Source organism: Kribbella turkmenica (assembly GCF_004348725.1).
Lineage (GTDB): Bacteria > Actinomycetota > Actinomycetes > Propionibacteriales > Kribbellaceae > Kribbella > Kribbella turkmenica.
This window is the reverse complement of the sequence record NZ_SMKR01000023.1, coordinates 1-56332: the sequence shown is the minus strand read 5'-3', so window position 1 is coordinate 56332 and position 56332 is coordinate 1. Positions and strand designations below refer to the sequence as shown.

44 protein-coding genes and 1 pseudogene are annotated in these 56332 nt (G+C 69.8%); 29 read left to right on the top strand and 16 right to left on the bottom strand.

Going from position 1 to position 56332, the window contains the following annotated elements; genetic code table 11:
* Positions 1–753 (bottom strand): annotated as a pseudogene (locus E1218_RS07835) (aminoglycoside phosphotransferase family protein); the annotation flags it as partial.
* 117 nt (positions 754–870) lie between these two features.
* On the opposite strand from E1218_RS07835, the gene lepA reads away from it, so the two are divergent.
* From lepA to E1218_RS07810, 5 genes are all read left to right on the top strand, one after another.
* Positions 871–2757, top strand: a complete 1887-nt coding sequence (gene lepA, locus E1218_RS07830) for a translation elongation factor 4 (RefSeq protein WP_202865829.1) — start codon at positions 871–873, stop codon at positions 2755–2757.
* Positions 2757–3662 (top strand): aminoglycoside phosphotransferase family protein, encoded by a 906-nt coding sequence (locus E1218_RS07825; protein WP_132317778.1) that lies wholly within the window; start codon positions 2757–2759, stop codon positions 3660–3662. Before lepA ends, E1218_RS07825 begins: the two co-directional genes overlap by 1 nt.
* Positions 3663–3704: 42 nt before the next feature.
* Positions 3705–4331, top strand: coding sequence for an MOSC domain-containing protein (locus E1218_RS07820; RefSeq protein ID WP_132317776.1), 627 nt, complete (start codon positions 3705–3707; stop codon positions 4329–4331).
* A 113-nt stretch (positions 4332–4444) separates the two neighbouring features.
* Positions 4445–5335 carry an MFS transporter gene (locus E1218_RS07815; RefSeq protein ID WP_132317774.1) on the top strand — a complete coding sequence of 297 codons (891 nt, stop codon included), beginning with the start codon at positions 4445–4447 and terminating at the stop codon, positions 5333–5335.
* 43 nt (positions 5336–5378) lie between these two features.
* Positions 5379–6341 carry a UDP-glucuronic acid decarboxylase family protein gene (locus E1218_RS07810; RefSeq protein ID WP_132317772.1) on the top strand — a complete coding sequence of 321 codons (963 nt, stop codon included), beginning with the start codon at positions 5379–5381 and terminating at the stop codon, positions 6339–6341.
* On the opposite strand, the gene E1218_RS07805 is transcribed toward E1218_RS07810, so the two are convergent.
* The 3 genes from E1218_RS07805 to kduI are packed head-to-tail and all read right to left on the bottom strand — an operon-like array spanning position 6323 to position 8689.
* Positions 6323–7084, bottom strand: a complete 762-nt coding sequence (locus E1218_RS07805; protein ID WP_233712083.1) for an IclR family transcriptional regulator — start codon at positions 7082–7084, stop codon at positions 6323–6325. The genes E1218_RS07810 and E1218_RS07805 overlap by 19 nt on opposite strands.
* Before the next feature lie 10 nt (positions 7085–7094).
* Complete coding sequence (locus E1218_RS07800) at positions 7095–7853, bottom strand: SDR family oxidoreductase (protein ID WP_132317768.1); 759 nt, start codon at positions 7851–7853, stop codon at positions 7095–7097.
* Positions 7850–8689 carry a 5-dehydro-4-deoxy-D-glucuronate isomerase gene (kduI, locus tag E1218_RS07795; protein WP_132317766.1) on the bottom strand — a complete coding sequence of 280 codons (840 nt, stop codon included), beginning with the start codon at positions 8687–8689 and terminating at the stop codon, positions 7850–7852. Before kduI ends, E1218_RS07800 begins: the two co-directional genes overlap by 4 nt.
* 267 nt (positions 8690–8956) lie before the next feature.
* Here kduI and E1218_RS07790 point away from each other — a divergent pair, with 267 nt between their 5' ends.
* The 8 genes from E1218_RS07790 to E1218_RS07755 all read left to right on the top strand — a co-directional run bounded on the left by E1218_RS07790 (position 8957) and on the right by E1218_RS07755 (position 19551).
* Entirely contained in the window at positions 8957–10318 is a 1362-nt protein-coding gene (locus E1218_RS07790; RefSeq protein ID WP_132317764.1) for an ABC transporter substrate-binding protein, read from the top strand.
* Positions 10318–11277 (top strand): carbohydrate ABC transporter permease, encoded by a 960-nt coding sequence (locus tag E1218_RS07785; protein ID WP_132317762.1) that lies wholly within the window; start codon positions 10318–10320, stop codon positions 11275–11277. The genes E1218_RS07790 and E1218_RS07785 overlap by 1 nt, the downstream gene beginning before the upstream one ends.
* Before the next feature lies 1 nt (position 11278).
* Positions 11279–12139: a carbohydrate ABC transporter permease gene (locus E1218_RS07780; protein ID WP_202865828.1), complete on the top strand. Its 861-nt coding sequence runs from the start codon at positions 11279–11281 to the stop codon at positions 12137–12139.
* Positions 12140–12199: 60 nt separating this feature from the next.
* Positions 12200–13282, top strand: coding sequence for a mandelate racemase/muconate lactonizing enzyme family protein (locus E1218_RS07775; protein ID WP_132317760.1), 1083 nt, complete (start codon positions 12200–12202; stop codon positions 13280–13282).
* A gap of 76 nt (positions 13283–13358) precedes the next feature.
* Entirely contained in the window at positions 13359–13544 is a 186-nt protein-coding gene (locus tag E1218_RS07770; RefSeq protein WP_132317758.1) for a tautomerase family protein, read from the top strand.
* A 101-nt stretch (positions 13545–13645) separates the two neighbouring features.
* Positions 13646–14671: an aspartate-semialdehyde dehydrogenase gene (locus E1218_RS07765; RefSeq protein ID WP_132317756.1), complete on the top strand. Its 1026-nt coding sequence runs from the start codon at positions 13646–13648 to the stop codon at positions 14669–14671.
* 119 nt (positions 14672–14790) lie between these two features.
* Positions 14791–17544, top strand: a complete 2754-nt coding sequence (locus E1218_RS07760) for an AfsR/SARP family transcriptional regulator (protein WP_165949168.1) — start codon at positions 14791–14793, stop codon at positions 17542–17544.
* Positions 17545–17715: 171 nt separating this feature from the next.
* Positions 17716–19551, top strand: a complete 1836-nt coding sequence (locus tag E1218_RS07755; RefSeq protein WP_132317752.1) for an AMP-dependent synthetase/ligase — start codon at positions 17716–17718, stop codon at positions 19549–19551.
* A 111-nt stretch (positions 19552–19662) separates the two neighbouring features.
* On the opposite strand, the gene E1218_RS07750 is transcribed toward E1218_RS07755, so the two are convergent.
* The 5 genes from E1218_RS07750 to recC all read right to left on the bottom strand — a co-directional run bounded on the left by E1218_RS07750 (position 19663) and on the right by recC (position 30656).
* The gene (locus E1218_RS07750; protein ID WP_132317750.1) at positions 19663–21264 is read right to left on the bottom strand and encodes a DHA2 family efflux MFS transporter permease subunit; all 1602 of its coding nucleotides are present in this window, start codon (positions 21262–21264) and stop codon (positions 19663–19665) included.
* A gap of 172 nt (positions 21265–21436) precedes the next feature.
* Positions 21437–22192, bottom strand: a complete 756-nt coding sequence (locus tag E1218_RS07745) for a DUF4118 domain-containing protein (RefSeq protein WP_132317748.1) — start codon at positions 22190–22192, stop codon at positions 21437–21439.
* Positions 22193–22285: 93 nt separating this feature from the next.
* The gene (gene recD, locus E1218_RS07740) at positions 22286–24049 is read right to left on the bottom strand and encodes an exodeoxyribonuclease V subunit alpha (RefSeq protein WP_132317746.1); all 1764 of its coding nucleotides are present in this window, start codon (positions 24047–24049) and stop codon (positions 22286–22288) included.
* Positions 24046–27345 carry a UvrD-helicase domain-containing protein gene (locus tag E1218_RS07735; RefSeq protein WP_233712082.1) on the bottom strand — a complete coding sequence of 1100 codons (3300 nt, stop codon included), beginning with the start codon at positions 27343–27345 and terminating at the stop codon, positions 24046–24048. The genes recD and E1218_RS07735 overlap by 4 nt, the downstream gene beginning before the upstream one ends.
* Positions 27342–30656 (bottom strand): exodeoxyribonuclease V subunit gamma, encoded by a 3315-nt coding sequence (gene recC, locus E1218_RS07730; protein WP_132317744.1) that lies wholly within the window; start codon positions 30654–30656, stop codon positions 27342–27344. Before recC ends, E1218_RS07735 begins: the two co-directional genes overlap by 4 nt.
* Positions 30657–30955: 299 nt before the next feature.
* On the opposite strand from recC, the gene E1218_RS07725 reads away from it, so the two are divergent.
* The 5 genes from E1218_RS07725 (at position 30956) to E1218_RS07705 (ending at position 38536) form a co-directional block, all read left to right on the top strand.
* The gene (locus E1218_RS07725; RefSeq protein ID WP_132317742.1) at positions 30956–31654 is read left to right on the top strand and encodes a response regulator transcription factor; all 699 of its coding nucleotides are present in this window, start codon (positions 30956–30958) and stop codon (positions 31652–31654) included.
* Entirely contained in the window at positions 31651–34203 is a 2553-nt protein-coding gene (locus E1218_RS07720) for a DUF4153 domain-containing protein (RefSeq protein ID WP_132317740.1), read from the top strand. Before E1218_RS07725 ends, E1218_RS07720 begins: the two co-directional genes overlap by 4 nt.
* A 422-nt stretch (positions 34204–34625) precedes the next feature.
* Positions 34626–36338: an NUDIX hydrolase gene (locus E1218_RS07715; protein ID WP_132317738.1), complete on the top strand. Its 1713-nt coding sequence runs from the start codon at positions 34626–34628 to the stop codon at positions 36336–36338.
* Positions 36339–36555: 217 nt separating this feature from the next.
* Positions 36556–37533: a Gfo/Idh/MocA family protein gene (locus E1218_RS07710; protein WP_132317736.1), complete on the top strand. Its 978-nt coding sequence runs from the start codon at positions 36556–36558 to the stop codon at positions 37531–37533.
* Between the two features lies 1 nt (position 37534).
* Positions 37535–38536, top strand: a complete 1002-nt coding sequence (locus E1218_RS07705; RefSeq protein WP_132317734.1) for a Gfo/Idh/MocA family protein — start codon at positions 37535–37537, stop codon at positions 38534–38536.
* 16 nt (positions 38537–38552) lie between these two features.
* Here the strand turns inward: E1218_RS07705 and E1218_RS37095 are convergent, their stop codons facing one another.
* Complete coding sequence (locus E1218_RS37095) at positions 38553–38780, bottom strand: SelT/SelW/SelH family protein (protein WP_233712081.1); 228 nt, start codon at positions 38778–38780, stop codon at positions 38553–38555.
* Positions 38722–39543, bottom strand: coding sequence for a class I SAM-dependent methyltransferase (locus E1218_RS37090; RefSeq protein WP_132317730.1), 822 nt, complete (start codon positions 39541–39543; stop codon positions 38722–38724). Before E1218_RS37090 ends, E1218_RS37095 begins: the two co-directional genes overlap by 59 nt.
* 106 nt (positions 39544–39649) lie before the next feature.
* Between E1218_RS37090 and E1218_RS36570 the strand changes: the two genes are divergently transcribed.
* From E1218_RS36570 to E1218_RS07685, 3 genes are read left to right on the top strand one after another with little or no spacing between them, the layout of a single operon-like run.
* The gene (locus E1218_RS36570) at positions 39650–39859 is read left to right on the top strand and encodes a nuclear transport factor 2 family protein (protein ID WP_202865827.1); all 210 of its coding nucleotides are present in this window, start codon (positions 39650–39652) and stop codon (positions 39857–39859) included.
* Positions 39856–40044 (top strand): nuclear transport factor 2-like protein, encoded by a 189-nt coding sequence (locus tag E1218_RS36565; RefSeq protein WP_202865826.1) that lies wholly within the window; start codon positions 39856–39858, stop codon positions 40042–40044. The genes E1218_RS36570 and E1218_RS36565 overlap by 4 nt, the downstream gene beginning before the upstream one ends.
* A 32-nt stretch (positions 40045–40076) precedes the next feature.
* Positions 40077–40385 (top strand): winged helix-turn-helix transcriptional regulator, encoded by a 309-nt coding sequence (locus E1218_RS07685; RefSeq protein ID WP_132317728.1) that lies wholly within the window; start codon positions 40077–40079, stop codon positions 40383–40385.
* 88 nt (positions 40386–40473) lie between these two features.
* Here the strand turns inward: E1218_RS07685 and E1218_RS07680 are convergent, their stop codons facing one another.
* A complete protein-coding gene (locus E1218_RS07680) occupies positions 40474–41406 on the bottom strand; it encodes a helix-turn-helix transcriptional regulator (protein ID WP_165949167.1) in 933 nt (310 codons plus the stop codon).
* A 62-nt stretch (positions 41407–41468) separates the two neighbouring features.
* Here E1218_RS07680 and E1218_RS07675 point away from each other — a divergent pair, with 62 nt between their 5' ends.
* The 3 genes from E1218_RS07675 to E1218_RS07665 are packed head-to-tail and all read left to right on the top strand — an operon-like array spanning position 41469 to position 43977.
* Positions 41469–42440: an ABC transporter ATP-binding protein gene (locus tag E1218_RS07675; protein ID WP_233712080.1), complete on the top strand. Its 972-nt coding sequence runs from the start codon at positions 41469–41471 to the stop codon at positions 42438–42440.
* Complete coding sequence (locus tag E1218_RS07670; protein ID WP_132317724.1) at positions 42437–43195, top strand: ABC-2 family transporter protein; 759 nt, start codon at positions 42437–42439, stop codon at positions 43193–43195. Before E1218_RS07675 ends, E1218_RS07670 begins: the two co-directional genes overlap by 4 nt.
* On the top strand, positions 43192–43977 hold the full coding sequence (locus tag E1218_RS07665; protein WP_132317722.1) for an ABC transporter permease: 786 nt from the start codon (positions 43192–43194) through the stop codon (positions 43975–43977). Before E1218_RS07670 ends, E1218_RS07665 begins: the two co-directional genes overlap by 4 nt.
* Positions 43978–44107: 130 nt before the next feature.
* Here the strand turns inward: E1218_RS07665 and E1218_RS07655 are convergent, their stop codons facing one another.
* The gene (locus E1218_RS07655; RefSeq protein ID WP_267900278.1) at positions 44108–44563 is read right to left on the bottom strand and encodes an NUDIX hydrolase; all 456 of its coding nucleotides are present in this window, start codon (positions 44561–44563) and stop codon (positions 44108–44110) included.
* A 114-nt stretch (positions 44564–44677) separates the two neighbouring features.
* On the opposite strand from E1218_RS07655, the gene hemW reads away from it, so the two are divergent.
* From hemW to E1218_RS07635, 4 genes are all read left to right on the top strand, one after another.
* Positions 44678–45889 (top strand): radical SAM family heme chaperone HemW, encoded by a 1212-nt coding sequence (hemW, locus tag E1218_RS07650; protein ID WP_132317718.1) that lies wholly within the window; start codon positions 44678–44680, stop codon positions 45887–45889.
* A 211-nt stretch (positions 45890–46100) separates the two neighbouring features.
* Positions 46101–48476 carry a polysaccharide lyase 8 family protein gene (locus E1218_RS07645; RefSeq protein ID WP_132317716.1) on the top strand — a complete coding sequence of 792 codons (2376 nt, stop codon included), beginning with the start codon at positions 46101–46103 and terminating at the stop codon, positions 48474–48476.
* 407 nt (positions 48477–48883) lie between these two features.
* Complete coding sequence (locus tag E1218_RS07640; RefSeq protein WP_132317714.1) at positions 48884–50206, top strand: ABC transporter substrate-binding protein; 1323 nt, start codon at positions 48884–48886, stop codon at positions 50204–50206.
* A 60-nt stretch (positions 50207–50266) separates the two neighbouring features.
* The gene (locus tag E1218_RS07635; protein ID WP_132317712.1) at positions 50267–51274 is read left to right on the top strand and encodes a LacI family DNA-binding transcriptional regulator; all 1008 of its coding nucleotides are present in this window, start codon (positions 50267–50269) and stop codon (positions 51272–51274) included.
* On the opposite strand, the gene E1218_RS07630 is transcribed toward E1218_RS07635, so the two are convergent.
* Together E1218_RS07630 and E1218_RS07625 are read right to left on the bottom strand one after the other, a co-directional pair.
* Positions 51271–52107 carry a hypothetical protein gene (locus E1218_RS07630; RefSeq protein WP_132317710.1) on the bottom strand — a complete coding sequence of 279 codons (837 nt, stop codon included), beginning with the start codon at positions 52105–52107 and terminating at the stop codon, positions 51271–51273. The two genes, E1218_RS07635 and E1218_RS07630, sit on opposite strands and share 4 nt — an antisense overlap.
* Positions 52100–52714, bottom strand: coding sequence for a hypothetical protein (locus tag E1218_RS07625; protein WP_132317708.1), 615 nt, complete (start codon positions 52712–52714; stop codon positions 52100–52102). Before E1218_RS07625 ends, E1218_RS07630 begins: the two co-directional genes overlap by 8 nt.
* Positions 52715–52805: 91 nt before the next feature.
* On the opposite strand from E1218_RS07625, the gene E1218_RS07620 reads away from it, so the two are divergent.
* Complete coding sequence (locus E1218_RS07620; protein ID WP_132317706.1) at positions 52806–55388, top strand: DUF3376 domain-containing protein; 2583 nt, start codon at positions 52806–52808, stop codon at positions 55386–55388.
* On the opposite strand, the gene E1218_RS07615 is transcribed toward E1218_RS07620, so the two are convergent.
* Complete coding sequence (locus E1218_RS07615; protein ID WP_132317704.1) at positions 55363–56187, bottom strand: DUF3097 domain-containing protein; 825 nt, start codon at positions 56185–56187, stop codon at positions 55363–55365. The two genes, E1218_RS07620 and E1218_RS07615, sit on opposite strands and share 26 nt — an antisense overlap.
* Positions 56188–56332 lie beyond the last annotated feature (145 nt).

Sequence of the window (56332 nt, the reverse complement as noted above, 5' to 3'; positions counted from 1 at the left end):
CACGTCGTCCGGCAGCTTCGGCAGCGTGACCGCCTCGCGCATGTCCGCGTGCAGGATGACGGTGTCGGCCCAGCGGGGCGCGAGCGCCGGGTGCGCCCAGTCGATGAAGACCACGCGGTCGTTGGTCAGGATGATGTTGTCGGACCGCAGGTCCCAGTGCGCGAGTGCCTTGCCCTGCGCCAGCTCCCGCAGCCCGGTCCGGGCCAGCTCAGCCAGCTCCGCCTCCCGTCCAGCCGCCCAGGCGGGTACGTCGAGACCGTCAGCGATCACGTTGTCCCACCGGCTCAGGAACTCGGCGCTCCGTACGGCGGCGACCGGTGCGTCCGGCCATGGTGACGGGTCGAGGGCGTCGGTCAGCTCGGCCACCGCGTCCAGGACACGATCGGCGTCGTACTGCTCCCACGGGTGGGCCGGCAGTCTGCCCTCGATGTCCTCGAACAGCAGCCCGACCCAGTCGCCGTCGTCGTACACGTCGTACAGCGCCGGTGCGGTCGGCAGCGGGCCGATGGCCAGGACGGCGGTGATCTCCTGGCGGAACAGCTCCGGGGTCTTCGGGTTGAGCGACGGACCGACGGCCTTGACGAAGGCGCGGCGGCCGGAGGCGGTGACCAGGCGGGCGGCGACGCCGGGGGAGAAGCCGCCCTGCTGGGTCGCGGCCGAGATCACCGCCGATCCGAGCGCGCGGTCCACCCAGGCCCGCGCCGGCGCGGGCAGCTTCTCGAAGGGCAACCGGACCCCAGCAGCGTGTGCCATGCGACCCCACGGTAGGCGCTCCGAGCCGTGACCGCCGGTGATTTTCTGATCCGTTGGGGTCGCATGGGATGATTGACCGGTTATCGAGTGCCACCCGAGACGAACTGGATCCCCTCCGTGCCCGTAGGCCCCACGACCGTGCCGCAGCCGGGTCGCACCGACCCGTCGCTGATCCGGAACTTCTGCATCATCGCCCACATCGACCACGGCAAGTCGACGCTGGCCGACCGGATGCTGCAGATCACCGGGGTGGTCGACGACCGTTCGATGCGGGCGCAGTACCTGGACCGGATGGACATCGAGCGGGAACGCGGCATCACGATCAAGTCGCAGGCGGTCCGGCTGCCGTTCGCGCCGAAGCCCGACACCCCGGGCGGCCTGCTCGCCGCGGACGGGACGACGTACATCCTGAACATGATCGACACGCCGGGTCACGTCGACTTCACCTACGAGGTGTCGCGGTCGCTCGAGGCGTGCGAGGGCGCGGTGCTGCTGGTCGACGCGGCCCAGGGGATCGAGGCGCAGACGCTGGCGAACCTGTACCTCGCGCTGAACGCCGACCTGCACATCATCCCGGTGCTGAACAAGATCGACCTGCCCAGCGCCCAGCCGGAGAAGTACGCCGCCGAACTCGCCCACATCATCGGCTGCGACCCGTCCGACGTGCTGAGGGTGTCGGCGAAGACCGGCGAGGGCGTCGAGGACCTGCTGAGCGAGATCGTCGCCCAGGTCGAGCCGCCGAAGGGCGTGAAGGACGCTCCGCCGCGGGCGCTGATCTTCGACTCGGTCTACGACACCTACCGCGGCGTGGTCACCTACGTCCGGGTGGTCGACGGCGAGCTGACCCATCGGGACCGGATCAAGATGATGTCGACCGGCGCGGTGCACGAGATGCTCGAGGTCGGCGTGATCTCCCCGGAGCCGATGAAGTCGCCCAGCATCGGTGTCGGCGAGGTCGGCTACCTGATCACCGGGGTGAAGGACGTCCGCCAGTCCCGGGTCGGTGACACCGTGACCGCGGCTGTCCGCGGCGCGACGGAGCCGCTCGGCGGCTACAAGCATCCCCAGCCGATGGTGTACTCCGGCCTGTTCCCCATCGATGGTGACGACTACCCGACGCTGCGTGACGCCTTGGAGAGACTGCAGCTGAACGACGCCGCGCTGCAGTACGAGCCGGAGACTTCGGGCGCGCTCGGGTTCGGGTTCCGCTGCGGGTTCCTGGGCCTGCTGCACATGGAGATCGTCCGGGAGCGGCTCGAGCGCGAGTTCGACCTGGACCTGATCTCGACCGCCCCGAACGTGGTCTACCGGGTCGAGATGGAAGACGGCAAGGAGCACGTCGTCACCAACCCGAGCGAGTTCCCCGAGGGCAAGATCGCCGACATCTACGAGCCGGTGGTGAAGGCGACGATCCTGAGCCCGAAGGACTTCATCGGCGTGATCATGGAGCTGTGCCAGGCCAAGCGCGGCAATCTGCAGGGGATGGAGTACCTGTCCGAGGACCGGGTCGAGCTCCGGTACACCCTGCCGCTCGCCGAGATCGTCTTCGACTTCTTCGACCAGCTGAAGTCCAAGACCAAGGGCTACGCCTCGCTCGACTACGAACCGACCGGTGAGCAGGCCGCGCAGCTGGTCAAGGTGGACATCCTGCTGCAGGGCGAGACCGTGGACGCGTTCTCGGCGATCGTGCACCGCGACAACGCGTACTCGTACGGCGTCGCGCTGGCCGGCAAGCTGAAGGAACTGATTCCCAGGCAGCAGTTCGAGGTGCCGATCCAGGCGGCGATCGGATCCCGGATCATCGCCCGCGAGTCGATCCGGGCGATCCGCAAGGACGTACTGGCCAAGTGCTACGGCGGTGACATCACCCGGAAGCGCAAGCTGCTGGAAAAGCAGAAGGAAGGCAAGAAGCGGATGAAGATGGTCGGCCGGGTCGAGGTCCCGCAGGAGGCCTTCATCGCCGCGCTGCGGACGTCCGACGCCCCGGAGAAGGCCAAGAAGTAGTGGAGATCCCCGCCGACTTCCTGGTGGTCGCGTCGCGGGGTCAGGACTGGGCGGACTGGATCGACCGGCTGCCCCGGCTGACCCGCGACCTGCTCGACGAGTGGGAGCTGCGAGTCGACGGGACGACGTCGTACGGGAACTGCGCGATCGTCGTCCCGGTGACCACGGCGGACGGGCAGGCCGCCGTGCTGAAGGTGCAGTTCCCGCACTGGGAGGCGGAGACCGAGCACCTCGCGCTTCGAGACTGGGGCGGGAACGGCGCGGTCCAGTTGCTGCGGGCGGATCCGCGTCGGTTCGCCTTGCTGCTGGAGCGGTTGCAATCGCGGGACCTGACCACGATCGACGCTCTCGACGCGTGTGAGCTCGTCGGCGCGTCCTACCAGCGACTGCATGTCCCGGCAGGGCCGCAGTACCGGACGCTCTCGGGTGAGCTGAAGCGGTGGATCGAGCGGTTGCGGCAGTTGCCCGCCTCGGCGCCGGTCCCGCACCGGTACGTCGAGCAGGCGATCTCGCTGGCCGAGGACTTCAGCACGGACCCGGCCTGTGACGGCAAGCTGATCCACACCGATCTGCACTACTTCAACGTGCTGGCCGGTGTGCGCGAGCCGTGGCTGGTGATCGACCCGAAGCCGTTGTCCGGCGACCCGCACTACGAGGTCGCACCGCTGATCTGGAACCGCTGGGACGAGGTCGTTGCCTCCGGCGACCTTCGGTTCGCGGTCCGGCAGCGCTTCTACGCCGCGATCGACGCCGCCGGGCTGGACGAGGACCGGGCGCGCGACTGGGTGATCGTCCGGCAGCTGCTCAACGTCTTGTGGACCCTGGAGGAGTCCGGCACCGACGAATCCCTTCCCCAGGACTGGCTCACCCGCAACATCGCCATCGTGAAAGCCATCCAGGACTGAAACTCGGTGGAACCGCAGGCGGTCGGCGCCGATGATGGGGGTATGCGGCTGCTGACGGTCAATGTGGTGGAGAAGCTGATCCCGGGTCCCAAGGAGACCGGGCTGACCGCGATCGACAAGCGTCCGCAGGTAGGCCGCGTACGTGTCGGCGAGCTGGGGTTGGCCGGTGACCGGGTGTGCGACACCAAGAACCACGGCGGTCCAGACCTCGCGGTCTACGCCTACGCCCAGGAGGACGCGGACTGGTGGGCGGCCCAGCTGGGCCGGGAGATTCCCACCGGGTTGTTCGGCGAGAACCTGCGCACCGAGGGAGTCGACATCACCGGAGCGTTGCTCGGTGAGGTCTGGCGGATCGGCGACGAGGTCGAGGTGATGGTGCGCGCCCCGCGGATCCCGTGCATCACGTTCGCGCACCGGATGCAGGAGCCGCGCTGGGTGAAGCGGTTCCATCAGGCGGGTCGGCCGGGCGCCTACCTGAAAGTACTGCGGACCGGCACGATCGGCGCCTGTGACCGGGTCGAGGTGCTGAGCCGCCCGGGCCACGAGGTGACCATCGGGCACATGTTCGGTGCGCAGGACCCGGCGAAGATGCAACGAATGCTGGACTCCGGTATCGACCTCATGGTCGAGCTCCGCGAGACCGCGCAGCGCGTCGTCGCCCGCGGGTGAACCTTCTCGCTGGTTGACCCACCAGATGGTGGGTTGTCCTGCCGTACTCCGGGTGGACAACCCACGGTCTCGTGGGTCCACCCGTCCGATCGTTGAAGGGGTGTGGGACGGTGATGGTGCGCGGGGTGCTGCCGGCAGCCGGGCCGTTGCGGCCGTTGGCGCTGGCGACGCTGCTGAGCCGGGTCGGCAGTGGACTGCTGATGACGGTCAGCGTGCTCTACTTCGACCGGATCATCGGATTGTCGATCGCCCAGGTCGGCCTGGGACTGACCATCGCCGGTCTGTCCGGGCTGTTGTCGGCCGTTCCGATGGGACACCTGGCCGATCGCCGCGGTCCGCGCACGCTGGTCGTCGTTCTGAGTCTGATGCTCTGCGGTCTGTCGCTGCTCTACCTTCTCGTGCAGAACTTCTGGCAGTTCCTCGTCGTCTCGGTCGTGCTGACGATCCAGTACGCCGTACTGGAGGTGGCGATCCCGCTCTGGGTGGTCGACCACACCGACGCACCCCGGTGGACGGTCGCGCTGCTGATCATCAACACCGCGGTCGTCGCGCTCTTCCAGGTGCTGTCGTCCCGCGGCATCGCCGATCCGGCGACCGCGGCCCGGGCGACCAGGACCGCCGGACTGTTGCTGCTGGCATCGATGGTGCTGTTCGCCGGCGCGTCCTGGGGCAACGCCGCGATCGCGGTCGCGCTGCTGGCGGTCGGGGCGCTGGTGCAGGTGCTGGGGGAGTTGCTGCAGTCGTCCGGTTCGTTCCTGCTCGGTTTCGACCTCGCCGCCGAGCCCGCGCAGGGTCAGTACCAGGGCGTCTGGAACACCAGCATGTCCATCAGCACGATGGTCGCGCCCACCGTGCTCGCCCTGCTCCCACTCGGCCTCGGCGTGCCGGGCTGGATCATCCTCGGCGTGTGGTTCGCGCTGATCGGGGTGCTGTTCGTTCCGGTCGTCCGGTGGGCTGCCGCTCGTCGGAAGCGGTCTGGCCAGATTCACACAGCCGGTGCATAATCGGGGACTCATTGCTTGGGGGGCATTGAGCAAGGGGGACCACATGCGTCGCGCTGTCGTGACCGGGGGAGCTGGATTCATCGGGAGTCATCTGTGCGAACGGCTCCTGGACGAGGACTACGAAGTACTGTGCCTGGACAACTTCCTGACCGGGCGGCCGGAGAACGTCGCCCACCTGACCGGTGATCCCGGGTTCCGCCTGATCCGTTGTGACGTGACCGATTTCGTCCACGTCTCCGGCCCGGTCGACGTGGTCCTGCACTTCGCCTCGCCGGCCTCGCCGATCGACTACCTGCAGCGGCCGATCGAGACGCTCGAGGTCGGCTCGATCGGCACCCAGCACGCGCTCGGTCTCGCCCGGGAGAAGGGCGCCAGGTTCGTCCTGGCCTCCACGTCCGAGGTGTACGGCGACCCGCTCGTGCACCCGCAGCCGGAGGACTACCGGGGCAACGTGAACCCGGTCGGTCCCCGCGCGGTCTACGACGAGGCGAAGCGGTTCGGCGAGGCGATCACGACGGCGTACCGGTCGTACCACGGCGTCGACACCGGGATCGTCCGGATCTTCAACACGTTCGGCCCGCGACTGCGCCCGGACGACGGGCGGGCGGTGCCGACGTTCATCCGGCAGGCCCTGGAGGAACAGCCGATCGTGGTCGCGGGCGACGGCAGCCAGACCCGGTCCCTGTGCTACGTGGACGACACCGTCGAGGGCATCGTGCGGATGGCGCACGCCGACCATCCGGGTCCGGTCAACCTCGGCAATCCGCACGAGCTGGCGATCGTCGACCTGGCCCGGTGGATCAAGGACCTGGCCGGTTCACCGTCCGAGATCGCCTTCGGTCCCCTCCCGCAGGACGATCCCCAGGTACGCCGGCCGGACATCAGCCGGGCGCGGGACGTGCTCGCGTGGGAGCCGAAGACTCCGGTCGAGGACGGTCTCCGCCGGACGATCGACTGGTTCCGGCGCGCCCTCGCACAGCAGGTGGTTCAGGTCGGCTCGCGGTAGCCGAGCGCGGCCGAGATCTTGCGGGCGGCCTCGATCGCCGCGGGCGCCATCAGCGCAACCTGGGCGATCGACTGCTCCAGCGACAGCGTCGAGATGCTGACCGCGGCGATCGCGGCACCGGTGTGGTCGTGGATGACGGCGGCCACGCACCGGATGCCCGGTTCGTTCTCCTCGTCGTCGAGGGCGTAGCCGCGGGACCGCACCTGGGCGAGGTCGGCCTTCAGCGCGGCCGCGGTCGTGTGCGTCAGCGGCGTACGGGCGGGAAGGCCGGTCCGGGTGATGTGCGCGTCGAGGGCCTCGTCGTCCTTCTCCGCCAGGAGTGCCTTGCCGATGCCGGTGCAGTGCAGCCAGAAGGCCTTGCCCACACGGGAAGGCATCCGGTACGGCTTCGGGCCGTCGAGACGGGCGACGTAGATCGCCTCGTCCCCGTTCAGCAGCCCGACATGGACGGTGCACCGGGTCTGCGCGACCAGATCGGCGAGCACCGGGCGGGCGACCGTGGCCAGGTCGACGTTGGTGAGGGCATGCCCGGCGAGCCGCAGCGCCTTCGGTCCGGGGTGGTAGGTACCGTCCTCGGCCTGCGCGACGAACTCGTGCTCGACCAGCGACGCCATGATCCGGTGCACGGTCGACTTGGCCAGACCGGTCGCGTTCACGACGTCGGTGAACCGCGAGTGCTCCAGGACGGCGTCCAGCACCATCAGCGTCTTGTCGATGGCCGAGGGCGAGTTCATGTCGGACATCCTGTCACTCCTATCTGGCCAGCCAGCCGCCGTCGACCGCGAGGACGTGACCGTTGACGTAGCCGGCCGCGTCCGAGGCCAGGAAGACCGCGGCGCCGACCACGTCCGCCGGCTCGCCCCAGCGGCCGGCCGGGATGCGTTCCCGGATGGCCGCCTCGCGGCTCGGGTCCGCGCGCAGGTCGGTGGTGTTGTCCGTGCTGATGTATCCGGGCGCGATCGCGTTCACCCGGACCCCGGCCGGACCCCACTCGTTGGCCAGCGCCCGGGTCAGTCCCGCGACCGCGTGCTTGCTCGCAGTGTAAGCCGGAACGGTGATCCCGCCCTGGAAGCTGAGCAGGGACGCGATCGTGATCACCGCGCCGGCGCCGCGCTCGACCATCGCCGCGCCGACCGGGCGGGTGACCGCCCAGGTGGAGTTCAGGTTCACGTCGACCACGTGCTGCCAGTCCGCCGTGGTGGTCTCGGCGGCCGGAGCGCGCCGGATGGTGCCCGCGTTGTTCACCAGGATGTCGATCCGCCGGGTCCGGGCGAGCTCGACGGCCGTCGCTTCGACCGCGGCCGGGTCGGCGAAGTCGGCGATCACCACGGTCGCCTCGCCGCCGTTCTCCTTGATCGCCTCGAGGGTGTCCTCGAGGGCGGCGTCCCGGGCCATCAGGATCAGCTCGGCGCCGGCCGCGGCGTACCCGGCGGCGATGGCCGCGCCGATCCCTCGCCGGGCACCGGTGACGAGCGCCGTACGGCCCCGGAGGCTGAACGGGTCAGCCGTCACCGCAGGTCCCGTACGTCGACGCCGTCCATGTCCGCGAACGCCTGGTTCTCGCCGGCCATCGCCCAGACGAAGCTGTACGACGAGGTGCCTGCTCCGGAGTGAATCGACCAGCTCGGCGAGATCACGGCCTGGCGGTCCGCGACCAGCAGGTGCCGGGTCTCCTCGGGTTCGCCGAGGAGGTGCACGATCCGCTCCGACTCCGGCAGGCCGAAGTACAGGTAACACTCGGTACGCCGGTCGTGGGTGTGGGCGGGCATCGTGTTCCAGGTGCTGCCCGCGTGCAACGTGGTCACGCCGAGCACGATCTGGCAGCTGCGGACGCCGTCCGCGTGGATGTACTGGTCGATCGTGCGGCGGTTCGCGGTCCGCTGGTCGCCGAGCTCGAGCCGGTTGCCCTCACCTGGGTTGACCAGCGTGGTGGGAAACTGCGTGTGCGCTGCCGCGGAGAACACGTAGAACGCCGAGTCCGGGCCGTCGAAGACCACGTCGCGGACGCCGCGCCCGGCGTACAGGCAGGCTCCGGTGGGCAGTTCGTACTTCGTGCCGTCGGCGGTCACGGTGCCCGGTTCGCCGACGTTGACGATGCCGGCCTCGCGGCGTTCGAGAAAGTACTCGCTGCGCAGCTCGGGCCACGTGGGGAGGGTGAGTGGACCGCTGGCGGGACGCGCGCCGGCGAGAACGATCCGGTCGTGGTGGGTGAGCACCGCGGTGATTGTGTCGGCAGTGAACAGGGCGTCGACGAGGTACTGCTCGCGCAGATCGGCGGTGCTGAAACCAGGCACCTGCGCGGGGTGGGTGGCATGGCGGACGTGGAGTGGCGGCTGCGTCGTGGTCACAGATCTAGGTTCTACTGGACGGAACAACCTGTCAATCCGTCGAGTGTTCTGCGCCAAATCGTCGTAAGTAAAGGCAAAACAGATAGCTGATGAAGTTCTGTCTAGCGGAACAATGTGTCGTGCGATAGAACTCGAAGGCTCCGAGGTCTTGACCGGCCGATTTGGCCTGCTCTAGCGTCCTGGCCATCGAGAATCGCGATCCCGACGACTGAATCCGGCATCGCGAACAGCAGATTCCCCACAGCCAGGTGAACCGGAGGCGCTGACGTGTCGTCATCAACAGGCAAGGTGCTGTCGCGACGATCACTGTTGCGCGGTCTCGGCGCGGCGAGTCTCGGCGCCGGCCTCGGTGGGCTGGCTGCCGGGTGTGGCCGCTCTGTCGCCGCATTGGGGGCGCCGGAGCTGCCGCCGGCGACCGGGACCTACCAGGGGCCGCCGGTGACGCTGCGGTTCTGGAACGGCCTGACCGGCGGCGACGGGCCGTACATGCGCAAGCTGCTGACCCGCTTCCAGGCCCTGAACCCGAACGTGACGATCCAGATGTACGCGATCCCGTGGTCGAACTTCTACCAGAAGTTCCCGGCGTCGGTGGCCAGCGGACTGGCACCGGACTTCGGGTTGATGCACAACTTCCAGGTCGCCACCAACGCCGCCCGCGGCGTGATCGTGCCGGTCGACAGTGTGGCCGACGCCGTCGGCCTGAGTCAGCAGGAGTATCCCGCGACGGTGTGGGAGTCCGGTCTGTACCAGGGCCGCCGCTACTCGATCCCGCTGGACATCTGGCCCGACAGCCTCTTCTACAACCGCAGGGTGCTGGCGAAGGCCGGTCTCGATCCCGACCGCCCACCGCAGGATGCCGCGTCCTACCAGGCGGCCCTCGAAGCGCTGCGCAGCAAGAACATCGCGGGACACTGGCTTGCCTCCGTCGACCCGCAGGGAGTCGGCCGGCCGTTCGATTCCTTGCTCTGGCAGCACGGTGGGACGCACTACGACGCCGAGGGCACGACGGCCAACTTCACCTCGGCCGAGGCGAAGGCCGCGCTCGAGTGGCAGGTTTCGCTGCTGGACCAGGGGTTCAGCCCGCGCGACGCCAGCGGCAGCGACGCGAACGTCGCCTTCAAGAACGACAAGAACGCCTTCTTGTGGGGCGGACCGGGGGCCCTGATCAACGACCTGTCCAAGGTGAAGAGCCTCGACTGGGGCGTCGCGCCACTGCCCCGGATCGGTCCGCACCGGGCGGCTTTCGCCGGATCACACCAGTTCGTGATCGCCCGGCAGAAACGCTTCGACCCGGACCGCGTGGCCGCGTCGGTGGCCTTCATCAGCTGGCTGACCCGCAACGCGGTCGGCTGGGCCGAGGCCGGGCCGATCCCGGCTCGCCGTTCGGTGCGGCAGTCGGAGGCCTTCCAGCAGTTGGCGCCACAGACCCGGGTCGCGCGCGGTGTCGACTTCATCAGGTTCTACCCGCTGATCCCCGGCATCGCCGACGTCCAGCTCACGATCCTGTACCCCGCGGTCTCCGACGTGTTGTTGCAGAACAGTACTCCTGAGCGGGCGATGGAGGCTGCCGTTGCGCAGGCAGGCGAACTGCTGCAGGAGAATCGGCAGAAGTACGAAGGGAGCCGGTGATGGCCACGGACACATTGGTCGACCGGCGCTCGCGCCGTGCGCCCGGGGCGGCAAGCGTGGCCCGACGGACCGGCGTACGGCCGGGACGGCTGACGCCGTATCTCTTCCTGGCGCCGTTCCTGCTCGTCTTCGGTGTCTTCGTCCTCGCGCCGGCGGTCTACGGACTGTGGATCAGCCTGCACAACTGGGACTTCTTCCTGCCCACCCGGCCCTGGGTCGGAGCGGCCAACTACCTCAACCTGTTCGACCCTGACAACCTGCTGGCCGAGCAGTTCTGGGAGAGCATGCTTGCCACCGGCAAGTTCGTGCTCTTCTCGGTGCCGCTGCTGGTGATCCTGCCGCTGGGGCTGGCCCTGCTGCTGAACCGGAACTTCCGCGGCCGGACAGCATTCCGGGCGATCTACTTCGCTCCCTACGTGCTGGGCGTCAGCGTGATCGGGTTGCTCTGGCAGTTCCTGCTGAGCTCCAACGTCGGACTGGTCAACTACTACCTGTCGAAGCTGGGGCTCGACCAGGCGATTCCCTGGCTGACCGCACTGCCGTGGGTCTGGATCTCGCTGGTCGGCGTGACCGTGTGGTGGACGATGGGGTTCAACTCGGTCGTCTACCTGGCCGGTCTGCAAGGCATCGACACCGCTCTGTACGACGCGGCGAAAGTCGACGGCGCGAGCCGCTGGCGCGAGTTCGTCCACGTCACCCTGCCGGGACTTCGGCCGGTACTGCTCTTCGTCGTCACGATGACGATCCTCGCCTCGGCGAACATGTTCGGCCAGTCGTACCTGCTGACCGCCGGCAACCCGTCCAACGAGACCAGGACCGCGATCATGTTCATCGCCCAGGTCGGGCTCGAGCAGTTCAGGATCGGGAGCGCCGCGGCGATGAGCTACCTCCTCGCCCTGCTGCTGATCGTGATCAGCGCGGCCAACTTCGTGTTCTTCCGTACCAAAGAAGGAGATTGACGTGGTCGCGATCGCTACCGCCAGCCGGCGGCCAGGCCAGGGGGTGGCCGCGAATCTGTTGCTCTACGCCCTGTTGCTGATCTTGTCGGTGATCTTCATCGCCCCGCTGCTGTGGATGCTCTCGACGTCCTTCAAGACCGCCGAGGGCGCGACCGCCCTGCCGCCGCGGTGGATCCCGGCTGATTTCTCGGTTGAGGGATACACCTCGTTGTTCGCCGATGCCCAGGCGCCGGTCCTGCGCTGGCTGGTGAACAGCGTCGTCGTCGCCGTGGCGCACACCGTCCTGGTCCTGGTCACCGCGGCGGCCGCGGCCTATCCGCTGGCCAGGATGCGGTTCAGAGGCAAGTACGTGATCTTCGCGCTGATCGTGGCAACCCTGTTCGTGCCCGGCTTCGTGTTCCTGATGCCCAACTACCTGATCGTCGAGAGCCTGGGCTGGCTGGACAGCAAGTGGGCCTTGATCGTGCCCGGTGCGGCCAGTGCCTTCGGTGTCTTCTTCCTGCGGCAGTTCTTCGTCTCGATTCCGGCCGAGCTGGAGGAGGCGGGGCTGATCGACGGCGCCAATCGTTTCCAGATCTTCGTCCGCATCGTGCTGCCGCTGGCGAAGGCGCCGCTGGCCACCTTGGCGATCCTGAGCCTGCTGGGCAGCTGGAACGACTTCCTCTGGCCGCTCTACGTCCTCTTCAACCCCGAGAACCTCACGCTGCCGGCCGGCCTCGCGACGCTGAAGGGCGCGTACGCCACCGACTACCCGGCGATCATGGCCGGGGCTGCCCTGGCCAGTGTCCCGGTGCTGATCGCGTTCGCGCTGGTCCAGCGCTACGTCATCGCCGGCGTCGCCCGATCCGGGCTGAAGGGCTGACCCGGCCAGGATCGGCGCTGCCCGAAGCCCCACACCTCGACCACCGAACGGGAGTACTAGATGTCCTTGGATCGTCACTACATCAGCGCCGTGGAGGTGTCGACGATCAGCAGCCGGTACCCGCGAACCATCGGCCGCAACGCCCGGCTCGGCAGTCACGGGAGTGGCAGCGACTCGGCGATCGTCATTCTCCGGACCGACACCGGCAGGTCCGGTTGGGGTCTGCTCGCCGGCGCCCTGCCGCCGGAGAACCAGGTCGTCGGGCGGTCGGTGATCGACCTGATCGACCCGGACACCGGGGTACGGGACCCCGCGATGTCCGCACTCGACTTCGCCCTGCACGATCTCGTCGGTCAGATCGAGGACCTGCCCGTCTACGCGGTCCTGGGTGCTCACGGACAGCGGACCATCAGTTGCTACGACGGCGCCATCTACTTCGCCGACCTCGACCCGGACGACGACCCGCGCGGCGTCCAGGCGGTGCTGGCCGACTGCGCCGCCGACGACGCGGCCGGCTACCGCGCCTTCAAACTGAAGATCGGCCGCGGCAACCGCTGGATGGACCGCGCCGCGGGCGACCGCAGGGACATCGAGGTCACCCGCGCCGTGCGCGAGGCCTATCCCCGGCACCGCATCCTGGTCGATGCCAACGACGGCTACGACTGCGACGGCTTCATCGCCTACCTGCAGGCCGTGGCCGACGTCGGGTTGTACTGGGTGGAGGAGCCGTTCCTCGACGACGCGGCCGACCTCGCCCGGCTCCGTCGCCATCTGAGCGACACCGGATCGGCGACGCTGATCGCCGAGGGCGAGAGCAATCCGGACCTCGACAGCCTGCTGAAGATCGCCGGGAACGGCGACATCGACGTGCTTCTGATGGACGTCGTGTCCTTCGGGCTGACGGGCTGGCGATCGGTGATGCCGACGGTCGCCGAGCTGGGAGCGCACGCCTCGCCGCACGCCTGGGGCCTGCCGATCAAGACCCTGTACGCCGCACAACTGGCGGCCGGTCTGGGCCGGGTGAACACCGTCGAGGGCGTTCCCGGCCAGACGCTCGGTGCCGACACCAGTGCCTATCTCTGGCGCGACGGGGAGCTCACCGTGCCGGACCGGCCCGGTTTCGGCATCCCGCTCGGCGAGTAAAGCGGTCGGCAGCTGCGACCGACCGGATCCGCACCTCGGACAGCGTTTCCCACACCGATCGAAGGAGCCACCCACAATGCCCAACATCACCGTCGAACTCCTGTCCGGGCGCACCCTCGACCAGCGCCGCGAGTTCGTCGCCGCCGTCACCGAGTCGGCCATCGCCATCCTGAACGCCAAACGCGAGTCCGTCCGCATCGTCTTCACCGAGATCGAAACCACCGACGTCGCCAACGGGGGAGTCCTCGTCGCCGACGCCTGACGGGCTTCTCGCGCGGCCCGGTCTCCCGTCCGCCCGGGGCCGGGCCGCCGCATGCTGAAACTCGCGGGTCCGGACGACCCGCAGGAACTATGGTGCTGGGCATGCGAGTCGGAGTGTTCGGAGCCACAGGTCAGGTCGGCAGTGTCATGCGGGAGTTGCTGGTCGAGCGGCAGTTCCCGGTGGACGAGGTGCGGTACTTCGCGTCGGCCCGGTCGGCCGGGACGAAGCTGCCGTTCGGGGATGCCGAGATCACGGTCGAGGACTCCGCGACCGCCGACTTCACCGGGCTCGACCTGGCGCTGTTCTCCAACGGGAAGACGGCATCCAAGGAGTTCGCGCCGAAGGTCGCGGCCACCGGGGCCGTCGTGGTGGACAACTCGTCCGCCTGGCGGATGGATCCCGACGTGCCGCTCGTCGTCTCCGAGGTGAATCCGGGCGACCTGGACGACCTGCCGAAGGGCATCGTCGCCAACCCGAACTGCACCACCATGGCCGCGATGCCGATACTGGCACCGCTGCACCGGACCGCGACCCTGACGCGGCTCGTGGTCTCGACGTACCAGGCCGTGTCCGGCTCGGGCGGAGCGGGTGTCAGCGAGCTCGAGGACCAGGCTCGCGCACTGGTCGCCACCGGCGGACAGCTCGCCCGCGGCACCGACGGCGTCACGCTGCCGGAGCCCAAGGTGTACGCCGGGCCGATCGCGTTCAACGTGCTTCCGCTGGCCGGGTCGATCGTTGCCGACGGCACCGGTGAGACCGACGAGGAGCAGAAGCTCCGGAACGAGAGCCGCAAGATCCTGCACATCCCGGACCTGCCGGTCGCCGGCACCTGCGTCCGGGTCCCGGTCTTCACCGGCCACTCGCTGAGCATCCACGCCGAGTTCGCCGAGCCGGTCACGCCCGAGCAGGCGACCGAGCTGCTCCGCGGCGCTCCCGGGGTCGCGCTCACCGACCTGCCGACGCCGCTGCTCGCGGCCGGCCAGGACCCGTCGTACGTCGGCCGCATCCGTCAGGACCAGTCGGTCCCGGGCACCCGCGGCCTGGTGCTGTTCGTCTCCAACGACAACCTCCGCAAGGGCGCCGCGCTGAACGCGGTCCAGATCGCGGAGCTGTTGGCCGAGCGCTGACTTTCCTGAATGTCAACAAAATGTCACAGAGGGAGAACTCCTGCGTAGGGTGACCCGGCGATAAGGTGTGCCTTTCCTGCTGGATGTTCCTGGGCGATCCATCGGCCGGAGCAGGGGAGGTGACCGAGCTGGCTCGACGTGGGGCGGACAGGCTGCGGTTCCGCCTGCTCGGCACGATGGAGGTGCGATCGGACGCCGGTGCGGTGATCCGGCTGCCCTCGCACCGGCCCGCTGTACTGCTGGCCGCGCTGCTGCTGCGGCTCAACCGCACCGTCCGGACGGCGGACCTGGTCGACGTCCTCTGGGAGGACGACGAGTTGCCGAGCAAGCCGCGCGCCGCGTTGCAGATCTACGTCTCCCGCCTCCGCGCCGCTCTCGGGGACGCGGACCGGTCGATGATCCGCACGGGCGACGGTGGCTACGCGCTGCACGCGGACCCGTCGCAGCTCGACCTCGAGACCTTCCGGTCGCTGGTCCGGAGTGCCCGCGAGGCAAGTGATCCCGCCGCCCGGGTCCCGCTGCTGAGCGAGGCGCTGGCGCTCTGGCGAGGCGAGCCGCTCGCCGGGCTGGACGCGGGCGCGCTGACGCGCGAAATGATCCCGCGGCTGGTCGAGGAGCACCTGCAGGCACAGGAGTTGTCGTTCGAGGCCCGGCTGGCGATCGGTGACGCCGCCGGGGTGATCCCGGAGCTGAGGGAGCTCGTCGGGCGCCACCCGACCCGGGAACGGTTCTGGGCCCAGCTCATGCGCGCGCAGCACGCGTCCGGACGGCAGGCGGTCGCGTTGTCGACGTACGCCGAAGTCTCGCGCCGGCTGCGGGAGAGTCTCGGCGTCGGGCCCGGCCCCGAGCTCCGGCGTGTGCACGCCGAGCTGCTCGCGGCGACGGACACCGAGAGCATGGTGATCCCGCGCCAGCTGCCGACCGCCGTACCCGCGTTCGCCGGCCGGACCGAGCATCTCGAGCGGCTGGACGGACTGCTGCCCGGCGCCCGCCTCGGACTGATCATCGGACCGGCCGGCGTCGGCAAGACCTCGCTCGCAATCCACTGGGCCCGGCAGGTCGCGGACACCTTCCCCGACGGCATCCTGTACGCCGACCTGCTCGGATACTCGCCGTCGCTCGAGCCCGCCGACCCGCTCACGGTCCTCCCGCGGTTCCTCGCCGGGCTCGGGATTCCGGCCGATCGCCTGCCGATGGCCGCGGCCGAGCAGGTCGCGCTGTACCGCAGCATGCTCGCGGACCGGGCAGTCCTCGTCGTCCTCGACAACGCCCGGACCGCCGAGCAGGTCCGTCCGCTGGCCGCGACCGGGACGAACTGTCTCACCCTGGTCACCAGCCGCAACGAGCTCGCCGGGCTGGTCGCGACCGAGCAGGCCGAGCCGATCCAGCTGGACACCCTGGACCCGGCCCAGTCCAGACAGTTGCTCGCGGCAAGAGTCGGCGAACGGCGGTTGCAGGCGGACGCCCGCAGCACCGACGAGCTGATCGCCCGGTGTGCGGGGCTTCCGCTGGCACTGTCGTTGCTCGGGGCCCAGATCGCGCTGCGGCCGCGGCGGCAGCTGGCGTCGTTCGTGGACACGCTGAGCCTGGCGCCGCTCGACGCGCTCGCGACCACCGACGGAATCGACGTACGGACGATCTTCTCCTGGTCCTACCGGCAGCTCCGGCCGGAACTCGCGCGGATGTTCCGGTTGCTGGCTCAGCATCCCGGTGCCGAGATCACGCTCGGGGCCGCGGCGGCGTTGGCCGGCGTACCCGTGCGGGCGGCTCGCGGGCTGCTCGCCGTACTGGTGGCGAACCATCAGCTGGTGGAGCTCGGGCCGGATCGCTACGCGCTGCACGACCTGCTGCGCAGTTATGCGCGGGAGCTGTGTGAGGAGCAGGAGGCGGACGAGGCGTTCGAGCGGCTGCTCGGGTACCTCGTGCACACCGGCTGTGCGGCCGCGCTGATCCTCGCGCCCAGGCGGGACCCGGTCGAGCTGCCCGGGCTGGATCCCGGCGTCGACATCGTGGTCCCGACGACCCGCGACGAGGCGTTCGCCTGGTTCGACTCCGAGCAGCCGAACAATCTCGCCGTACTGCGTGCTGCCACCGGGCGGGCGGACGGGTTGCTGTGGTTGTTCGTGTGGGCGATCGCGGACTATCTCGACTTTCGCGGACGACCCGGCTACATGGAGTCCGAACTGCTCGCCCTCGCGGCGGCGGTCCGGCTCGGCGATCCGCGCAAACAGGCCCAGACCCGGCGGGACCTCGCCCGCGGCCACATGGCGCTGCGGCAGTGGGACGACGCGATCCGGCAGCACGAACTCGCGCTCGGCATCGCGGAGGAGCTGGCCGACGACGCCGGGATCGCGCACGGCTCACTCAGCCAGGCGCGCGTACTCAGCCGGATGGGCGAACATCGCCAGGCGATCGAGAAGACCACCCGCGCACTCCGGATCTACGAGCGGACCGGCCACGCCGACGCCCGGGCGAACGCGCTGAACAACCTCGGCTGGTACCACGGGCAGCTCGGCGAGTACGAGGCGGCGGTCGACTACGCCCAGCAGGCGCTCAAGCTCTACGAGGAGCTGGACTCGGAGTACGGGCGTGCCGTCGTGAGCGACACCAAGGCGTACGCCCTCGCCGGATCCGGCCGCCTCGGGGAAGCCATCGCCAGCTATGCGACCGCGGTCGCCATCCTGCGCACGCACGGCCGGCTGGGTGAGACGGCGGAGTGCCTGATGTCGATGGCCGAGGTCCAGGAGCGAGCGGGACAACCCGCGGCGGCCGAGGTGAGCTGGACCGAGGCACTGGAGATTCTGGACGTGCTGAACCACCCCGACGCGGAGACGGTTCGCGGTGCGCTGCGGCGGCTGCGGCGCGGCGGTTGACGGTGCCCGCCAGGCGAGGGGTAGAACTGACAGTGAGACGCAGGCCACTGGTCGTGCGCATGCGTTGCGGAAACGTAATGGAGAAGGTGGGGGCGGACGAGGCAGGGCATAGTCAGCCGTGCCCGCTAGCCATTACTCTCCGGTTACTTGACCCCCGATGGAGGCCAGACAATGAAGCCAGTCGCCGATGAGGGCCAGCTCGCTCTGCTCAGCAACCGCAAAGAGAACATGGCCACGATGTTCCTCGACCGGGTCGCCGCGACCCCTTCGCGCGAGGCCTTCCGGTACCCGTCCGGGGACCAATGGAAATCCGCCAGCTGGCGGGAGCTCGACGAGCTGGCCAGGCGCCGGGCAGCCGGCCTGATCGCCCTCGGCGTCCAGCCCGAGCAGCGCGTCGCGATCGCGTCCAGCACCCGGATGGAATGGGTCGAGTGCTACCTTGCCGCCGTCCTCGCGGCCGCCGCGACCACCACCATCTACCCGACCACGATGGCGGAGGACGTCGCGTACATCGTGGCCGACGCCGAGGTGCAGGTCGTCTTCGCCGAGGACGCGACCCAGCTCGACAAGCTGCGCGCGCACCGGTCCGAGACGCCCTCGCTGCAGAAGGTCGTGCTGATCGACGGCGAGCCGTCGGCGGAGGACGAGTCGTGGGTCCTCTCGCTGTCGGCGCTGGACGAGCTCGGCACGGCGTACCTGAAGGACAACCCGTCGGCGATCGACGACCGGCTCGCGCAGATCAAGCCCGACCACCTCTGCACGCTGATCTACACCTCCGGCACGACCGGCCGGCCGAAGGGTGTCCGGCTGCCGCACTCGGTCTGGACCTACGAGGGCGCCGCGGTCGAGGGGATCCGGGTGCTCAGCCAGGACGACCTGCAGTTCCTCTGGCTGCCGTTGTCGCACGTTTTCGGCCAGGTGCTGCTCGCCGTACAGTTCCAGATCGGGTTCGCCACCGCGATCGACGGGCGGATCGACAAGATCGTCGAGAACGCGGCCGTCGTCCAGCCGACCTTCATGGCCGCGGCACCGCGGATCTTCGAGAAGGCGCACGCGCGGATCGTCACGATGATCGAGGACGAGGGCGGGGTCAAGGCCAAGCTGTTCCACTGGGCCTTCGGCGTCGGCGCCCGGGTGTCCGCGCTGCGTCAGCAGGGCAAGGAGCCCGGCGGTGCCCTCGGCGCGCAGTACGCGCTCGCCGACAAGCTCGTCCTGTCCAAGATCCGCGCCCGCTTCGGCGGCCGGATCCGGTTCTTCGTCTCCGGTTCCGCCGCCCTCGACAAGCACCTCGCCGAATGGTTCCACTCTGCCGGCCTGCTGATCCTCGAGGGCTACGGCCTGTCCGAGACCGCGGCCGGCTCGTCGCTCAACCGCCCCGGCCAGTACCGCCTCGGCAGCGTCGGCCCGATCTTCCCCGGCACCGAGGCGAAGATCGCCGAGGACGGCGAGATCCTGATCAAGGGCCCCGGCGTGATGAGCGGCTACCACAACCAGCCCGAGCAGACCGCCGAGGTGATCGACGCCGACGGCTGGTTCCACACCGGCGACATCGGCCACTTCGAGGACGAGTACCTCTTCATCACCGACCGCAAGAAGGACCTCTTCAAGACCTCCGGCGGCAAGTACGTCGCCCCGCAGGTGATCGAGGGCCGGTTCAAGATGATCTGCCCGTACGTCGGCCAGTTCGTTGTCCACGGCAACAAGCGCAACTTCGTCAGCGCGCTGGTGACCTTGGACCCGGACGCGATCCAGGGCTGGGCGGCGTCGAACGGGCTGGGCGGCAAGTCGTACGCCGAGATCGTCAGCTCCGACGCGGCCCGGGCGATGGTCCAGGGCTACGTGGACGAACTCAACGCCGGACTGAACCGGTGGGAGACCATCAAGAAGTTCACCATCCTCGACCGGGACCTGACCGTGGAGACCGGTGAGATGACCCCGAGCCTGAAACTCAAGCGCAAGCACGTGGAGACGCAGTACGCGGACCTGCTGGACAAGATGTACGACTGACCTCCCCCGCGGCGGCTACGCGCGTCTCCTGCGTCGCCGCCGCTCCCACCCACCGGTACGTGCGCGTGCCGCCGCGTGCTTGCCGAAGGGCCCGTGGGGCCGTCCCGAGACTCAGTCCACGATCGCGGGTGGAGCGCCCTTGTCGTCCAGAAGGTGGGTCTTTTCGCGTCTGCGGGGGAGCAGCAGGGCGGGGATGAGGGTGAGGGCTACGAGGATCCAGGCGACCCAGTAGGTGGTGGCGAAGGATGCGGCGGCGTCGGTGAGGCCGCGGGCGATGGCGGCGGGGTCGATGTTCAGGGGGCCGAGGCTTTCGGGCCGGGTGTTGGACAGGATGGCGGCCTGGGTCTCGCGGAGGCCTTCGCCCTGGCCGGGGACGCGTTGCGTGCCGGGGATGACCGGCGAGTCGTTGAGCTGGTTGGTGAGGATCACCGACATGGTCGCGACTCCGCAGGAGGACGCGATCTGCTGGGTGATGTTGAGCAGGGTCGAGCCGCGGGCGACCTGGGCGCCGTTGAGCGTGCGCAGCGCCGACGTGAACAGCGGCATCATCGTGCCGCCCATCCCGAAACCCATCACGACCAGCATCGCGATCAGCAGGGGGTACGGCGTCGTGGCGGTGACCTGGGTCAGGCCGAACATGCCGACGACGATCAGTCCGAGCCCGACGGGGACGATCCGGCCGACGGGGACCTTGTCGACCAGCCGCCCGGCGATCGGCATGGTCACCATCGCGCCGAGTCCCTGCGGTGCGACCAGGAGGCCGGCGTTCAGGGTGGACTCACCGCGGATCTGCTGGAAGTAGGTGGGCACCAGGAGCAGCCCACCGAAGAACGCGGCGGCGAACAGGAACATCGTGACGATCGAGATGGTCAGGTTGCGGTTGCGAAACAGCCGCAGGTCGAGCAGCGGGTGCTCCGGCCGGAAGGAGTGCCAGACGAAGGCGGCCATCAGCAGGACACCGACCAGCATCGAGACCCACACCCGCGGTGCGCCGAAGTCGCCGTTCTCGGCGGGCAGCGACGAGACGCCGAACAGGAACAGCGCGAGCCCGGGGGACATCAGGGCGACTCCGAGGAAGTCGAAGGACTCCGACGGTTCGGGGCTGTCCTTGGCCAGGGCGAACCCGGCGTACACGAGGGCGATCGCGCCGAGCGGCACGTTGATCAGGAAGATCCAGTGCCAGCTCGCCACCTGGATCAGCCAGCCGCCCAGGATCGGCCCCAGGATCGGGCCGAGCAGCATCGGTACGCCGAGGATCGCCATCAGCCGGCCCATCCGGCGCGGCCCCGCGGCCCGGGTCATGATCGTCATGCCGAGCGGCATCAGCATGCCGCCGCCCAGGCCCTGCAGGACCCGGAACGCGATCAGCATGTCGATGCTCGACGCGGTCGCGCACAGCGCGGACCCGGCGGTGAAGAGGAAGATCGCGCTCATGTAGAGCCGCTTGGTGCCGAACCGGTCGGCCGCCCAGCCGGTCAGCGGGATCACGGTCGCGAGCGCCAGCGTGTACGCCGTGACCGTCCAGGCGACGTGGGAGTAGGAGACCGGACTCTCGGGCGAGCCGAACTCGTCCTGGAACGTCGGCAGGGCGACGTTGACCACCGTGATGTCGAGGATCGACATGATCGCCCCGAGGACGACGACGCCGGCGATCTTCAGCACCGCGGCGTCGATGTGGTCGGGATACTCGGACTGGGTAGCAGGCTGGCTCACGGTCGGTCCCCCTGGGCGCGGATCACGTCATCCCGAGACTACGCGCGGCCCGGGCCCGGCACGAGCAGATTCCCGGCGGCCCGTGGTTGCCCTGGCCGCGACCGCAGGCCTTCCAGCCGGTGTACCGCGGGCCCGGGCCAGCTCTCGATTCCGGTAGGCACGGACCGACAGGTCAGGAGGATCTGTCGTGGGTGGCCAGGGCAGCGCCGACCTGGTCGGCGAGGGCCACGGCCACTTGGCGTTGGGCGAGGGAGGGCCGGGCGAGGCGGGTCGAGGCGACCAGGAGGAAGCGGCCGCGGGTGATGCCGTTGTGATGGACGCGCAGCTCGATCTCGCAGTCGGTGGGGAGGCCGTAGCGGTCCACGGGGAGATCGCGGCCTCGGCGTACGACGGTGCCGTCGCGGACGAGGGCCGCCGGAGCCTGGTCGTCGGTGTCGCTGTCGAAGTAGCAGTCATCGACGCCGAGCAGGTCGACGAGTTGGTCGGCGACGTGCTCGATGACGCCCTCGGTGTGGGCGCTGCCGGCGGCGACGATGCCCGCGGTCCGGAGGATGTCGGTGAGGTAGGCCTGCTGCTGGTTGGCACGGTTCTGCCGGCGGCGCGCCCACAGGATCTCGGCGGCCGCGACGCCGACGACCGTGAGCAGCACCGCCGTCACCCTGTCCGCCTCGTCGGTGATGATGATCTGCTGGTACGGCTGGGCCAGGAAGAACGCCCAGCACACCGAGCCGGACAGGGCGGCGACGATCCCCGCCCGGCGCACGCCGCTCGCCGCCGCCGCGACGACCACCAGGACCAGTACCAGGGCAGTGTTCGTGTTCTCGATCCGAGCGCGGAACGGCACCATCGCCGCGCACACCATCGCGGGAACCACGGCGGCACCCACGACCACCGCCGTACGGGATCGCTCGGACAGCTGAACTCGCATCCCACCATGATGAGTCCTCACGCCGCGGGCCGGCAGCCTGGGGCGGTGGGCGGATCGGCAACCGGTCACCGGGCAGCACCCGGGAACGAGGTGTCAGGTGGTCAGGCGCTGGCGGAGGCCGGTGGCTCGGAGGGCGCGGCGGTGGAGGGCCAGGCGGATGGCGGGTTCGTTGCCGACGACCCGGATCTGCTTCTCGGCGCGGGTGACCGCGGTGTAGAAGAGTTCTCGGGTGAGCAGGCGGGACTCCTCGCCCGGGATCAGGACGGTGACCTCGGCGGCCTGGCTGCCCTGGGCCTTGTGGATCGTCATCGCGTGCAGCGTCTCGACAGTGCCGAGCCGGCCGGGTGCGAGGTCGAGGCGGCCGCGGGATCCGTCGATGCAGACCCGCAGCGAACCGTCCGGACGCCGGATGGTGACGCCGACGTCGCCGTTGTAGACGCCGAGGCCGTAGTCGTTGGCGGTGACCAGCACCGGCCGGCCGACGTACCAGGTGTCCCAGAGCGGGTCCTCGGTCTCCTCGGTGATCCACCGCTCGACGGTGCGGTTCCAGTAGGTGACGCCCCACGGGCCGTCGCGGTGGGCGCACAGCAGGCGGTGGCGTTCGAGGGCGCGCAGCGCGGCGTCGGCGTCACCGGCTTCGGCGGCCCTCCGGATCGCGAGCGCGTCCGGCAGGAGCACGGATCGCAGCGCGTCGCGTGGATCGTCGCCTTCCACGAAGCTCAGGCTGTCGCCGCCGAAGCGGAGCAGATGGAGGACCTCCTCGGCCTGGTCGGCGCGCACGGCCAGCGCCAGATCGCCGATCTCGCTGCCGAAGCGGTGCGAGGTGCGGAGCTCCGCCGGTCGCGCGTGCCCGCCGGCGACCAGTCCGTCGACGAGATCGGCGAGTACGGCGCCCGCTTCGATGGAGGCGAGCTGGTCCGGATCGCCGACGAGGATCAGGCGCGCGTCCGGACGGACTGCCTCGAGCAGGCGAGCCATCATCGTCAGCGAGACCATCGAGGTCTCGTCGACGACGACGATGTCGTGCGGCAGCCGGTTGTCGCGGTCGTGGCGGAAGCGGGTCGAGGAGTCCGGGCGCCGGCCGAGCAGCATGTGCAGCGTGCGGGCATGGAAGTCCCCGAGCCTCGCCGTGTCCTCCGCGGACAGGCGGCCGGACATCTCGTGCCGGACCGCCTCTTCCAGCCGGGCTGCGGCCTTACCGGTCGGAGCCGTCAGGGCGATCCGCGGACGGCGGTCGCCGGCGAGCTCGGCCTGCTCGGCGAGGACCGCGAGCAGTCCCGCGACGGTCGTGGTCTTGCCGGTGCCCGGGCCACCGGTCAGCACCGTCGTCCACTGGCGTACCGCCGTCTCGGCCGCGGCGCGCTGTTCGTCGTACGACGTACCTGGGAAGAGGCGGTCGAGTCCTGCTCGCAGCGTGTCCTCGTCGGCGATCGTCGGCGCGGCCTGCGCGGATCGGCGGCGAAGGTCCTGCTCGACCTGCTCCTCCTCCCGCCAGTAGCGGTCGAAGTACAACCGGCTGCCTTCCAGCCGGAGGGGCTGCGGAGCGGCGAGCAGTGGACTGGACGCGACGGCCGCCAACCACTCGTCCGGGTCCGGCCAGTCGAGGTCGACGCCGTCGTCGCCGACCTCCTCCCGAGCCGTGGCGAGGTCGAGACAGACCGAGCCGGCGCGGACCGCCCGGACCACGAGGGCGCACGCGAGCGCCACCTTCTCGTCGTCCTCGGCCAGCATGCTGGCCAACCGGGAGGCGACATGGACATCGGCCGCGACCAGCAGGCCCGCCTGGTTGAAGTCGCGCAGTATCCCGGTCGCGCCGAGCGCGAGCGCCGAGTCGAACTCGTCGATCGTCGAGGTCACCGAGCCCTCCCGTCGAGCAGATCGGACAGGTCGAGCACGAGAGCCGCCGGCACCGGCCAACTGAAGACGCCGGTGGGATGACCGTCGTCGAGCGGTGTGTCCGCGCCGCACATGCCGCGCAGGTACAGGTAGACGACGCCACCGAGGTGCACGTCGGGCTCGTACGACGGCAGTCGCCAGCGGAGATAGCGGTGCAGCACGACCGAGTAGAGCAAGGCCTGCAACGGATAGTCGGAGTGCAACATCGCGGCAGCCAGCTGGTCGCGCCCGTAGTCGGCCGACGTGGCCGGCTGTTCGGGATCGCCGAGGCGGTTGGTCTTGTAGTCGACCACGACGAACCGGTGCGTGTCGCCGTACGGGATGCGCAGTACGACGTCGATCGATCCGGTCAGGTAGCCGCGCAGGATCTGCCGGCCGAGCAGCGGTTGCTCGAGCCGGTCGGCGTACGCGCGCAGTGGATCGTCGTCCGGCAGGTGTTTGCGCAGCAGCGGCGCGAGGTCGGCCAGCAGTACGTCGGCCGCGGCAGCGTGGTCTCCGCCCGCCAACGGGACCTCGAACTCGAGCTCCCGGAGCCTGTCGTCGAGTCCGAGACCGCCGAGCGTACGACCTGGCACGAGTGGGCCGAGCGGGGTGCTGTGCACGGGAAGCAGGGCGGTCGCCAGTTCGTCGGGCGTCACGTCGACCCGCCACAACCGCAGCTGTTCGCGAACCGTCCGGGCGAGCTCGGCGTGCAGGTCGGCGGCCCGGGGGTCGGCCTCCTCGAGCACCGCGTGCACGAGCGAACCGAACTCCGCACCGACCGGCAGCCCCTGCATCGGCGACGGCAGTGCATCCGTCGGACGCACGTCCGGTGCGGGCAGGACGTCGACGGATTCGTCCTCCAGCCCGCCGTCCTCGTGCTCGCTGCCCACGCCGCTCGTCCGCTGCTCGGCCACGCGGATCAGCCCGGAGTACGACGTACGCCGCCAAGCGACATCGACCTCGCGGGAGAACGACGCGACCGTGAGTCCGCCGGGCAGACCGGCGCCCACCGGCTCCGGCTGCTCGGCGATCACCGACTCCTCGACGACCGGACCGCCGGCCTGCTGCCAGCGTCGCAGCCAGCTCAGCACATCGTCGTCGGACGTCGCGCGCCGCAGACTCTCGGGGACGACCGGGTCGCCCTGCTTGCGGCCGCGCAGCAGCCGGGAGATGCCGCCGTTGACCTCGTCCCACGACGGCGCCCACCAGGCCACCACCTGGGACTGCGCGCGGGTCAGGGCGACGTAGGTGAGCCGGATGTCGTCACCGGCGACCTCGGTCCGCCACCGCTGTTCGTTGGCCTGGTAGCCGGCGTGGTTCCGGCCGCCGATGTCGAGGCTACGGACGCCGTTCTCGTGGAAGAGCAGCAGGTCCTCGTCGTCGAAGATGTGTCGGTTGAACCCGAACGGGAGATAGACGACCGGGTACTGCAGGCCTTTGCTCACCCAGACCGTCATGATCTGCACGGCCGCCGCGTCACTGTCCAGGCGCCGGGTCCGCTCCGTCGTCCGGCCCTTGCCGGCGCATTCTTCGCGGAGCCAGTCGAGCAGCGCCGGCAACCCGAACCGCTCGCGGTGCGCGGTCTCGTGCAGCAGCTCGGCGAGGTGCGCGAGGTCGGTCATGTGCCGCTCGCCGGCCCGCCACCCGAGCACCCGCTCCGGCATGCCGGCGAGTTGTGCGGCCTCGAACACGGCGGCGACGCCGCGTGCCCGCAGGTGGTCGGTCCAGGCACGCAAGGTCTGGCCGATGCGGTCGGTCAGATCGTCGCCGCCGGCGTGCAGACTGGCCGCGGTCTCCCCGAAGAACATCGTCGTCGCCGCGGCCCGGACCAGCCCGGAGCGATGGGGCTGCTCGAACGCCTCCAGCAGGCACAGCCAATCCTTGGCGGCCTGTGAGGCGAAGATGTCGAGGTCACCGGAGTACACCGCGGGAATGCCGGCCGCGGCGAGCGCCTCGCGGCAGGCCCGGGCGTCCTTGTGCGCCTCGACGATCACGGCGACGTCGCCGGCACGCAGCGGCCGCCCGTCGTACGTCGCGCCGGACGCCAGCAACCGGCCGACGTCGGCGGCCAGGTCGCGGGCGATGTGGTCGCGCAGCTTGTCCATCGGGATGCTTTTGCGGGTCGCCGAGCCGAACTGGTCGCGGCGCGCGACCCGGAGCCGGAACGGGGCGTCGGACGGTGCGCCGGCGAGGCGGCTGCCCTGGTGATGCGCGGCGACCTTGTGGACGACAATGTCCTCGTGGCCGAGTCGGGCGTCGCCGAGCACGACCTGCAGGCAGTCGACGAGTGGCTGGTCGCTGCGCCGGTTGACGTCGAGCGTCCGGCGCACGCCCGCGGTCTGCGCCGCGCTCAGGTACGTCGCGATGTCGCCGCCGCGGAAGGCGTAGATCGCCTGCTTCGGGTCACCGATCAGCACCAGGGTGCTGTGACCGTTGAACGCGGCGTCGACCACCTTCCACTGCACCGGGTCGGTGTCCTGGAACTCGTCGACCATGACCACCGACCAGCGGCGCTGCATCCGCCGGCGGGCCGGGGCGTCCGGGTCCTTCAGGGCGTCGGCGAGCCGGGTCAGCAGGTCGTCGTACCCGAGGATGCCCAGGCGGCGTTTGCGGTGTTCCAGCTCGGTCAGGACGGCGTGCGCGAAACGCACCCGGACGCCCTCCGGTGAACCCTCGGCGAAGGTCTCCGGGACCAGCCGGGTGTGCGGATTGCCGACGACCTTGGTGGCGATCTCGAGCGCCGTCGCCCGGGTGATCGGCGGGTTCTGCGCCGCTCCGCCGAAGTGTCCGAGGTACAGGTCGTCGACCACCTCGGCGACGAGCGGCTCCAGGTCGTCGACCAGGGTGACGCCCGCGTCGGTGTCGCCGGCGACTCCCAGGGAGCGCAGGACCAGTTGGCAGAACTGGTGGGTCGTCGCGATCGTCGCGGCGTCGAAGTTGGCCAGCGCGTCACGGAGGCGGTGCCGGCGCTCGGCGACCTCGTCGGCGCTGCCGCGGACCAGGTGGCCCAGCAGTCCGTCGTCGGCGGTCCACCGCCCGGGACTCGCGGTCGCCTGCTCCGCCTCCAGCAGTTGCGCGCGCACTCGTTCCCGGAGCTCTTGGCTGGCCGCCCGGCCGAAGGTGATCAGCAGCATCTCGTCGAGCCGGGCCCGACCCTCCGCGACGTAGCGGGTGACCAGCCCGGCGAGCGCGTACGTCTTCCCGGTGCCGGCACTCGCCTCCAGCACGGTGGTCCCGGTCGGCAGCGGACCGAGCAGGTCGAACGACTCGATCATGGCGTTCCCTGCTCGCAGCGCAGCATCGGTCCCCAGACCCTGGCGGCGTACGCACCGAGCCGGGTCGACTCGCCCGGCATTTCCTCGCCGGGGCGCGTCGGCTCCAGCAGCACGCCCAGCTGCGTGTTCAGACCCCAGACGCGGACGTGCGCGGGGTCGGCGTTCTCGCCGTCGTAGTGGGCCGGGCGCCACCGGCGGCCGGCGGCGATCATCGGGTCGTCGTTGGTCCGGCGCGCCTGGTGCCAGGAGAACGAGGTCTTCAGCGGCAGCGGCACGGGCTCCCGGCGGCCGGCGTCGTAGATCGCCACGAGGTCGGCGAGCAGTGCCGCGGCCTCGGCGCCGACGGGCCCGAACAACCGACTCGCGGGATGGTTGCCGCGGGACGCGCGACCGATCACCAGACTCGTCCAGTTGTGGTCCTCGTCGCCGGCGGACAGCGCGAGCAGTTGGACCCACGCGCCCAGCAACTGCTTCGCGTCCAACCGGGAGTAGCTGACCGAGACCAACCGGTACCCGTACAGCCCGGGCACCGTCCCGGTGAGGCGCCGACCGTGGCCGAGGTCGACGTCTACGTCGTAGGCCCGCGGGCTTCCCTGCCGGTGCGGGTGCGCACTGACCGCCAGCCCGCGGGCAACGTCCCGGAGCTGGGTCGCGGTCCGCCAGCCAAGTCGCCCGGGCGGCAGCGTCCCCCGTCGCCACTCGGCGTTCAGTGCGTCGTCCGGATGGATGCCGGTCAGCATGTCGCGGAGCATCCGGTCGCCGACGGACCACTTCTCGAGGTTGTCGATCTCCACCGGCATCGCGTCGGACACGCCGTCGACCTCCCACGGCAGGGTCAGGTCGAGCGCCCGGAAGAACCCCTTCACCGGGTCACGGAAGAACGCCAGCAGGTCGGCCAGCGCCACGTCCGCGGCAGCGGGCAGGTCCAGCGGGCCGGCCAGGAACTCCGGCCGCGGCGGCCTGGACCCGGCCGCCGCGCGTGCCGCGACCAGCGCGGTCGGGTCGAACGTGAACGGACCCGGCGCGCCCAGCCGACCGGGCTCGAGGTTCTTGCCGTCGAAGGGCTGCAACGGGTGCCTGACCAGGATCCGGTCGCGGACGGCATCCTGGGTGGTGCCGTCGAGGGCGTCCAGCAGCTCACCCAGCGGTACGGCGGGCGGCCGCGGCTGGCCGGAGTACTCGTTCGCTCCGGTGTAGGTGATCACCAGCTTTTCGGTCGCGGCGAGGATCGCGTCGAGCAGCAACTGCCGGTCCTCGCTCCGAACGTCCCGCTCACCCGTGACCGGCCGCCGCGCCAGGACATCGTCGCCGTCCGCGAGACCGAAACGCGGGAACACGCCGTCGTCCAGCCCGAGCAGGCAGACCACGCGGTGCGGCACGGATCGCATCGGAACCATCGTGCAGACGGTCAGCGTGCCGGTCCGGAAGCTCGCCCGCGTCGGTCGTCCGGCCAGCCGTGCGGACAGCAGCGCCCGCACGTCGGGCAGCCGCAGCGGGGTGGTGGTGAGAGGGCCGGCGTCGGCGGCGACAGCGGCGAACTCGCGCTGCACCTGGCCGACCTGCCAGCTGTCGTCGTGACCGACGCGAGTCAGCTGGTCGATCCCGGTGCGCAGGTCGGCGAGCCAGTCCGCGAGCGGTCGCGTGCCGGTGAGCCGGCCCGCGGCCGACCGGAGCCGGTCGACGTACTCCGCGAACCGGCCGGCCAGGTCGATCCGGGTACTGCCCACGTCGTCGAGCGGCAGCGCCGTGCCGATCCACGCGTGCGCGTCCGCGGACATCGCGACTCCGCTGACGACCCGGTCGAGGCCGAACCGCCAGGTGTTCTGCGGGTAGTCGGCCAGGCCGAACGGGCGGCGTTCCTCGCTGTCGAAGGCCCAGCGGATCCCGGACTCGCGCACCCAGGCGGTGATGATGTCCAGGTCGTCGTCGGTGAACCCGAACCGGCGGCGGACCGGGCCGGACTGGGCGAGGTCGAGCACCTGGCTGGCAGTCGCCCGGCTGCCGGCGAGGTCGAGCAGCTGGGCCGCGATCCCGAGCAGCGGATTCGTCTGCGTCAGCGACCGGTCGGCCAGCTGCACCCGGAGCCGGTGCGCCGGATGAGTGTTCGCACCGAGGTCGCCGAGCCCGAACCTGGCGGTGATCAACGGCGCGTAGATCTCGATGTCCGGGCACATGACGAGGATGTCCCGCGGCTCCAGCGTCGGGTCGGCCTCGAGCATCCGGAGCAGAACCTCACGCAGTACGTCGACCTGCCGGGCGGCCCCGTGACACGCGTGCACCTGGACGCTCCGATCGTCCGGGGCCAAGGTTCGGCCGACCGGAGCGACGGTGTTGGCCCTCACATCGTGCTGCAGCCAGCCGAGCAGCGTGTCCGGAGCGGGCGGCGGCGGGTGGTGATGGTGCACCGCCGGTGTCGTTGCGAGCGTCAACTGGAGCTCACGACTGTCCCGGCCGAGCGTCGCCAGGAGCGGGTGGTCGGCCCGCTGGTGGCTTGTGTCGAGGGCCCGGTCTCCAGCCACTGCGCCGGCCGCCGCCAGTCGTCCCCACAACGCGCCGCTGGGATGCGGCAGCCACAGATGTACGTCGCGGTGCTCGGCCAGTGCGGACAGCAGCTCGACCTCCGTCACCGGAAGGCGGGTGTGGCCGAACAACGAGAGCCGGGCCGGCAGCTCGAACGAGTCGGGCTGATCGCGAAGCCGGGCGAGTGTCTCGGCGTGCCGAGCATGCGGAGGCGGTGCGTCGACGCGGTCGGCCAGTCGGCGCCAGAGCTCGGGCTGCCACGCCAGGTCGTCGTCGACAGCTGCTCCGCGGCCATCGGTGTCCCGGCCTTCGAGCCAGTCCGCGAGCAGCGTCGGCCGCTGAACGGCGTACGCCGCGAAGAGCCGGGTCAGCCGGGCCGCGACGGCGTAGCGCCGGCCGTGGCGCAACTCGGCCTCGGTGCCGGTGTCGAAATGACCGAGGTGCCGGGCGACCGGCTCGCACCAGGCCTCGTCCAGCGATTCGTCGAGTACGGCGAGCAGTGGCCAGGCCATCGACTCCGCGGCCCACGGGTCGTCGTCAGTGAGCCCCAGAACCGCGGACACCAGTGAGCGCGGTGACATGAACCGGACGCCGGCGCACACCCCGTCCTGCTGCGTCGGCGCCGCGCCCAGCCGATGCGCGAGCTGCTGCGACAGCCAGCGCTCCACTCCCTTGGCGGGCACGACGACCAGCTCCTCCGCGAACGGGTCGCTCTGCGGCTCGGCGAGCAGATCACCCAGTCCGCGGGCGAGCACATCGGTGCGCTCGGCGCGGTGCAGGTACAAAGCCACCGATGCAGCATGCCACGCGCCCCCGACGGCCTGTGGGAGGGCCGCACGTCGGCCGTCCTCGTCGGCAGCGCCACAACGCCTCCCGGATCGACCAGTTCGGCCGTGAACGGCTCAGTGGGTACGACGGCGATCACGGCGTCATCCGGCGGCCCGCCGTATCCCAGGTCGGAGGCCAGGATCCCTGCAGACCCTGACCGCACGACGGCATCACCCGCGATCGGACCCATCCGGCAACACCTGCACAGAACCTTCACGAGTCGTCCCTGCCTCCTGACCAGCTCGGCTCCTAGGCTCGAACCGTGTCAGTCGACGGAGCAGGCCGCACGATCCTCGTGGTCGAGGACGAGCCGGTGATCAACCAGGCGGTGACCGACCGCCTGCGCGGGTCGGGGTACGTCGTCGTCCAGGCGTGGGACGGACCGGGAGCGGTCGAGAAGTTCGCGGCGACCGCGCCGGACCTCGTGCTGCTCGACGTGATGCTGCCGGGGTTCGACGGCCACGAGGTCTGCCGCCGGATCCAGGCCGAACGACCGGTGCCGGTGCTGATGCTGACCGCCCGCGACGACGAGGCGGACATCCTGGTCGGTCTCGGCGCCGGCGCGGACGACTACCTGACCAAGCCGTTCCGGATGCGGGAACTGGTCGCGCGGGTGGCGGCGCTGCTCCGCCGGGTCGACCGGGCCGCCGAGCTGGCCGGACGCTCGGCCACCGAGCTGGGCGACCTGCGGGTCGACGCGGCCGCTCGCCGGGTGTGGGTGGCGGGCGCCGAGGTGCACCTGACTCCGACCGAGTTCGACCTGCTGCTGTGTCTGGCCGCCAGGCCGGGAGTCGTGCTGACCCGGGAGAACCTGTACGCCGAGGTCTGGGGCTGGCCGGGTGCGTCCGGAACCCGCACGGTCGACAGTCACGTGAAGGCACTGCGCGCCAAGATCGGCGCGGACCGGGTGCGGACCGCGCACGGCGTCGGCTACGCGCTCGAGACCGGGACCGCCTCGTGAGCGGCCTGTTGATGGACCACGTCACGTCGGTCAAGGTCAAGCTCGGGCTGCTCGTCGCGATCAGCGTCATCGTGGCCTCGATCGTCGCGGCCGTCGGTGCGGCCGGCAGCGTCCCGCTCTGGTTGAGCATCCCGGTCACGGTGGGGCTGGCGCTGGGCGTGACCCAGTTGCTGGCGGTCGGCATGACGTCGCCGCTGCGCGAGATGACCGCGGCTGCCCGGGGGATGGCGCGCGGCGACTACTCGGCCCGGGTCAGCGCGAGTTCGAGTGACGAGGTGGGCGAGCTGGCCCGGGCGTTCAACCGGATGGCCGAGGACCTGGCCGCGGTCGACCGCCAGCGCCGCGAGCTGGTCGCGAACGTGAGCCACGAGCTGCGGACGCCGCTCGCCGCGTTGTGCGCCGTACTCGAGAACCTGGTCGACGGTGTCGCCGAGCCGGATCCGGTCGCCCTGCGGACGGCGCTCGACCAGGCGGAGCGGCTGTCCGCTCTCGCGAACGACCTGCTGGATCTGGCCCGCGTCGATGCCGGTGCCGCTCGGCTGTCCACCACCGAGGTGTCTGTCGCGGAGTTGCTGGAGCGGGCCGTGGCCGAGGCGCGAGTGGCCGGTCGCCAGGTGCAGTACGACGTACGCGTCACGCCACCGGAGCTCATTGTCCCCGCGGACCCGGCGCGACTCCACCAGTTGATCGCCAACCTGCTCGACAACGCGTCCCGGCACAGTCCGGCCGGCGGGGTCGTCGAGCTCACTGCCCGGACGACGGGTTCGGGATGGCGGCTGGAGGTCGCCGACGAAGGGCCCGGGATCCCGGTCGCCGACCGGGACCGCGTCTTCGAACGGTTCGGCACGTTGACCGAGGCCGAAGGCGGTGGCGGCACCGGTCTCGGGCTTGCGATCGCCCGCTGGGTCACCGACTTGCACGGCGGCAGCATCCACTTCGTCGATCCGGCGCCACGCCGTACCGGAGCCCGGGTCCGGGTCGACCTGCCGAGCGAACCGAAACACCACGTTCACGTGATCAGGAAGGCACAGGAGCCCGTCATGACGAAGCCCGTCGAGACTCCCGCACCCGTCGTACCCGTCGCACAGCGACCGCCGGAGTCCGGGATGGACATGTTGTTCGGCAGGTTCTGGCCCGAGGTCGACCTTCCGGGCAATGTGCGAGCGGTCCTGTACTGCCTGGGCGTCGGCGTACTGGCCGGCATCGTCCTGCCTTTCCGCAGTCTCGGTATCGGCACGTTCGTCGTCCTGCTGGCGGCGGGCGCGGCGATCCTGACGTTCAGCGTGAACCGCCGGTCGCGCTTCACCCAGGCCTGTGCCGCGCTGTGCGTGCTCCTGGCCGCGACCTCCGTACTGCGGGACGCCGAGTGGATCGTGGTCCTGTGCCTGATGGCTGGCGCCGCGGTGTGTATGGCCGGTCTGGTGAACGGCCGCACGCTGCCGTCGTTCGTCGCGGCCGGCGTGTCCTGGCCGCTCGCCGGGTTGCGTGGTCTTCCGTGGCTCGGTCGCTCCGCGCAGGCCGTCAAGGGACTGCGGACGAGCGCGGCGGCGTTGCGGACGATCCTGTGGTCGTTGCTCGGGGTCGTGGTTTTCGGTCTGCTGTTCGCCTCGGCCGACGCGATCTTCGCGGAGTGGGCCGGCGCGATCGTCCCGGACCTCGAGATCGACACGTTCGTACTGCGGGCCTTCGTCACCGTGGCCGTCGGTGGGGTCGTGCTGGCAGCGACGTACCTCGGGCTGAACCCGCCGAACGTCGACACCGGCAGCGGCCCGGTTCGGCCGGTCGCGCGACGCTACGAGTGGCTCGTGCCGGTACTGCTGGTCGACGCGGTGTTCCTGGTCTTCCTGGCCGCGCAGGCCACCGCCAACTTCGGCGGGCACGAGTACCTGGAGCGCATCACCGGCCTGACCTACGCGGAGTACGTTCACCAGGGCTTCGGTCAGCTCACGGTGGCGACCGCGCTGACGCTGCTCGTCGTCTGGGCGGCCGCCCGGAAGGCACCGCGCGCCACGACCGCGGACGTGACCTGGTTGCGCGCGTCCCTCGGCCTGCTGTGTCTGCTGACGTTGGTGGTGGTCGCGTCCGCGCTCTACCGGATGCACGTCTACCAGGAGGCGTACGGGTTCACCGAGCTCCGGTTGCTGGTCGACGTCTTCGAGGGCTGGCTAGGCCTGCTCGTGATCGGTGTGATGGTGGCCGGCGTGACCATGAAGGCGTCCTGGCTGCCGCGGGCGGCGCTGCTCAGCGGCGCAAGCCTCCTGCTCGGGCTGGCGGTACTCAACCCGGATGCGTGGGTCGCCCAGCACAACCTGGACCGGTACGCCGAGACCGGCAAGGTGGATTGGTCCTATCTGCAAGGGCTTTCGGACGACGCGGTACCGGTGCTGGCCGAGCTTCCGGACGACGTGGCCGACTGCGCGATGGCCGACCGCGAACGCAGCGACGACGACTGGCTCGAGTGGAACCTGGGCCGTGACCGGGCGCAGTCGCTGATCCCGGCCGCCCCGACAGCCATGCCGACCACGTGCGTCAGTGATCCACCCCGGTAGTCACCCACGCGTCCGCTACGCGCGGCTCCTGCGTCGCCGTGCTCGCCGCCGCTCCCACCCACCCTGGGTTGCGCGGGCTGCCGCCCCCAGTTGGCGGGCTGTCGCCCGCGGTGCGTGTGCTGTCGCCCGCTTGGTTGAACGCTGTGTGGGTCGTCGGCATGTGGTCGTGGGGCAGCTGTGGTCTCTTCCACGCGTCCGCTACGCGCGGCTCCTCCGTCGCTGTGCTCGCCGCCGCTCCGACCCGCCCTGGGTGCGGGCTACCGCCCTCATCCTGCGGGCTGTCGTCCGCGGTGTGTGGCTGGCGTCCGTTGGGTTGAATGCTGGTAGGGGGTTGGCATGTGGTCGTGTGCGCGACTGTGGCCTGCACACGCGGCCGACCGCGCCGCTGGGCTCTCGATCTGCAGTGGGCTCGACCGCTACGGTTGTCCAACGGTCTGGACCGTGATGGGGGTGGCGGCATCGACTTCGACGTGGTGGTCGGTTGGTCGAACATCGTTGGCGCTGGGCTCGCGCTGATTGCGCTGGTGATCGGTGCACTCCTGGGGTGGTCGCGTTTTCAGGCGTATGCGCTGTTCAGCAGACGGCGTCGTTACCTGCTTCCTGCCTTGCGTCGAGCAGGGTGGAAAGTGGGGCGGTGGCGCTTCGGGTTGTCGACCAAACGACTTGTTGCGCAGCGCGTCACCCGGGGCAAGCCATTGGTCCAGGAGGAGATCGCTTGGATCTCCTCGATGATCGCAGCGTTCGCCGACGAAGAGCTGCCAGGGTGGAAGCCGCGTGTGCGGATCCCCTTCACCTTCGCCGGTGTCAAGGATGGACCTGAGTACGAGCGGCGAATGCTCTTACTCGCCGACGGGTATGACGCCTACGCGGTCGCGGTGCGTCGCCGGTGGCTATTGCGATCCACCGCTGGCCCACTGGTTGCGGAAGAGTACGCCTGCGCCCGCGCGACGGCAGGGCAGCTGCGCCGGTGGTCGACGTTCCATCCCCTGGATCTTGCGGACGAGGGCCCGATTCCGAGAGGAAGTGGAGTCGAATTGCGTCCCGTGGCCGGCGCGGACGGGATCACGTTCGAGCGGGCCGTGCGGCTGGTGGCCTGGCCATACATGAACACTGCCCGGTCGCCGATCACGTTTGCCTCGGTCGGTGTCTCGTTCCAGCCCTATCGGGTGGCACTGCAGGGTCAACCGGTATCGGCATCGCCGGACGGTCTGGAGCGGGAGTTGATGTGCGTGGTCGACGAAGCGAAGGTTGCTCAGGTCGATTTGCAGAGCTTCGACGGCGTGCTGACTCGATGGCACGGGCCTGGACTTCGCGTCGAGATGGATCGTGTCACGGGTCGACAGAAGCTCCACCTGTGTATCAGTGAGACCACGTATTTCGCATTCAGGGCGACACAGTCGCCGGCCGGTGCGGCTGTCAGTCGTACTCCAGGGCTGTCCCGCCTGTTGTCGTTGAGTCTGCTGGCGATGGACCGGGATGAAAAGGTTCTGCTGGTTCGACGCTCCGACTACGTCGTCTATCCCGGAGCCTTTGCTTCCACGGTGAGCGGCAACTGTGAGCTTGCCAGCAGGGAAGGCGTGCGTGCGGACGTCGATCCGCACGGCTTTCCGGATGCGATCGCCGCACTCGTCCGCGAAACGCGTGAAGAGCTCGGCCTGGATCTGTCGGGGGACGACGCGCAGCTCGGAGCGTTGGGGATCGTTGAAGTCGACACCGAGTTGGAACTGGGTACTCACCTGCTGATAGCCACGGCTCTCCTGCCGGGCTCGGCGGACGACTTCACGCTCGACCGTGCGAAGGTGGATCCGGTCGAAGGTGTCTGGGAGGTCGGCGAGACGGCGTTGGTCATCGACCTGCCGAAGGCGACCAGGACCGCGACGATGGCCGAGCGGTACGTCAACTGGCTCAGATCGAGTCCCGAGTTGGTGCCGCACGCCGTCGGGGGCCTGCTCCTCCTGCTCATCACCCGTCAGCAATTGCGTGAGCGTCGGGCAGAGCGGGCGGCATCGGCGGGACGGGCGGGAGTCGAGCTGGACTGGACCGTGGCTGATCTGGCGCGATGGCTCAAGGCGCCGCCTCCGCCGAGGCCTCCCGATGCGTCGGCGTTCGTCAGCGAACACGCCCTGTGGCAGTGACGCCAGTCTGATCTGCGGATCCCTCGGCCACGGGCGATGCTGGTTGACGGGGCGACGCAGGGTCTTGAACAGACCTCTCCGTCAGCTGGTCTGTTGCCCTGGGCTCCGGGTGGGTCCGGGTGGTGGGACGAATCGCCGGTGGGGGTGTAACCCGGCGCGGGGGTTGGCAAGGTAGGGCGGGAACGTTTCCGTCTAGTGGGTTCGGCGAGGAGGCAGGGTGTCTAAACCGCTGAAGGTCGCGGTGCTGGGGTTCTGGCATGTTCATGCGAGGGACTACGCGCGGCAGGCTCAGGCGCATCCCGGGACTGAGCTCGTCGGGGTGTGGGACGACGATGTGGAGCTGGGGCAGGCCGGGGCCGACGAGTTCGGGGTGCCGTTCAGTTCGGATCTGGACGCGGTGCTGGCCGACGTGGACGGGGTGGTGATCACCACGCCGACGAGTGACCACCGCGACATCATGGTCAAGGCGGCGAACGCGGGGAAGCACATCTTCACCGAGAAGCTGCTCGCGCCGACCGTGGCGGAGGCGGAGGAGATCCTCGCGGCGGCCGACGCGAACGGCGCCAAGGTGGTCGTCTCGCTGCCGCGGCTGTCGCACGGGTACACGCAGGCCGTCAAGGAGATCATCGCGAGCGGTGAGCTCGGGCAGCTCACCTACGCGCGGGTCCGGTTGTCGCACGACGGGGCGATTCCGCGCGACGGTGGTGACGGCTGGCTGCCGCAACGGTTCTTCGACCAGAAGACGGCGATCGGCGGCGCGCTCACCGATCTCGGGTCTCACCCGGTCTACCTGGTGCAGTTGTTCCTCGGCACCACGCCGGACACGGTCAGTGCGACGTACCGGTCCGTCAACGGCCGCGGGCTGGAGGACAACGCCGTCGTCACCGTCGGGTACGCCGACCAGGCGATCGGGGTGATCGAGGCAGGTTTCACCAGCCGGAACCCGTTCACGATCGAGGTCTTCGGGACCGAGAGCAGCCTGACCTACACCGAGGCCGGCAACGTGCTCCAGGTCGGCGACCGCCAGGTGCCGGTGCCCGAGCACGTCCCCGACCCGTTCGCCCAGTGGGTCGACCACATCACCAACGGCACCCGGGCCGACGACAACCTGCACCGCGCGGTCGAGCTGACCCGTCTGGTCGTCGCCGCCAACCAGGCCGCCGACGAGGGCCGAACCATCTCCTACGGAGGCTGACATGCCACAGATCAAGGTCGGGCTGATCGGCGGCGGCGGGATCGCCGGAGCCCACATCCGCGGGTACGCCGAGCACGCCGATCGGATCGGGATCACCGCCGTCGCCGACGCGGTGGAGGCGACGGCTGTCGCGCGTGGTGATGAGCTGGGTGCGACGGCGTACGTCGACTACCGGGAGATGCTCGCGAGCGCGGACATCGACGCGGTCGACATCTGCCTGCCGCACCACCTGCACCGGGACGCGATCATCGCCGCGGCCGAGGCCGGCAAGCACATCCTGTGCGAGAAGCCGCTCTGCCTGACCGCGGACGAGGCCGCCGACGTCCGGAAGGCGGTGCAGGAGAACGGCGTGACGCTGATGTGCGCGCACAACCAGCTGTTCCTGCCGGCCGTGGCCAAGGCGAAGGAACTGCTCGAGGCCGGCACCATCGGGACCGTGTACGAGGTCCGGACCACGGACAGCTTCTTCAACGACTTCGACCCGAGCAGCATGGGCTGGCGGGCGAGCAGCAGGACGAGTGGTGGTGGCGAGCTGATCGACACCGGGTACCACCCGACGTACCTGATGCTGCACCTGGCCGGCGGTTCGCCGGTCGAGGCGACCGCGATGTTGTCGACGCACCGGCTGAAGTTCATGGAGGGCGAGGACTCGGCGCAGGTTCTGATCAGGTTCGACAACGGGGCCGTCGGTCAGCTGGTGACGAGTTGGGCGTACCAGCCGGCGCCGGGGACGGAGCGCTTCTCCGCGGTCGGTGAGCTCGGGTCGTTGACCAGCGACGGCAGTTCGCTGACCTACAAGCTGCGGTCCGGCGAGACCGAGACGTTCGACCTGGAACCGGTCGACACGTTCGTCGCCGAGATCGGTCACTTCGCCGACTCGCTGCTCGGCCGGACCCGCCCGATCCACACCGAGGAGGAGGGCATCGCCGTCCTCGGCATCCTGCTCGCCGCCTACGAGGGCTCGCGCACGAAGACCATCGCCCCCGTCCTGCAGATCCCCTGATCCGCAGGCCCGCCGATCAGCGGCGGTCGGAGTGGCCGAGGTCGCGGTCCGGGGCGATGCGGTCGCGGACCAGTTGCTTGAGCGGTGCGATCTCGGGAAAACCGTCCTGCGCCTTCCGGGACCAGAGGGTCTCGCCGTCCAGACGGACGTCGAAGATCCCTCCGGTCCCGGGAACCAGGGCGACCTCACCGAGCTCGGTGGTGAAGGTGGTCAGCAGCTCCTGGGCGGTCCACGCCGCCCGCAACAACCACCGGCACTGCGTGCAGTACTCGATCTCCAACCGCGGCTCTCTGCTCACGCCGACCAGTATCACCGCCGGCGCCGGCTCGTGAACGGTGGTCCCCGGAGGCGCGACGACTGACGACGTTCCCGTCGATGAGCGAGAGCACCGTGAAGCCTGCCGCGGTGAGCTCCGCATGGAGGGCCGCGGCCGTGAGGTGACGGCGGTAGGGCAGGCCTTCCCGATAGCAGACACCTGTGGCCGCGTCGTAGCGGAGACCGTTGCCGTAGACCCGGTCCGGCTCGTAGAGGGCGGTCGAGATCAGGTAGTGGCCGGTCGGGGCGAGCCGGTCACGTGCGCCGCGGAACAGCGCTGCCCGGTCCTCGTCGAGCACGATGTTCTGCAGGCAGTAGCTGTCGACGACGAGGTCGTAGCGCTTGTCCGCCGCCGGCCAACGGCACACGTCCTGTACGGCGAAGTTCACCAGGAGCCCACGCTCGTCGGCGAACAGACGAGCCAGCCTGATCGCTTCCGGGCTGACATCCACCGCGTCAACCCGGAGACCGCGCTGGGCAAGGAAGCACGCTGCCGGACCGGTGCCACAGCCGTACTCCAGGACATCCGCGACCCCGCCGAGCTCGGGAAGTACCCGTTCGAGGAACGCCCGGTTGGGGAAGTCGTCGAAGCCGCCGGGGTGACCGGGTTCGAAGGCGTCGCTCCATTGGGTCGTGTGCTCGCGTGCCACCTGCTGGTAGACGGCTTCGGGTTCCGTTTCGTAGTACCGCATCCTCGGATCGTAGAAATGTGAGGTGGATCACGCATTCCCATTAGTTACGTTGAGGTGCGTGGTCGCCGGTCGTGAGCATGGAGGAGACGACTCGAGAGGAACGACTGTGGACTCCACGCTTGCGGTGGCCAGGAAGTACGTCGATGCCGTGGTGGCGAAGGACTTCGGCGCGGTGGCGGGGTTGCTCGCCGACGACGTCGTCTGGCACCAGCCGGGCGAGAACCGGCTGTCGGGCACGCATCGCGGTGCGGGCGCCGTGAATCAGTTGCTCGGGGCAATGACGACGATCAGCGCGGGACCTTCGAGCTGTCGGTGAGCGGCGTACCGATGGTGAACGCCGATCAGGCCGTGATCCCGGTGCACTTCGCGGGCCGGCGCGACCGGGCGACGCTCGACCAGGACGGCGTCGACGTCCTGCGGATCGCCGGCGACCGGATCGTCGAGGTCCGGTTGTTCTCCGTCGACCAGGCGGCCGAGGACGCGTTCTGGGGTCTCGGCTGAGAACTGTCGGTGCGACCTGATCGGATGTGGTCATGGCCCGGCACCCGGCGTTCGACGTGCTCCTGGAGAGCTGCCCGTCCCGGACGTCACTGGCCCGGATCGCGAACAAGTGGACGGCGATGGTGGTGATCGTGCTCAGCGACGGCCGGAGGCGGTTCGGTGATCTCCGCGCCGAGGTCGAGGGCATCAGTGGCAAGGTCCTCACCGAGACGCTGCGCGACCTGGAGCGTGACGGCCTGGTCGAACGGCACGTGTACGCCGAGATGCCGCCCAGGGTGGAGTACGAGCTGACCGCCCTCGGCCGGACGTTGCACGTTCCGCTCCAGGCCCTCGGTCGCTGAGCCGAGGAACACATCGAAGAGGTCCTTGCGGCCCGAGACACGTACGACTCCCGCCCACCGTAGTCGGGGGCCGCCGGCCCTGGTGCGGTCAGGGCAGGTGGCCGGCGAGGATCTCACGCGCGGCCCGGTGGACCTTGTCGGCGAGCTCCGGCGGAGCCAGCACCTGCGCGTCGCCGGCCTGGGCCAGGACGGCCGCGCAGGCCTCGCTCACGTTCTCGAGGTCGGTGTGCACGATGAACCAGCCGTCCGTGTCGGGCAGCGGGGGCGCGGTCGGCCGGAAGCGCAGTACGGCGCGGTCGCGCACACGAAGCGCGATCGGGTACGACGGCCGCGTGGCCAGGAAGTGCTTCTGCGCCTCGGCCCAGTAGGCGGACAGATCGAAATCGGCCGGTCGCGAGAACGTCGTGCCGGTCAGCACGGCGGACGTCACCCGGCTCAGCCGATAGGTCCGGGAGGTGCCGTCGGGCCGGCTCGCGACCAGGTACCAGGTCCGGCTCTTGGCGACCAGGCCGAGCGGCTCGACCTCGAACGACTCCGCCGGATCCCGGTAGGTGATCGCGATCCGCCGTTCCTCCCAGATGGCCTGCCGGCAGAGGTCCAGCCAGCGCGGCGCCTCCCGGCGGTCGTCCCAGCCGGCGTGATCGATCAGGAGTCGCTGCCGCGCGTACTCGGCGTCGCGCCGGGCGCTCTCCGGCAGGGCTGCGATCAGCTTCGACATCGCCAGATCGCTGGACGCGTCCATGCCGAGGTCGGCGAGCACGTGCGCAGTCGCACCGACGAACACCGACATCACCTCCGCCGGCGCGAGCCCGGTGAGCCGGGTTCGGTAGTCCGGCAGCAACGCCCATCCGCCGCGCCGGCCACGGACCGAGTACACCGGCACCCCGGCGAGGCTGAGCGCGTCGAGGTCGCGCTGGACCGTGCGGGGTGAGACCTCCAGGTGCTGCGCGAGCTCGTTCACCGTCGACTGCCCGCGGGTCTGCAACCGCAGCAGGAGCCGGAGAAGCCGTTCGGCACGCACGGTTCGAGTGTGCCAGGAAAACAAGCCATCAGCTGGCGTCTTTACCTCCTACGGTCGTGGTCATGACTGCGATCGAGGTGGCCGGCCTGTCCATGTCCTTCCGCGCACCGGTCCGGAAGCCGGGGCTCCGGGCGGCGTTCGGTTCACTGGTTCGGCGTGAGTACCGCGAGGTGCAGGCGCTCGACGACATCTCGTTCGCGATCGCGCCGGGCGAGGTCGTCGGCTTCATCGGACCGAACGGCGCCGGCAAGACGACCACGATGAAGATCCTGTCCGGCATCCTGCACCCGACCGGCGGCGACGTCCGCGTGCTGGAGTCCGTGCCGTGGCAGCGCCGGGCCGGGTTCCTCAAGCGGATCGCGTTCGTCCGCGGGAGCCAGCCGGTCGGCGGCTCGCAGGAACTGACGGTGATGGACTCCCTCGAGTACCAGCGGCTCCTGTACGACGTACCTCGGGCGGACTTCGGTGACACGCTGAAGGTCCTGGAGGAACTGCTGCGGCTGACGCCTCTGCTGGAGCGGCAGTTGCGCGCCCTGAGCCTGGGGGAGCGGATGCGGGTCGGGCTCGCGCTGGCGTTGATCTACCGGCCGGAGGTGCTCTTCCTCGACGAGCCGACGATCGGTCTCGACGTGACTGCGGCCGGCCAGATCCGCGAGTTCGCCGCCGACTACGTGAGCCAGACCGGCGCGACGGTGCTGCTGACCAGCCACTACATGGCCGACGTCGCGTCGCTGTGCCCGCGGCTGATCCTGATCGACCGAGGACGAGTGGAGTACGACGGGCCGCTCGCCGAACTGTCGGCACGACTCTCGCCGTACAAGCTCGTCCGGATCACTGCCCGGGGCGGGCCGGCGCCCGACGTCGGGGAGGTGGTGGAGTCGTCGGAGGGGATGTGGGTCCTCCGGGTGCCGCGGGACGAGGTCGCGCAGACGACGGCGCGGTTGCTGCAGTCGCTCGAAGTCGTGGATCTCGCGGTCGAGGAACCGCCGCTGGAGAAGGTCATCGACCGCGCGTACCGGGAGGGGCTGCGGTGAGGACCTTCGTCCTGCTGGGATTCCGGATCCGCCAGGAGGTGCTGGAGTGGTCCGGTGCCTGGTGGTTCCTGGCGACTCTCGTCGTCCAGGCCGTCATCGGTCCGCTGATCGGGCTGTTCGTCTGGTCGGCGGTGTATCCGGACGATCCGACCATCGCGCGGTACTACGTCGCGATCATCCTGGTCACGCTGATGACCGAGTCGTTCGAGCAGCACACGTTCTCCGAGCGGATCTACGACGGCACGATCAGCCACGAACTGCTCCGGCCGCAGCCGGTCGTGATCGGCGTGCTGGGCGCGAACCTGGCGATCCGCGCGTGGCTCACGTTTCTCGGCGCGCCGGTCGTACTGCTCACCGGTCTCTCGCTCGGCACCGGCTTCGACTGGCGGTCGGTGCTGGTCAGCCTGCCGGCCGTGGTCCTGGCCGCGGCGCTCGTCTTCTTGTTGACATTCCTGTTGTCGATGACAGCCTTCTGGACCCAGCGCGTGCACGCGGTGGTCGGCTTCGGGCACTCGCTGATCTTCCTCTTCGGCGGTACGGCGGCACCGGTCGGATTCCTGCCGGACCTCTGGCGACAGGTGGCCGAGTTGTCGCCGTTCTACGCGATGAGCGGTCTGCCGGCCGAGCTCGCGGCGTACGGCGGATCGGTGTGGTCGGCGCTCGCCCTGCAGCTCTTCTGGCTGGTGGTCCTGCTCGCCGCGGTCGGGCTGCTCTGGCGGGCCGGCGTACGGCGGTACACGGCGGTGGGCTCATGAAGCTGCTGAACCTGCTCGGCGCGAGCTTCTCGATGTCACTGCGGCGCAGCATGGCGTTCCGGATCAACCTCGTCTTCGACGTCCTGCTGGCCTTCGTCGGTCTCGGCACGGCGGTGGCGCCGGTGCTGATCGTGTTCACCCAGGCCGACACCCTGGCCGGGTGGTCCAAGGCAGAGACGCTCGTCCTGATCGGCACGTACCAGTTGATCACCGGGCTCCGCGGTACGTTCGTCGACCCCAACCTGTCGTGGTTCCCGGACAACGGCATCCGTAACGGCAAGCTGGACAGCTACTTGTTGCAGCCGGCACCGAGTCTCTTCCTGGCCAGTCTGTCGCTGTCCTCGCCGCTGACGCTGATCCAGTTGGTCCCCGGTCTCGGCGTACTCGGCTGGGGCATCGCGGTCGCCGACGTACGTCCCGGCCCGGCTGGTGTCCTGGGTTACCTGCTGCTCGTCGCGGCCGCGCTGGTGGTCACGTGGGCCCTCAGCGTGCTCCTGGCCTGCTTGGCCTTCTGGGCGCCGAAGCTTCAGCTCGACGTCTTCTACCACTCGGCGTGGCAACTGGGCCGCTACCCGACCGACATCTTCACCCGGCCACTCCGGGTGGTCCTCACCTACGTCTTCCCGATGGCCCTGATCGCCTCCGTGCCTTCCGCCACCCTCCTCCGCGGAGCCCACTGGCCAGTCCTGCTCGGCGCCGTCCTGGCCGCGACCGTCCTGTCCGCGCTGGCCGCCACCGCCTGGCAAGCCGGCCTACGCCGCTACACCGGCGCCACCTCCTAGGGTCGGACCGAGGTCGAGCCGTGTCTTCAGGCGCCGCCGACTTCGGCCTCGAACTGTTCGAAAGCCGCACCCTCGACGGCGACACCCAGGAGCTGGGCTACCGGCCCACCCTGCACGGGTGGAGCTGTGGTCACTTCTGGCTGATGTCGATGGGTGTTGCTGGTGCGCCGCTGCGCAGGAAGGCTTGGAAGCGGGTGCCGAGGTCGGGCGGGAAGACCTCGGCGGTGGTGGCGATCAGTTCGCCGGCGGTCCACCAGTGGAAGCCGGTGATGTAGGTCTGCTCCTCGTCGCTCAGTGCCTGGGTCGACGGGGTGAAGTGAGAGGTTCGGGCGACGAACCAGCGTTCGTGGACGTCGGTCCGCGTGCCACGCCAGGAGTACAGGTGCTGTCGGCGCCAGACCTCCGGTCCGATCGTCACGTCCCGGCAGCCGGTCTCCTCGTCGATCTCGCGAAGCGCCGCGGCGACCGCGTCCTCGCCGTTCTCGAGCCCCCCGCCGACCGGGAACCAGATGGAGTGGCCGTCGGCGTACTCGTCGCCCCGGAGCAGCAGCAGCCGATCCGCCTGGTCCAGCAGCAAGACCTTCACAGTCCGGCGAACGGGCGACACAGCACCAGCCTCCACCTCGCGTACGACCGATGGCCAGGCTACTGCGGTCCCGCGGCCCGCCTGAGCGTTGTTGGAGGTCCGTAGGATGGTGCGGTGCCGTCGACACTGCCCGAGGGGGAGGTTGCGCCCCGGGACGGGGCGTTGCCGGAATCCGCCGTCCGCGAAGCCGGTGAGCGGCCGCTCGGGTTCTACCTGCACGTGCCGTTCTGTGCCTCGCGCTGCGGGTACTGCGACTTCAACACCTACACGGCGAAGGAACTCGGCGGTGGCGGTTCCCAGGCGTCGTACGCCGAGACCGCGGTGCGCGAGGTCCGGATGGCGCGGCGGGTGCTCGGCGGGCTCGACCGGCCGGTGGAGACGGTGTTCTTCGGGGGCGGAACGCCGACTCTGCTGCCGGCGGCGGACCTCGGCCGGATGCTGGCCGCCGTACGCGACGAGTTCGGGTTGGCGCCGGATGCCGAGGTGACGACCGAGGCGAATCCGGAGTCGGTGGATCCGGCGTACCTCGAGGGCTTGCTCGAGGCGGGGTTCACGCGGGTGAGCTTCGGGATGCAGAGCGCGTCGTCGCACGTGCTGCGGATCCTCGATCGCCAGCACACGCCGGGACGGGCGCTGCAGGCCGTCAAGGAGGCGACCGCGGCCGGGTTCGAGCACGTGAACCTGGATCTGATCTACGGGACGCCGGGGGAGTCGCTCGACGACTGGCGGGCGTCGCTGGAGTCCGCGCTGTCGGCCGATCCGGACCATGTCAGCGCCTACGCGCTGATCGTCGAGGACGGCACCCAATTGGCCCGCCGGATCCGCCGGGGCGAGCTGCCGATGCCGGACGACGACGACCTCGCGGACAAGTACGTGCTCGCGGACGAGATGCTGTCCGCGCACGGACTGCAGTGGTACGAGGTCTCGAACTGGGCCCGCACCGAGGACGCACGCTGCCGGCACAACGAGCTCTACTGGCGCGGCGACACCTGGTGGGGGATCGGCCCCGGTGCTCACAGCCACGTCGGCGGCATCCGTTGGTGGAACGTCAAGCACCCCACCGTGTACGCCGAACGCCTCAACGCCGGCGACAGCCCGGCCCACGCCCGCGAAGCCCTCGACCCCGAGACCCGGCGCATCGAGCGCGTCCTGCTGGAGATCCGCCTGTCGGCCGGCCTCCCCCTCGACGTGCTCGACATCCCCGGCCGCACCGCCGCACAGCAGATCATCGCCAACGGTCTCGCCACCCTCGCCGGCAACCACCTGGTCCTCACCGGCCGAGGCCGGCTCCTGGCCGACGCGGTAGTCCGCGACCTCCTGCCCTGAGCCGGCGTCGAGCGACGGGTGTCCGGGTTCGGCTCGGCTGGTGCCTCGGCGGAGCTGGACCGGCAGACCAGTCCCGTTGCGCGTTGGCTGCGGGGTACAAGTCAGGACATGAAGTGATCAGAAGTGATCGCAATGACGTGTTGACGACCGTTGTGCGCATCGTGAAAGCTGTGCGGTAAGCGTTTACTGCCCACCGCCCCGAGGAGTTGCGATGCCGCCCTTCGTCAGTCGACGCGTGGTGATCCAGGCCGGGCTCGCCGCCGCCGCTCTCGCCGCGACCGGTCTGCCCACGAACCGGCCCGCAGCAGCGGCCGACGAGTTCGACGTACTGCGCGACCGGTGGGCCGCGCTGAACACCGGCGGCGCGTTTGACCCGACCGATCCCGCGTACCGCGACGCGCTGACCAGGCTGACCGCCCAGGCGCAGCAGTTTGTCGACAATCTCATCATCGACGCCGACCGGACCGCCCTCTGGCCGGACCTCCCGCTCAGTTCCACCTCGGGGAACTTCTCCATCAGCTACACCAGGCTGAAGACGATCGCGCTGGCCCGCGCGACCCCCGGCACCACACTTACGACCGACCCGGCCGACCGACTCGCGGGCGCGCTCGACTTCCTCAACCGGCGCGCCTACAACGAGACCCTCCCGGAGACCGGCAACTGGTGGTTCTGGGAGATCGGCGCACCACGAGCCCTGCTCGACACCTGCGTCCTCGCGTACGACGCCCTGACCGCAGGTCAACTGGCGTCCTACCTGAGAGCCGTCGACCGCTTCGTACCCAACCCGAACCGCCGGACCAACTCGCCGAACCTGCGGGAGACCGGCGCCAACCGCGTCGACAAGGCGTTGATCGTCGCGCTGCGCGGCATCGTCGGCAAGTCCGCCGACAAGATCGCCGCCGGCCGTGACGCCCTGAGTGACGTCGCGCAGGCGGGGAAGAACAGCGTCTTCACCTACGTCACCAGTGGCGACGGCTTCTACCGCGACGGCTCGTTCGTCCAGCACGGAAACCTCGCGTACGTCGGCACCTACGGCAACGTCGCGCTCGGCGGCGTGGCGAACCTGTTCTCCCTGCTCGGCGCCTCGACCTGGCAGATCACCGACCCGAACCGCGCCGTCATCCTCGACGCGGTCGAGGCGAGCTTCGCGCCGTTCATTGTCGACAATCTGATGATGGACTGCGTCTCCGGCCGGGCGATCTCCCGCGAACGGGCCGGTGACCATCGCCACGGCCACGGCACCACCTCGAGCGTGCTCCTGCTGGCCGGCGGTGTCGCCGAACCGTACGCGAGCCGCTATCGGGCGCTGGCCAAAGGCTGGATCACCCGCGACCGCCTCGCCGACTACCTGAGCGGCGCCTCGATCCCGGAGATCTCCCGCGCCAAAGCGGTTCTCGACGATCACGCCGTACGTCCAGCGCCGGCCACGCCCGCGCACTTCCAGTTCTACAACCAGGACCGCGTCGTGCACCGCCGGCCCGGCTGGACGTTCGCGATCGCGATGTCGTCCAAGCGGATGGCCCGCTACGAGTGGGGCAACGGCGAGAACCTCCGTGGCTGGTACGTCGGCGACGGCATGACGTACCTCTACAACGACGACCACGCCCAGTTCTACGACGCGTACTGGCCGACCGTCGACGCGCAGCGCCTGCCCGGTACGACGGTCAGCACGAAACCCCGCCAGCCGCACGGAACCGGCGGCGGCACCGGGACGATCGCGGCGTACGCCGACTGGGCCGGCGGCGCCTCGTACCGGAACGAAACCGGTGCCGTGGGCATGCACCTGATCAACCACGACAAGACGTTGCAGGCCCGGAAGTCGTGGTTCTGCCTCGCGGACTCGATCGTTGCCCTGGGCGCCGGGATCGCCGGCACCGACGGCTACCCGGTCGAGACCGTGGTCGAGAACCGCAACCTGCACGCGGACGGAACGGCGGCCCTCGTGGTCGACGGCGTCACGCAGCCGGGGGACGGGTCGTACGACGACCCGCGCTGGGCGCACCTGGAGGGCGTCGGTGGATACGTGTTCCCGAGCGGCGGGAAGGTGCGTGCCCGGCGTGAGGACCGCACCGGGACATGGCGGGAGATCAACACCGGCAACGACACGGCGGGGTCGACGACGCCGTACACCCGGCGGTACGCGTCGCTGGTCGTCGAGCACGGCACGGAGGTCGGCGGCTACGCCTACATCCTGTTGCCTGGGGCAAGCACTTGGCGGACGGCGGAGCGCGCTGCGGATCCTGGTGTCACCGTGCTGGCGAACACGGACGAAGTCCAGGCGATCCGCTCGGGTCGCGATCACCTGACGATGGCCAACTTCTGGACCGCGGGATCGGCCGGTGGGATCACCGCGTCCGGCCCGGCGTCCGTCGTCGTCGGCACCGAAGGCCGCACGGTCACCGTCGCCGTGTCCGATCCGAGTCGCACCGTCCAGACGCTTCGTCTGAGTGTCGACAAACACATCCGTCGATTGTCGACAGCCGACGACACCGTCACCGTCGTCGCGACCGGCAGGCAACTGATCCTGGACATCGCGGTCGACGGCTCGCGCGGCGCCACCCACACGGCCACGTTCCTCCGAGGCTGACAATCCGCAGGTGCCGCCAGACGGACACAGGAGGTGGCGGTCCGCGGCGGCGGAACCCCGCGGCCGGCCGGACCGCACCGGACAGGAACGCCGACTTGTTCGCCCACCAGCAGTCCTGCGGAGGACCCGGCCCTGACGCAGCCGGTGGTCAACCCCGGCGCGGCCTTCGTGGTCCGCGACTCCGTCGGGCCGTTACGGTCCTGACATCACTCCCTGTGGTCATCGGTCCGTGATCACAGCGGTTCACTGCGTGACGACCCGGCCGAATATGTCCGGACGTGAACTCCTCGGTATCTCAGCGTGACGATGCGACGCTTGACATACCCAGTTGAAACGCCCGAAACTCAGCACACTTTCGCGATCCGAGAGCGCTCTCCTCAACTCCGTCCAGTTCCAGGGAGCTTCAGATGCGGCCCAGTGCCGGCAAACGCCCCTTTGCGGTTCTGCTCGCCTGCGGCGCGGTCCTGCTCGCCTCGGCCTGCGGCGGCGGCCCGGGTGATCCCGATGCCGGTGGCAACGACGCCGACGGGCCGAAGATCGAGCTGACCATCGCCACCTTCAACGAGTTCGGGTACGACGACCTGTACCGGGAGTACGAGGCGCAGCACCCGAACATCAAGATCGTCGCGCGCAAGGCACCGACCGTCGACGCGCACATCAAGAACCTGGACACCAACCTCGCGGCCGGCTCCGGACTGGCCGACATCGAAGCGATGGAGGTTTCCTGGATCTACAACTACCTGGCCAAGGCGGACAAGTTCGTCGACCTGCGCGAGTACGGCGCCGACGAGCTGAAGGAACGCTGGCTGGACTGGAAGGTGGCCGGCGCGACCACCCAGGACGGGAAGATCATCGGCTACGGCACCGACATCGGGCCGGAGGCGATCTGCTACCGCAAGGACCTGTTCGCCATAGCCGGGCTGCCCACCGACCGGGCCCAGGTCGCCAAGCTGTTCCCGGACTGGGCGTCGTACTTCGCCACCGGGCGGAAGTTCAAGCAGAAGGTCCCGGGCTCGGCCTGGTACGACTCCGCGGTGCTCACCTGGGAAGCCATGCGCAACCAGCTGATCCAGGCGTACTACTCGAACCAGGACCGCTACCTCGGCGCGGAGAACCCGCGGCTGAAGAAGGTCTGGGACCAGATCGTCCAGGGCAGCGCGGACGGGCTGTCGGCGAAGCTGCCGGCCTGGAGCGACGCCTGGAACAAGGCGTTCCGCACCGACGCGTTCGCGACGATGGCCTGCCCGGGCTGGATGCTCGGCGTGATCCAGGACAACGCGGGCAGCTACGGCAAGGGCAAGTGGGACGTCGCCGACGTGTTCCCCGGCGGTGGCGGCAACTGGGGCGGCTCGTACCTGACGGTGCCGAAGCAGTCCCCGCAGCCCGAGGAGGCGGCCCGGCTGGCCGCCTGGCTGACCGCGCCCGAGCAGCAGATCAAGGTGTTCAAGAAGGTCGGCTCGTTCCCGTCCACGCTGGACGCGTACGACGACGAGCAGGTGAAGAACCAGGTGAACCCGTACTTCGGCAACGCGCCGGTCGGGCAGATCTTCATCAACCGCGCGAAGAACGTGATCCTCAAGCAGCACAAGGGCCCGCGCGAAGGTGAGATCAACCAGGTGTTCAGCGCCGCGCTGGCCCGGGTCGACGAGGGCAAGCAGACCCCGGAGGCCGCCTGGAAGCAGGCGCTCGACCTGGCCGACAAAGCCGCCAACACGAGAAGGAAGGGCTGAGTAAATAAGCTACGGACGTACTACCGTGGGAAGGTCACTCAGTCGTCCGTAGGAGGACCGATGAACGACTCTGGTTCTCCGACCCTGGAGCAGGTCGCCGCGCTCGCGGGCGTCTCCCGAGCCACTGTGTCGCGGGTCGTCAACGGCTCGCCCAAGGTGCTGCCGCACACGGTGGCCGCGGTCGAGCGGGCGATCGGCCAGCTCGGTTACGTGCCGAACCGGGCGGCTCGCGCGCTGGTGACGCGACGGACCGACTCGGTCGCGATCGTCGTACCGGAACCGGACAGCCGGGTGTTCTCGGATCCGTTCTTCGCCGGCATCCTGCGCGGTGTCAGTCACACGCTCGCGCCCACGTCCTCGCAGCTGGTGCTGCTGATCGAGCCGGCCGAGGGTGACGACCAGCGCCTGCTGCGGTACCTGCGCGGCGGCCACGTCGACGGCGCGATCATCGTCAGCCACCACGGCCGCGACAACGTGCTGCAGGAGCTGGCGCAGCTGCCGCTGCCGATCGTGTTCAGCGCCCGGCCGCTCGGCGTCGACGTACCGGTGGCGAGTGTGGACGTGGACAACGTCGAGGGTGCGCGGAAGGCGGTGGAGTACCTGTTGTCGATCGGACGCCGCCGGATCGGGACGATCGCCGGGCCACTCGACATGACCGCCGGGCTGGACCGGTTGACCGGCTACCAGGACGTGGCCAGGGAAGCCGGGATGACCGAGGCGGTTGCCTTCGGCGACTTCACCCCCGACGGTGGCGAGCAGGCGGCACTGCGGCTGTTCGACGAGTTCCCGGACCTGGACGGGCTGTTCGTGGCGAACGACCTGATGGCGACGACGGCCCTGCGGGTGCTGTCCCAGCGCGGGCGGAAGGTGCCGGCGGACGTCGCGGTCGTCGGGTTCGACGACTCGGTGATGGCGACGACCACCACGCCGAAGCTGACCACGGTCCGCCAGCCGATCGAGAAGCTCGGCGCCCGCCTGGCCGAGATCCTGCTCGCCAAGATCGCCGGCGCCGAACTCACCAGCCCCGAGGTCTACCCGACCGAACTGATCGTCCGGGACTCCGCCTAGGGCGGGTCGTTCTGGAACTGGAACTGGACGCGGATCGAGCTGTCCAGCGGGATGACGACGGTGGTGTTCGACGCGCTCCACTGGTGCGGGACCAGGAACATGCGGTTCTCGCCGACGACCAGCAGCCGCAGGCCGCGGTAGCGGTAGTGGAAGGTCTGGCCGGCGCCCGCACGCAACGCAGTCTCCTCCAGTCCCGGTGAACGCAGCGCGAGCTTCTCCTTCGTGTCGAGGATGACCACCGGGAACTTGTCCAGGTTCTCGGCGTCCGCCTTCGCCAGGCCCCGACCGGAGTACTGCGCGGTCGTGGCCGTCGCCCAGAACGCACAGGTCACGGTGACGACCGCGAGCAGCAGGATCAGCGATCGCTGGCCCTCGCGCCGCTGGAACGTGCGCCGGAGGTAGGTGAGGTACGCCAGGGCGGCCGCGGCCAGACCGATCACGCTGGGCACGATCAGGGCGTAGTACGGCAGTTGCCCGATCAGGGGGAAGGCGAGCAGGCCGGCGACGCCGATCAGCAGCAGGACCACGGTCGCCCGGGTGGCTATCCGTACGCCGGTCTCGGTCGGGTGGGCCGCGTTGTGCACGAGCAGTCCGGCGACCGCGAGCAGGGTGATCGCCAGCAGGGGGACGAGCAGCGGTTGCGGGCTGCGCATCACGTAGTCCTGCGTGCTCAGGCCGATGGTGTCGACGTCGATGCCGAAGTACTCGTACTGCGAGCGGGCGGAGACGTACCCGAAGTAGAACAGCAGCGCGGTCACGAGGGTGATCGGCGTGACGAGCTTCGCCGCGAAACTCACCCAGCGCTCGACCTGGGACTGCTGCTCCTCAGCCATCCGATGGCATCTCGCTGGACGGTGTCCCCTCCGACGTCGGCTCAGTAGTCGGCGTCTCCAGGAACATCGGCCGGAAGCGGATCTGGCTTTCGCCGAAACCCTCGACCAGGCCGTCGCAGTCGTCCTGGGTCTCGCAGACCGCCGTCATGCCGATGACCAGGTAGACGTCTTCGGTGCCGTTGGCCACCTGTCGCGCACCGACGTAGCAGGGTTTGAAGTCGCCGCTCTGCCACCGCACGTCGGCGCAGGCGCGGACGTCACCCGGGCAGGACCCCTGGTAGAGCTCGAAGACGCCCTGGGCGGACAGGCGGACCGAGCCGAGGCTGATGGTGGTGCCGCCGGGGATCGGATTCTTGCCCAGCCAGTTCACCTCGGCACACTGTTCGACGCCGTCCTCCTCGACGTTGCCGCCGATCGGCGCGTTGGCGATCTCGATCGACGGCTCGTCGATCCTGGTCCCGGTGGTCTCCAGAGTGGTTGGTTCGGGTGACGGTTCACCGGTGGTTTCCGTGATCGTGGGCGACGGCGTGCCGTTGCCGTCGGGCGTGTCCTGGCAGCCGGCCACCAGGACGGCGAGCACCACGACCGCGACAGCTGTTCTGCGCATGACGACCACCCCCAACCTACAGAATGACGCCGGGTGATGCCTTCGACAACGGTCCGTGGTATCCCTGTGACAAAGAGCGGGATGGGGGACGATGACCGATCACGAAGTCCGGATCGCGCTGGTACTCAACGGTGGGGTCAGCCTCGCCGTCTGGATGGGCGGGGTGACGCACGAGCTGGACCTGATCCGGCGCGCGTCCGGCCCGGAGGGGTTGCCGCCGTCGCAGCCGTACGACGAAGTGCTCGCGGACCGCTGGCGGGAGCTGTGCCGGCGTGGCGACGAGCGCAGGCGGGTGGTGGTCGACGTGATCGCCGGCACCAGTGCCGGCGGCCTGAACGGGTCGTTGCTGGCGACCGCGATCTCGAACGGGTCGACCCTCGACCCGGGCGGCGAGCACGGGCCGTGGCTACGGCAGAAGTGGGTCGGCCTCGGATCGCTCGAGGTCGGCAAGCTGGTCCCGTCGGCCACGGTCGAGTCGAAGTCGGTGCTGGACGGCGATTACTTCCTGAAGCAGCTCGACAGCCTGATCAAGGGGGTCGCGGAGGCCGGTGAGTCGACCGCCGACGAGGCGGTCACGCTGTTCGTCACCGCGTCCGGGCTGGGGGTGCAGCAGTTCGAGGCCACGGACGCGGCCGGGCAGTGCTTCGTCGTACCGGACCACCGGTACCTGTTCCGGTTCACCAGCGAGGAGACCGCGACGTACGACGGCCGCACCCGGACCTTCTCGGTCAGCGAGAAGAACGAACTGGCGAACACCAGGCTGCTCGCCCTCGCCGCCCGCGCGTCCGCGTCGTTCCCGGCCGCGTTCGCCCCGGTCCAGGAGACGCCGAAGCTGGCCGGGTCGCCGCCGCGGATGCAGCCGACGACCGCCGATCCCGGTGCCTGGCTGGTCGACGGCGGCGTGCTCGACAACGCGCCGTTCGGGCCGGTCCTCGACGTCGTCGCGCGCCGGCCGGTGGCCGGACGGGCGAGCCGCTACGTGCTGTACGTCGTACCGTCCGCCGGCGTCGGCCATGCGGCGACCGAGCTGGTCGGCAACGACGCGCCGGGCTGGCGGAAGGCGGCGCTGTCCGCGGTGCAGTTCCCGCGCGAGGTGGATTTCCGCTCCGACGTCGAGCAACTGGAGCGGCTGCTGCTGGAGGCGGACGCGTCCTGGTCGGACACCCAGCGGCTGTTCGACCGTTGTATTGAGCAACCAGAGGAGCGGGTCCGGCTGCGGGCGGCGGCGAAGGCGTTGCAGCCGACGTACTCGCGCGGCCGGGCCGCCGGTGACGTCTGGGAGGCGGTGACGATCGCGAATGCGGAGCAGACCACCGTCCTCGACGCCGCGACCGCGCTGTCCGAGGAGGACATCGACGAGATCCTGCGGACGGACCATCCCTGGGTCCCGGAACCGGACGGCGGGACCGCGCCGCTGTGCAACGATGCCGACGGCAACCCCAGCTGGCCGTGGGGAACCGGTGCGGCCGAACGCGTCGTCCGGCTGGTGCTGCGGTCGTTGCGGACGAAGCTCGGTAGCGCGCCGGCGGCTGAGCGGGAGGAGCTGGAGAAGCGGCTACAGGCGACCAGCGACTGTCTGCTGAAGGCGCAGGCCGTGCGGGACGCCTTGTCCGTGCGGCTGGCCGAGGCCGAGCTGGACCTGGGTCTGCCCGGCGGAGCGGAAACGGTCGCGGTCGGCCTGAGCGACATCTTCGAGGACCTGCAGGTGCAGCGGGCGCTCGGCGAGGCGTTCGCCGACGTGATCGCCGCCGTCGGCTGGGACCTGGTCGAGACCGCGCTCGAGGTGGAGATCGTGTCGCGGTGCACGTCGGCGCGGACCCCGCAACAGCGCAGTGCGCCGTTCCAGTTCGTCCGGCTCGGACCGGACATCCCGCTGACGCTGCTGGACGACGTCCAGGAAGGATCGGTCGCCAACGCGTTGAAGGACCGGATCCTCTACGGCACGCAGGTCGGGCACTTCGGTGCGTTCGGCGCGGCGGACTGGCGGCGCTGGGACTGGTTGATGGGCCGGCTGCACTGTGTCGCGCACCTCGGTGCCATGCTCGGTGCCGACCCGGACTGGATCCGCGAGACGCAGCGACAGGTGTTGCTGGCGGAGGACTGGAAGGTCGAGAAGGTCGCCGAGCGCGTGCAGCGGCTGGCCGACGACTTCCGCGACGCCAACGTCCTGTCCGCGCTCACGACCATGCGCGACGAGCTGAACCAGTCGGCCGAGGGCCGGGCGACCACCAAGGGCCTGGCCGACCGGATGGTCCAGGTCTCCGGCGGGCTCGGCGAGCAGCCCGGGAACTGGATCAAGGCGATGGCCGGCCGGAAGAACCAGCCCGGTTCATGGCTGCTGCGCTCCGCCCGCTGGTTCACCGAGCCGGCCCGGGTCACCCTGTGGGAGCGGCTGGTACGCAGTCCGAAGCTGACGCCGGCGAAGCGGCCGCTGATCTTCCAGGGATGGTTGCCGTTGGCAGCCGTCGGGCTGGGGGTCGGGCTGCTGGTGGTGGCCGGCATCGTCGACGTCGCCGCCGTACGGGTGATCGCCGCGCTGCTCGCCGGGCTGCTGCTGGCCGCCGGTCTGGTACTCGGGATGGTGACCTGGTACGTCGGCCGGGTCCGCAGCCGGATCAAGGAGTGGATCGCGGCGAAGATCCCGGCGTTCAGTCCAGAGTCACGAAATCGATGAGCTCCTCGACCCGGCCGAGCAGGGCCGGCTCGAGGTCGGCGTAGCTGTTCACCCTGGACAGGATGTGTTTCCAGGCCGCGGCCACGTCGGCCTGGTCGGTGGCCGGCCAGCCGAAGGCCTGCAGCACGCCCTTCTTCCAGTCCTGGCCGTGTGGGATGCGCGGCCAGGCCTTGATCCCGACCGCCGACGGCTTGACCGCCGCCCAGATGTCGATGAACGGGTGCCCGACGACCAGCACGTTCCGGTCGGTCACCTGCGCGGCGATCCTCGACTCCTTGGAGCCTTCGACCAGGTGGTCCACGAGCACGCCGAGCCGGCGGCCCGGCCCGGGCCGGAAGCGGTTGACGATCCCGGGCAGGTCGTCGACACCTTCCAGGTACTCGACCACGACGCCCTCGATCCGCAGGTCGTCACCCCAGACCTTCTCGACCAGTTCGGCGTCGTGCCGGCCCTCGACGTAGATCCGGCCGGCCCGGGCCACCCTCGCCCGGACGTTGTCGACGGCCACCGAGCCGGAGGCCGTCCGGGTCTTCTTCGCCGGCCCGGCCTTCTTCGGCGCCGTCAGGCTGACCGGCTTGCCGTCCAGCCAGAACCCGGGCCCGAGCGGGTAGGTCTTGATCCTGCCGAACCGGTCCTCGAGGTCGACCACGCCGTGCTCCCAGCGGACCACCGCGCCGACGAAGCCCGAGCTCGGCTCCTCGACGACCATGCCCTTCTCGAGCTCGACCTCGACGGTCCGCCCGTTCCTGGGCCTGCGCCAGTCCCCGGCCAGTACGTCGTTCCCATACCGATCAGCCACCGGACAACCGTATGCCGTAAAGCCCTCCTGACCGATCAACCACACACCCGGTGTCGCCCCCGCCCGCCTCGACGTCCGATGGGTTGACCCATCAGATGAAGGGTTGGCCAACCGGATTCCGATTGGCCAACCCACAGTCCTGTGG

Bases quoted from the DNA above. Each gene is read 5' to 3' on its own strand.
- E1218_RS07820 (WP_132317776.1), top strand. From the start codon at position 3,705: ATGCGGCTGCTGACGGTCAATGTGGTGGAGAAGCTGATCCCGGGTCCC.
- E1218_RS07815 (WP_132317774.1), top strand. From the start codon at position 4,445: ATGGTGCGCGGGGTGCTGCCGGCAGCCGGGCCGTTGCGGCCGTTGGCG.
- E1218_RS07810 (WP_132317772.1), top strand. From the start codon at position 5,379: ATGCGTCGCGCTGTCGTGACCGGGGGAGCTGGATTCATCGGGAGTCAT.
- E1218_RS07805 (WP_233712083.1), bottom strand. From the start codon at position 7,084: ATGTCCGACATGAACTCGCCCTCGGCCATCGACAAGACGCTGATGGTG.
- E1218_RS07785 (WP_132317762.1), top strand. From the start codon at position 10,318: ATGGCCACGGACACATTGGTCGACCGGCGCTCGCGCCGTGCGCCCGGG.
- E1218_RS07775 (WP_132317760.1), top strand. From the start codon at position 12,200: ATGTCCTTGGATCGTCACTACATCAGCGCCGTGGAGGTGTCGACGATC.
- E1218_RS07770 (WP_132317758.1), top strand. From the start codon at position 13,359: ATGCCCAACATCACCGTCGAACTCCTGTCCGGGCGCACCCTCGACCAG.
- E1218_RS07765 (WP_132317756.1), top strand. From the start codon at position 13,646: ATGCGAGTCGGAGTGTTCGGAGCCACAGGTCAGGTCGGCAGTGTCATG.
- E1218_RS07755 (WP_132317752.1), top strand. From the start codon at position 17,716: ATGAAGCCAGTCGCCGATGAGGGCCAGCTCGCTCTGCTCAGCAACCGC.
- E1218_RS07745 (WP_132317748.1), bottom strand. From the start codon at position 22,192: ATGCGAGTTCAGCTGTCCGAGCGATCCCGTACGGCGGTGGTCGTGGGT.
- E1218_RS07735 (WP_233712082.1), bottom strand. From the start codon at position 27,345: ATGATCGAGTCGTTCGACCTGCTCGGTCCGCTGCCGACCGGGACCACC.
- E1218_RS07705 (WP_132317734.1), top strand. From the start codon at position 37,535: ATGCCACAGATCAAGGTCGGGCTGATCGGCGGCGGCGGGATCGCCGGA.
- E1218_RS37090 (WP_132317730.1), bottom strand. From the start codon at position 39,543: ATGCGGTACTACGAAACGGAACCCGAAGCCGTCTACCAGCAGGTGGCA.
- E1218_RS07685 (WP_132317728.1), top strand. From the start codon at position 40,077: ATGGCCCGGCACCCGGCGTTCGACGTGCTCCTGGAGAGCTGCCCGTCC.
- E1218_RS07675 (WP_233712080.1), top strand. From the start codon at position 41,469: ATGACTGCGATCGAGGTGGCCGGCCTGTCCATGTCCTTCCGCGCACCG.
- E1218_RS07665 (WP_132317722.1), top strand. From the start codon at position 43,192: ATGAAGCTGCTGAACCTGCTCGGCGCGAGCTTCTCGATGTCACTGCGG.
- E1218_RS07645 (WP_132317716.1), top strand. From the start codon at position 46,101: ATGCCGCCCTTCGTCAGTCGACGCGTGGTGATCCAGGCCGGGCTCGCC.
- E1218_RS07640 (WP_132317714.1), top strand. From the start codon at position 48,884: ATGCGGCCCAGTGCCGGCAAACGCCCCTTTGCGGTTCTGCTCGCCTGC.
- E1218_RS07635 (WP_132317712.1), top strand. From the start codon at position 50,267: ATGAACGACTCTGGTTCTCCGACCCTGGAGCAGGTCGCCGCGCTCGCG.
- E1218_RS07630 (WP_132317710.1), bottom strand. From the start codon at position 52,107: ATGGCTGAGGAGCAGCAGTCCCAGGTCGAGCGCTGGGTGAGTTTCGCG.
- E1218_RS07625 (WP_132317708.1), bottom strand. From the start codon at position 52,714: ATGCGCAGAACAGCTGTCGCGGTCGTGGTGCTCGCCGTCCTGGTGGCC.
- E1218_RS07620 (WP_132317706.1), top strand. From the start codon at position 52,806: ATGACCGATCACGAAGTCCGGATCGCGCTGGTACTCAACGGTGGGGTC.